The organism is Bhargavaea cecembensis, assembly GCF_001619585.1.
GTDB classification, from domain to species: Bacteria; Bacillota; Bacilli; order Bacillales_A; family Planococcaceae; genus Bhargavaea; species Bhargavaea cecembensis_A.
On the sequence record NZ_LQNT01000009.1, the window covers coordinates 518,642 to 574,988 of the forward strand.

Annotated in this window: 61 protein-coding genes, 1 pseudogene and 1 riboswitch (2 of these 63 cut by a window edge); of the genes and pseudogenes, 13 read left to right on the forward strand and 49 right to left on the reverse strand. The window is 55.7% G+C overall.

All coding sequences use genetic code 11. The features are described 5' to 3' along the window. The 6 genes from rho to AV656_RS06230 form a co-directional block, all read right to left on the reverse strand. A protein-coding gene (gene rho / locus AV656_RS06205; protein ID WP_063179934.1) for a transcription termination factor Rho crosses the window boundary here: on the reverse strand, positions 1 to 324 show its start. The gene continues 963 nt to the left of window position 1, outside the view; 324 of the gene's 1,287 nt are visible here — the first part of the coding sequence; its start codon is at positions 322 to 324; the stop codon falls past the left edge of the window. Positions 325 to 429: 105 nt separating this feature from the next. After that, the gene (glpX, locus tag AV656_RS06210; RefSeq protein ID WP_063179936.1) at positions 430 to 1,395 is read right to left on the reverse strand and encodes a class II fructose-bisphosphatase; all 966 of its coding nucleotides are present in this window, start codon (positions 1,393 to 1,395) and stop codon (positions 430 to 432) included. 107 nt (positions 1,396 to 1,502) lie between these two features. Then, entirely contained in the window at positions 1,503 to 2,798 is a 1,296-nt protein-coding gene (locus AV656_RS06215; protein ID WP_063181272.1) for a UDP-N-acetylglucosamine 1-carboxyvinyltransferase, read from the reverse strand. Between the two features lie 29 nt (positions 2,799 to 2,827). Beyond that, entirely contained in the window at positions 2,828 to 3,475 is a 648-nt protein-coding gene (gene fsa / locus AV656_RS06220) for a fructose-6-phosphate aldolase (protein ID WP_063181270.1), read from the reverse strand. A gap of 82 nt (positions 3,476 to 3,557) precedes the next feature. Further along, positions 3,558 to 4,415, reverse strand: a complete 858-nt coding sequence (locus tag AV656_RS06225) for a class II fructose-bisphosphate aldolase (protein WP_063179942.1) — start codon at positions 4,413 to 4,415, stop codon at positions 3,558 to 3,560. Between the two features lie 94 nt (positions 4,416 to 4,509). Further along, on the reverse strand, positions 4,510 to 4,866 hold the full coding sequence (locus AV656_RS06230; protein WP_063179944.1) for a response regulator: 357 nt from the start codon (positions 4,864 to 4,866) through the stop codon (positions 4,510 to 4,512). A gap of 173 nt (positions 4,867 to 5,039) precedes the next feature. Between AV656_RS06230 and AV656_RS06235 the strand changes: the two genes are divergently transcribed. Then, positions 5,040 to 5,558 (forward strand): DUF2529 family protein, encoded by a 519-nt coding sequence (locus AV656_RS06235; protein ID WP_063179946.1) that lies wholly within the window; start codon positions 5,040 to 5,042, stop codon positions 5,556 to 5,558. Between the two features lie 202 nt (positions 5,559 to 5,760). On the opposite strand, the gene AV656_RS06240 is transcribed toward AV656_RS06235, so the two are convergent. From AV656_RS06240 to AV656_RS06355, 26 genes are all read right to left on the reverse strand, one after another. After that, positions 5,761 to 7,359 carry a CTP synthase gene (locus tag AV656_RS06240; RefSeq protein WP_063181274.1) on the reverse strand — a complete coding sequence of 533 codons (1,599 nt, stop codon included), beginning with the start codon at positions 7,357 to 7,359 and terminating at the stop codon, positions 5,761 to 5,763. A 142-nt stretch (positions 7,360 to 7,501) separates the two neighbouring features. Beyond that, entirely contained in the window at positions 7,502 to 8,047 is a 546-nt protein-coding gene (gene rpoE, locus AV656_RS06245; protein ID WP_063179948.1) for a DNA-directed RNA polymerase subunit delta, read from the reverse strand. 74 nt (positions 8,048 to 8,121) lie between these two features. After that, the gene (locus tag AV656_RS16305) at positions 8,122 to 8,280 is read right to left on the reverse strand and encodes a hypothetical protein (RefSeq protein ID WP_156484803.1); all 159 of its coding nucleotides are present in this window, start codon (positions 8,278 to 8,280) and stop codon (positions 8,122 to 8,124) included. Positions 8,281 to 8,393: 113 nt separating this feature from the next. Continuing rightward, entirely contained in the window at positions 8,394 to 11,657 is a 3,264-nt protein-coding gene (icmF, locus tag AV656_RS06250) for a fused isobutyryl-CoA mutase/GTPase IcmF (protein ID WP_063179950.1), read from the reverse strand. Further along, complete coding sequence (locus AV656_RS06255) at positions 11,654 to 12,313, reverse strand: TetR/AcrR family transcriptional regulator (RefSeq protein WP_063179952.1); 660 nt, start codon at positions 12,311 to 12,313, stop codon at positions 11,654 to 11,656. The genes icmF and AV656_RS06255 overlap by 4 nt, the downstream gene beginning before the upstream one ends. Beyond that, positions 12,310 to 13,449: an acyl-CoA dehydrogenase gene (locus AV656_RS06260; RefSeq protein ID WP_063181276.1), complete on the reverse strand. Its 1,140-nt coding sequence runs from the start codon at positions 13,447 to 13,449 to the stop codon at positions 12,310 to 12,312. The genes AV656_RS06255 and AV656_RS06260 overlap by 4 nt, the downstream gene beginning before the upstream one ends. A gap of 84 nt (positions 13,450 to 13,533) precedes the next feature. Continuing rightward, positions 13,534 to 14,670 (reverse strand): acyl-CoA dehydrogenase, encoded by a 1,137-nt coding sequence (locus AV656_RS06265; RefSeq protein ID WP_063179954.1) that lies wholly within the window; start codon positions 14,668 to 14,670, stop codon positions 13,534 to 13,536. Positions 14,671 to 14,712: 42 nt separating this feature from the next. Then, positions 14,713 to 15,564 (reverse strand): 3-hydroxybutyryl-CoA dehydrogenase, encoded by an 852-nt coding sequence (locus tag AV656_RS06270; protein ID WP_063179956.1) that lies wholly within the window; start codon positions 15,562 to 15,564, stop codon positions 14,713 to 14,715. Positions 15,565 to 15,566: 2 nt separating this feature from the next. Then, the gene (locus AV656_RS06275; RefSeq protein WP_063179958.1) at positions 15,567 to 16,772 is read right to left on the reverse strand and encodes an acetyl-CoA C-acetyltransferase; all 1,206 of its coding nucleotides are present in this window, start codon (positions 16,770 to 16,772) and stop codon (positions 15,567 to 15,569) included. 183 nt (positions 16,773 to 16,955) lie between these two features. Beyond that, positions 16,956 to 19,118, reverse strand: coding sequence for a (Fe-S)-binding protein (locus AV656_RS06280; RefSeq protein ID WP_063181278.1), 2,163 nt, complete (start codon positions 19,116 to 19,118; stop codon positions 16,956 to 16,958). 282 nt (positions 19,119 to 19,400) lie between these two features. Beyond that, positions 19,401 to 19,529: a hypothetical protein gene (locus AV656_RS16670; RefSeq protein ID WP_269447380.1), complete on the reverse strand. Its 129-nt coding sequence runs from the start codon at positions 19,527 to 19,529 to the stop codon at positions 19,401 to 19,403. Beyond that, entirely contained in the window at positions 19,516 to 20,190 is a 675-nt protein-coding gene (locus AV656_RS06285) for a hypothetical protein (RefSeq protein WP_063179960.1), read from the reverse strand. The genes AV656_RS16670 and AV656_RS06285 overlap by 14 nt, the downstream gene beginning before the upstream one ends. Beyond that, on the reverse strand, positions 20,187 to 20,672 hold the full coding sequence (locus tag AV656_RS06290; RefSeq protein WP_156484804.1) for an ECF transporter S component: 486 nt from the start codon (positions 20,670 to 20,672) through the stop codon (positions 20,187 to 20,189). Before AV656_RS06290 ends, AV656_RS06285 begins: the two co-directional genes overlap by 4 nt. Beyond that, entirely contained in the window at positions 20,669 to 21,265 is a 597-nt protein-coding gene (locus AV656_RS06295; protein WP_063179962.1) for a cob(I)yrinic acid a,c-diamide adenosyltransferase, read from the reverse strand. The genes AV656_RS06290 and AV656_RS06295 overlap by 4 nt, the downstream gene beginning before the upstream one ends. 23 nt (positions 21,266 to 21,288) lie before the next feature. Next, positions 21,289 to 21,681: a bifunctional adenosylcobinamide kinase/adenosylcobinamide-phosphate guanylyltransferase gene (locus AV656_RS06300; protein ID WP_063179964.1), complete on the reverse strand. Its 393-nt coding sequence runs from the start codon at positions 21,679 to 21,681 to the stop codon at positions 21,289 to 21,291. Next, positions 21,633 to 22,229, reverse strand: a complete 597-nt coding sequence (locus AV656_RS16715; RefSeq protein ID WP_063179966.1) for a histidine phosphatase family protein — start codon at positions 22,227 to 22,229, stop codon at positions 21,633 to 21,635. Before AV656_RS16715 ends, AV656_RS06300 begins: the two co-directional genes overlap by 49 nt. Continuing rightward, positions 22,202 to 22,969 (reverse strand): adenosylcobinamide-GDP ribazoletransferase, encoded by a 768-nt coding sequence (locus AV656_RS06310; protein ID WP_063179968.1) that lies wholly within the window; start codon positions 22,967 to 22,969, stop codon positions 22,202 to 22,204. Before AV656_RS06310 ends, AV656_RS16715 begins: the two co-directional genes overlap by 28 nt. After that, on the reverse strand, positions 22,966 to 23,793 hold the full coding sequence (locus AV656_RS06315; RefSeq protein WP_063179970.1) for a cobyric acid synthase: 828 nt from the start codon (positions 23,791 to 23,793) through the stop codon (positions 22,966 to 22,968). Before AV656_RS06315 ends, AV656_RS06310 begins: the two co-directional genes overlap by 4 nt. Continuing rightward, complete coding sequence (locus AV656_RS06320) at positions 23,790 to 24,383, reverse strand: bifunctional adenosylcobinamide kinase/adenosylcobinamide-phosphate guanylyltransferase (RefSeq protein WP_063179972.1); 594 nt, start codon at positions 24,381 to 24,383, stop codon at positions 23,790 to 23,792. The genes AV656_RS06315 and AV656_RS06320 overlap by 4 nt, the downstream gene beginning before the upstream one ends. After that, positions 24,356 to 25,432 (reverse strand): threonine-phosphate decarboxylase CobD, encoded by a 1,077-nt coding sequence (gene cobD / locus AV656_RS06325; protein ID WP_063179974.1) that lies wholly within the window; start codon positions 25,430 to 25,432, stop codon positions 24,356 to 24,358. Before cobD ends, AV656_RS06320 begins: the two co-directional genes overlap by 28 nt. Then, a complete protein-coding gene (gene cbiB / locus AV656_RS06330) occupies positions 25,419 to 26,375 on the reverse strand; it encodes an adenosylcobinamide-phosphate synthase CbiB (protein WP_063181282.1) in 957 nt (318 codons plus the stop codon). Before cbiB ends, cobD begins: the two co-directional genes overlap by 14 nt. Then, positions 26,375 to 27,853, reverse strand: coding sequence for an adenosylcobinamide amidohydrolase (locus AV656_RS06335; RefSeq protein WP_063179976.1), 1,479 nt, complete (start codon positions 27,851 to 27,853; stop codon positions 26,375 to 26,377). Before AV656_RS06335 ends, cbiB begins: the two co-directional genes overlap by 1 nt. Beyond that, positions 27,846 to 28,865 (reverse strand): FecCD family ABC transporter permease, encoded by a 1,020-nt coding sequence (locus AV656_RS06340; protein WP_063179979.1) that lies wholly within the window; start codon positions 28,863 to 28,865, stop codon positions 27,846 to 27,848. Before AV656_RS06340 ends, AV656_RS06335 begins: the two co-directional genes overlap by 8 nt. Next, positions 28,843 to 29,850 (reverse strand): ABC transporter substrate-binding protein, encoded by a 1,008-nt coding sequence (locus AV656_RS06345; protein WP_231877243.1) that lies wholly within the window; start codon positions 29,848 to 29,850, stop codon positions 28,843 to 28,845. The genes AV656_RS06340 and AV656_RS06345 overlap by 23 nt, the downstream gene beginning before the upstream one ends. A gap of 151 nt (positions 29,851 to 30,001) precedes the next feature. Beyond that, positions 30,002 to 30,130, reverse strand: a riboswitch (cobalamin riboswitch). Positions 30,131 to 30,364: 234 nt separating this feature from the next. Further along, positions 30,365 to 32,035: an arginine--tRNA ligase gene (gene argS, locus AV656_RS06350; protein WP_063179981.1), complete on the reverse strand. Its 1,671-nt coding sequence runs from the start codon at positions 32,033 to 32,035 to the stop codon at positions 30,365 to 30,367. Continuing rightward, positions 32,032 to 32,466: a DUF1934 domain-containing protein gene (locus tag AV656_RS06355; protein WP_197462213.1), complete on the reverse strand. Its 435-nt coding sequence runs from the start codon at positions 32,464 to 32,466 to the stop codon at positions 32,032 to 32,034. The genes argS and AV656_RS06355 overlap by 4 nt, the downstream gene beginning before the upstream one ends. Before the next feature lie 158 nt (positions 32,467 to 32,624). On the opposite strand from AV656_RS06355, the gene AV656_RS06360 reads away from it, so the two are divergent. Then, positions 32,625 to 33,716: a diguanylate cyclase gene (locus AV656_RS06360; protein WP_063179985.1), complete on the forward strand. Its 1,092-nt coding sequence runs from the start codon at positions 32,625 to 32,627 to the stop codon at positions 33,714 to 33,716. A gap of 62 nt (positions 33,717 to 33,778) precedes the next feature. Here the strand turns inward: AV656_RS06360 and speB are convergent, their stop codons facing one another. Together speB and speE are read right to left on the reverse strand one after the other, a co-directional pair. Continuing rightward, entirely contained in the window at positions 33,779 to 34,651 is an 873-nt protein-coding gene (gene speB / locus AV656_RS06365) for an agmatinase (RefSeq protein ID WP_063179987.1), read from the reverse strand. Further along, complete coding sequence (gene speE / locus AV656_RS06370; protein ID WP_063179989.1) at positions 34,648 to 35,490, reverse strand: polyamine aminopropyltransferase; 843 nt, start codon at positions 35,488 to 35,490, stop codon at positions 34,648 to 34,650. The genes speB and speE overlap by 4 nt, the downstream gene beginning before the upstream one ends. A 236-nt stretch (positions 35,491 to 35,726) precedes the next feature. Between speE and AV656_RS06375 the strand changes: the two genes are divergently transcribed. Next, positions 35,727 to 37,790: a transglycosylase domain-containing protein gene (locus AV656_RS06375; protein WP_063179991.1), complete on the forward strand. Its 2,064-nt coding sequence runs from the start codon at positions 35,727 to 35,729 to the stop codon at positions 37,788 to 37,790. A gap of 226 nt (positions 37,791 to 38,016) precedes the next feature. Here AV656_RS06375 and AV656_RS06380 read toward each other — a convergent pair whose 3' ends face one another. From AV656_RS06380 to AV656_RS06390, 3 genes are read right to left on the reverse strand one after another with little or no spacing between them, the layout of a single operon-like run. Then, positions 38,017 to 38,535, reverse strand: coding sequence for a YwhD family protein (locus tag AV656_RS06380; RefSeq protein WP_063179993.1), 519 nt, complete (start codon positions 38,533 to 38,535; stop codon positions 38,017 to 38,019). A 60-nt stretch (positions 38,536 to 38,595) separates the two neighbouring features. Further along, the gene (locus tag AV656_RS06385; protein WP_063179995.1) at positions 38,596 to 39,102 is read right to left on the reverse strand and encodes a YwgA family protein; all 507 of its coding nucleotides are present in this window, start codon (positions 39,100 to 39,102) and stop codon (positions 38,596 to 38,598) included. A 19-nt stretch (positions 39,103 to 39,121) separates the two neighbouring features. After that, entirely contained in the window at positions 39,122 to 40,420 is a 1,299-nt protein-coding gene (locus AV656_RS06390) for an HD domain-containing protein (RefSeq protein WP_063181287.1), read from the reverse strand. A gap of 210 nt (positions 40,421 to 40,630) precedes the next feature. Between AV656_RS06390 and AV656_RS06395 the strand changes: the two genes are divergently transcribed. Beyond that, entirely contained in the window at positions 40,631 to 41,263 is a 633-nt protein-coding gene (locus tag AV656_RS06395) for an RsfA family transcriptional regulator (RefSeq protein ID WP_063179997.1), read from the forward strand. Positions 41,264 to 41,358: 95 nt separating this feature from the next. On the opposite strand, the gene AV656_RS06400 is transcribed toward AV656_RS06395, so the two are convergent. Next, a complete protein-coding gene (locus AV656_RS06400) occupies positions 41,359 to 42,204 on the reverse strand; it encodes a lipoate--protein ligase family protein (RefSeq protein ID WP_063179999.1) in 846 nt (281 codons plus the stop codon). 207 nt (positions 42,205 to 42,411) lie between these two features. Between AV656_RS06400 and hemQ the strand changes: the two genes are divergently transcribed. Beyond that, complete coding sequence (hemQ, locus tag AV656_RS06405; RefSeq protein ID WP_063180001.1) at positions 42,412 to 43,164, forward strand: hydrogen peroxide-dependent heme synthase; 753 nt, start codon at positions 42,412 to 42,414, stop codon at positions 43,162 to 43,164. Positions 43,165 to 43,259: 95 nt separating this feature from the next. Here the strand turns inward: hemQ and AV656_RS06410 are convergent, their stop codons facing one another. Then, positions 43,260 to 44,117: a hypothetical protein gene (locus AV656_RS06410; RefSeq protein ID WP_063180003.1), complete on the reverse strand. Its 858-nt coding sequence runs from the start codon at positions 44,115 to 44,117 to the stop codon at positions 43,260 to 43,262. 85 nt (positions 44,118 to 44,202) lie between these two features. Between AV656_RS06410 and AV656_RS06415 the strand changes: the two are divergent. Together AV656_RS06415 and gerQ are read left to right on the forward strand one after the other, a co-directional pair. After that, positions 44,203 to 44,619 (forward strand): annotated as a pseudogene (locus tag AV656_RS06415) (cell wall hydrolase). Positions 44,620 to 44,640: 21 nt separating this feature from the next. Beyond that, the gene (gerQ, locus tag AV656_RS06420; protein ID WP_197462214.1) at positions 44,641 to 45,009 is read left to right on the forward strand and encodes a spore coat protein GerQ; all 369 of its coding nucleotides are present in this window, start codon (positions 44,641 to 44,643) and stop codon (positions 45,007 to 45,009) included. A 161-nt stretch (positions 45,010 to 45,170) separates the two neighbouring features. On the opposite strand, the gene AV656_RS06425 is transcribed toward gerQ, so the two are convergent. The 4 genes from AV656_RS06425 to AV656_RS06440 form a co-directional block, all read right to left on the reverse strand. Beyond that, entirely contained in the window at positions 45,171 to 45,551 is a 381-nt protein-coding gene (locus AV656_RS06425; RefSeq protein WP_063180005.1) for a DUF423 domain-containing protein, read from the reverse strand. A 21-nt stretch (positions 45,552 to 45,572) separates the two neighbouring features. Continuing rightward, the gene (locus tag AV656_RS06430) at positions 45,573 to 45,836 is read right to left on the reverse strand and encodes a YwdI family protein (protein WP_063180007.1); all 264 of its coding nucleotides are present in this window, start codon (positions 45,834 to 45,836) and stop codon (positions 45,573 to 45,575) included. An 80-nt stretch (positions 45,837 to 45,916) separates the two neighbouring features. Next, positions 45,917 to 46,600: a uracil-DNA glycosylase gene (locus AV656_RS06435; RefSeq protein ID WP_063180009.1), complete on the reverse strand. Its 684-nt coding sequence runs from the start codon at positions 46,598 to 46,600 to the stop codon at positions 45,917 to 45,919. 5 nt (positions 46,601 to 46,605) lie between these two features. Further along, entirely contained in the window at positions 46,606 to 47,325 is a 720-nt protein-coding gene (locus AV656_RS06440) for a DUF4230 domain-containing protein (protein WP_063180011.1), read from the reverse strand. Positions 47,326 to 47,528: 203 nt separating this feature from the next. Here AV656_RS06440 and thiD point away from each other — a divergent pair, with 203 nt between their 5' ends. From thiD to AV656_RS06460, 4 genes are all read left to right on the forward strand, one after another. Next, a complete protein-coding gene (gene thiD / locus AV656_RS06445) occupies positions 47,529 to 48,362 on the forward strand; it encodes a bifunctional hydroxymethylpyrimidine kinase/phosphomethylpyrimidine kinase (protein ID WP_063180013.1) in 834 nt (277 codons plus the stop codon). A gap of 151 nt (positions 48,363 to 48,513) precedes the next feature. Then, positions 48,514 to 48,864 carry a YojF family protein gene (locus tag AV656_RS06450; protein ID WP_063180015.1) on the forward strand — a complete coding sequence of 117 codons (351 nt, stop codon included), beginning with the start codon at positions 48,514 to 48,516 and terminating at the stop codon, positions 48,862 to 48,864. Positions 48,865 to 48,877: 13 nt separating this feature from the next. Beyond that, the gene (gene bshB2, locus AV656_RS06455; protein WP_063180017.1) at positions 48,878 to 49,579 is read left to right on the forward strand and encodes a bacillithiol biosynthesis deacetylase BshB2; all 702 of its coding nucleotides are present in this window, start codon (positions 48,878 to 48,880) and stop codon (positions 49,577 to 49,579) included. A 164-nt stretch (positions 49,580 to 49,743) separates the two neighbouring features. Further along, positions 49,744 to 51,102 (forward strand): YjiH family protein, encoded by a 1,359-nt coding sequence (locus tag AV656_RS06460; RefSeq protein WP_063180019.1) that lies wholly within the window; start codon positions 49,744 to 49,746, stop codon positions 51,100 to 51,102. A 147-nt stretch (positions 51,103 to 51,249) separates the two neighbouring features. Here the strand turns inward: AV656_RS06460 and AV656_RS06465 are convergent, their stop codons facing one another. Further along, positions 51,250 to 52,128, reverse strand: coding sequence for a GNAT family N-acetyltransferase (locus AV656_RS06465; RefSeq protein WP_063180021.1), 879 nt, complete (start codon positions 52,126 to 52,128; stop codon positions 51,250 to 51,252). A gap of 93 nt (positions 52,129 to 52,221) precedes the next feature. Next, entirely contained in the window at positions 52,222 to 53,175 is a 954-nt protein-coding gene (locus AV656_RS06470; protein ID WP_063180023.1) for an L-threonine 3-dehydrogenase, read from the reverse strand. Between the two features lie 184 nt (positions 53,176 to 53,359). Here AV656_RS06470 and AV656_RS06475 point away from each other — a divergent pair, with 184 nt between their 5' ends. Beyond that, positions 53,360 to 54,007, forward strand: a complete 648-nt coding sequence (locus AV656_RS06475) for a hypothetical protein (protein ID WP_063180025.1) — start codon at positions 53,360 to 53,362, stop codon at positions 54,005 to 54,007. A gap of 23 nt (positions 54,008 to 54,030) precedes the next feature. Continuing rightward, positions 54,031 to 54,189: a hypothetical protein gene (locus tag AV656_RS16310; protein WP_156484805.1), complete on the forward strand. Its 159-nt coding sequence runs from the start codon at positions 54,031 to 54,033 to the stop codon at positions 54,187 to 54,189. A 55-nt stretch (positions 54,190 to 54,244) separates the two neighbouring features. On the opposite strand, the gene AV656_RS06480 is transcribed toward AV656_RS16310, so the two are convergent. The 4 genes in view from AV656_RS06480 to AV656_RS06495 are tightly spaced (at most 50 nt apart) and all read right to left on the reverse strand, a layout consistent with a single transcriptional unit that may run on beyond the window. Beyond that, entirely contained in the window at positions 54,245 to 54,532 is a 288-nt protein-coding gene (locus AV656_RS06480) for a DUF6958 family protein (protein ID WP_063180027.1), read from the reverse strand. A gap of 11 nt (positions 54,533 to 54,543) precedes the next feature. Next, positions 54,544 to 55,734: a glycine C-acetyltransferase gene (locus tag AV656_RS06485; RefSeq protein ID WP_063180029.1), complete on the reverse strand. Its 1,191-nt coding sequence runs from the start codon at positions 55,732 to 55,734 to the stop codon at positions 54,544 to 54,546. A 50-nt stretch (positions 55,735 to 55,784) separates the two neighbouring features. Continuing rightward, positions 55,785 to 56,099 (reverse strand): DMT family transporter, encoded by a 315-nt coding sequence (locus AV656_RS06490; protein WP_063180031.1) that lies wholly within the window; start codon positions 56,097 to 56,099, stop codon positions 55,785 to 55,787. Further along, positions 56,099 to 56,347, reverse strand: the 3' portion of a protein-coding gene (locus AV656_RS06495; RefSeq protein ID WP_063180033.1) for a DMT family transporter. It continues 93 nt past the right edge of the window; the window shows 249 of its 342 coding nt (coding positions 94-342); its start codon lies off the right edge, out of view; the stop codon is at positions 56,099 to 56,101. The genes AV656_RS06490 and AV656_RS06495 overlap by 1 nt, the downstream gene beginning before the upstream one ends.

Consider the following 56,347-nt stretch of genomic DNA (forward strand, 5'->3'; position numbering starts at 1 on the left):
CTTTGGCGGGCGTACCTTGCCGCTGACCCGGTCGCCGTTTCTCAGGTCAAACCGGCGGATCTGGGATGCCGAAATATAGATATCTTCCATGCTCGGTGAATAGTTGATCGGCCGGAGAAAGCCATAGCCCTCCGTAGGAATAATTTCGAGCACGCCTTCCATGAAGAAGTAGCCTTCCTGCTCGGCGCGGGACTTCAGGATTGCAAATATGAGTTCTTTTTTCGTCAGTTTGCTGTAGTAGGAGATGTTCAATTTACGGGCAAGCCCGTAAAGTTCCTTGAGGGTCTTTTCCTGCATGCCAGCCAGTGTGAGTTCTTCCGCCATCGGGCGGTCACCTCTTTTCGTTCAGTTGGGGGATGGCAGCCGCCCGGAGGCGTTGCGAAGTGATGAAGAAGGAGATGCCCGGCGATTTCGCCGGGCACAGACTGATCAGTATTCCATGACGTAGTGCGGCTTTTTCTGAAGGCTGTGACGCCCTTCAACAAAACGCACCGTGCCTGACTTGGCACGCATGACAAGGGAATGGGTCGAGCCGTAGGCACCTTTGAACTGGACGCCTTTCAGGAGCTCGCCGTCCGTCACGCCGGTTGCGGCAAAGATGGCATCGTCTCCTTTGACAAGGTCTTCCATCCGAAGTACTTTGTCAATTTCAAGGCCCATCTTATTGCAGCGCTCGATTTCCGCATCATTGGACGGGACGAGGCGGCCCTGAATCTCCCCGCCGAGGCATTTCAGGCCGACTGCGGAGATGACCCCTTCCGGCGCGCCGCCGGAACCGAACAGGATGTCCACCCCTGTGTCGTCAAACGCGGTGTTGATTGCACCTGCAACATCGCCGTCATTGATCAGCTTGATGCGGGCACCGGCATCCCGGATTTCCTGGATGATCCTGGCGTGGCGGTCACGGTGCAGAACCGTTGCGACGACGTCCTCGATGTCTTTGTTTTTCGCCTTGGCAACGGCACGCAAGTTGTCAATGATCGGTGCATCGATATCGACCTGACCGACGGCTTCAGGACCGACTGCGATTTTTTCCATGTACATGTCCGGCGCGTGGAGAAGGTTCCCGCGGTCTGCGACAGCAAGGACCGCTAGTGCATTCCAGCCGCCGGATGCAACGATGTTCGTTCCTTCAAGCGGATCGACCGCCACATCAACCGCAGGGCCGGTGCCGGTGCCGAGTTCTTCTCCTATGTAGAGCATTGGTGCTTCATCCATTTCGCCTTCGCCAATCACGACGACACCCTGCATCGGGATCGTGTCGAATACGGTGCGCATCGCACTGGTCGCTGCATCGTCCGCTTCGTTCTTGAGTCCCCGTCCCATCCAGCGCGCGGAATTGAGTGCCGCCGCCTCTGTGACACGGACGAGTTCCATCGATAAGCTGCGTTCCATCGTGCACTTCCTTTCTCCCCGTCTGGCGGGGAAAGCAAAATCAGTGTTACGGCCCGCCCTGCAGGAAAACCTGCCGCAGGCCGCTGTTTCTTCTCTTCAGGGTCAGGTCAGTAGTTGCCGCCATCCTTGCCGGATGCGGCACCTTCCGGCACGCTCACTTTCCGGATGTCCGCTCCCAGTCCGGCCAGTTTGGCGATCAAGTTGGAGTAACCTCGTTCAATATGGTGGATTGCATGCACTTCGGTTTCGCCTTCCGCGATCAGTCCGGCAAGCACGAGCGCGGCGCCAGCTCTCAGGTCAGTCGCCCTTACGGATGCACCCTGGAGCTGCAGTGGCCCCGTGATGATAGCCGAACTTCCCTCGACACGGGCATTTGCATTCATGCGGCGCAATTCGTCGATATGTTTGAAGCGGGCTGAGTAAATCGTATCGGTCACAACCGAAGTCCCCGTCGCCTGTGTAAGCAGGACCGTCATCGGCTGCTGGAGATCGGTCGCAAATCCCGGATATACCAGCGTCTTCACGTCAACCGCCTTGAGCGGACGTTCAGGCTTCGGTATGATGATCCGCTCTTCCTCTTCGATGACACCCACGCCCATTTCGCGGAGTTTCGCTGTCAGGGCCTCTACGTGAAACGGGATGACATTATCGACCGTGACTCCTGCACCAACCGCCGCTGCCATGATCATGAAAGTACCCGCCTCGATCCGGTCGGGAATGATTGTATGGGCAGTGCCGGACAGTGATTCAACGCCTTCGATCCGAATGATGTTCGTCCCGGCTCCTTTGATGTTGGCCCCCATATTCGACAGCAGGGTCGCGACATCAATAATTTCCGGCTCTTTTGCAGCATTTTCAATGGTCGTGCGGCCTTCTGCAAGAACGGCTGCAAGCATGATGTTGATGGTCGCGCCGACACTTGCCACGTCCAGATAAATCTTCGCACCCCGTAACTTTTCGGCACGGAGGTAGATCGACCCGTGTTCATTCGTCACTTTGGCGCCAAGGGCCTCGAACCCCTTGATGTGCTGGTCAATCGGGCGCGGGCCGAGATGGCAGCCGCCCGGCAGACCGATGACAGCCTTGCCGAAACGGCCGAGCATCGCTCCCATCAGGTAATAGGAGGCGCGCAGTTTCTTGACATGGCCATTCGGAAGCGGCATGGCGATCATTTCCGAGGGGTCGATCGTCATCGTCCCTTCCCTGAACGTGACCGCACCGCCGATTTCCTCAAGCAATGCCTTCAGCGTGAATACATCGGCAATTTCCGGCAGACCTTCGATTGATACTTCCGAGCCGGCCAGGATGGAGGCAGGGATGAGGGCGACCGCGCTGTTTTTGGCGCCGCTCACCTTGATGGTGCCTTTCAGATCCCGTCCGCCGTTGATTTTGTAAACGTCCATATCATTTCCCTCGTTCCGAAAGAGTTCCGTCACTCGGCAGTCCGCTTGTTCCAGTCCGCAAGGAACGCTTCAAGGCCCTTGTCTGTCAGCGGGTGGTTGAACATCTGCTTGAGCACCTTGAGCGGAGTCGTGGAGATATGCGCTCCGTTCAGCGCAGCATCCGTGATGTGCTGCGGGTGGCGGATTGAAGCCGCGATAATTTCCGTTTCGATGCCGTGCTGGATAAAGATTTCAGAGATCGTTGCGATCAGGTCCATCCCGTTGTGGCCGATATCATCCAGGCGGCCGAGGAACGGCGAGACATAAGTTGCACCCGCGCGAGCGGCAAGAAGCGCCTGGTTGGCGCTGAAGATAAGGGTGACGTTTGTCTTGATGCCCTCTTTGGCGAACGTGGAGCACGCCTTAAGTCCTTCCGGCGTCATCGGGAGCTTGACCGTGATGTTCGGGGCAATCGCCGCGAGTTCGCGTCCTTCCCGGATCATCTCTTCTGCTTCTGTGGCGATGACTTCTGCGCTGACCGATCCCGGAACAAGCTCCGCAATCTCTTTCAGGCGGTCATGGAATGGGACGTTTTCCTTGGCGACGAGCGATGGGTTCGTCGTCACGCCGGACAAAATGCCCCATGCGTGTGCTTCTTTAATCTCGTCAAAGTTGGCTGTATCGATGAAGAATTTCATTACTGGTTCCTCCCCGGAAGTTTCTCTGATGAATGGAAAGAAGGAGATGATGCCTTGCACCTCTCCCGCTTCTTCCCTGTTTTTAAGCTTTCCCGGAACTGCCGAATTCACGCATCTTGCCTTGTACTGTTTCTTTGATGGCATCGCGTGCAGGACCGAGGTACTTGCGAGGGTCATAGACCTCTTTGTCATTGTTCAGGATTTCACGGATCACGTTGGTCGACGCAATCTGGTTTTCGGTGTTCACGTTGATTTTCGCCGTGCCGAGAGAAATGGCGCGCTGGATGTCTTTTGTCGGAATACCCGTGCCGCCGTGCAGGACAAGCGGAAGGTCCGACTGCTTCGAAATCTCTTCCATCTCCTTGAAACCAAGGTTGGGTTCACCTTTGTACGGACCATGGACCGAACCGAGCGCAGGCGCGAGGCAGTCGATGTCCGTCTGCTTCACAAGCTCTTCACATTCTTTCGGATCTGCATAAATCACGCCTTCCGCGATGACATCGTCCTCCTGGCCGCCGACGACACCAAGCTCCGCTTCCACGGATGCACCATGTTTATGGGCATATTCAACGACTTCAGCCGTAATTTTAATATTTTCCTCAAGCGGTTTCGACGACGCATCGATCATCACTGATGTGAAGCCTGCGTCCACCGCTTCTTTGCATTTTTCAAAGGAAGAGCCATGATCCAGATGGATGGCTACCGGAACGGTTGTTCCATAAGATTCCATCAGGCCTTTCACCATCGGCACGACTGCCTTGAAGCCGCCCATGTACTTGCCTGCGCCTTCGGAAACTCCCAGGATTACCGGGGACTGCTCTTCTTCGGCCGCCTGCAGGATCGCCTGTGTGAATTCCAGGTTGTTGATATTGAACTGGCCGACCGCGTAGCCTTCTTTTCTTGCTTTATTCAGCATGTCCGTCATGGAGACAAGTGCCATACTCGATTCCTCCTTCGAAAATGGGAAGTCAACATTACATTTTTACACCCTTCCATCATAACAAAAACAGGCAGTGTCTGCCACTGCCCGCCAGTCATGCCAGGATTCCGCCGATCTCGCTTCGGAGCTCATGGATGTCAAATGGTTTTGTAAAATACTTCTCGGCCCCAAGAGCCTTTGCAGCGTCGATCTGCTCCTGCTCTCCGTATGCAGTCATCATGAATACCGGAATGTCAGGCCTTTGGGACTTGAACTCCCTCAGTACTTCAATGCCGTCCATTCCCGGCATTTTCATATCGAGCAGCACGCAGTCCGGCGGCGTGTCTTTGAACCGTTCAATCGCTTCGTATCCGTTTTTTGCGACGGCCGTTTCGAATCCGTCACGCTTGAACACTTCTTCCAGCAGAAGGCGGATGCCGTTCTGGTCGTCAACGATTAAAATCCGTTTCATAGGACAGTCCCACTTTCATAAGATTCTATATTTTCTTTTATTCTAGACAATTCTAACATTTCCTTTTTGTAACGGGAATACTTTTGCTCTGGCAAAAAAGTTCTCTTCGGACGTTCACCTTTTTGGACGCCGCAGAAGTCTCCTCTTATAATAAAGCCGGAGGGATTCTCAAAATGAAAATGTTGACTACACAAATGTCCGGGCTGCTCCAGCGCATCGCCGGCCGCGAAGAAGAAATGATCGGCATGACGGCCCGTCTTCTCGCCCAGGCGACCGCCGGAGAAGGCCGGGTGTTCATCGCGGCGTTTGGAGAGCTCGATGCCGTTAGCGCAAACGCCACCCTCGGTCAGGAGGCATTCAGGGGAGCCCGGCGTTATCGGGGAGAAGAAATCGACAGCACTGACCGGGTTTGGATTTTGACGCGCAGTGCTTCCGATGAGGAAGCACTGAAGCTTGCACGGGAACTGTCTGAGCAGTTCATTCCGTTTGCGGCGGTGGCGGACGAACCGGAGGACGCCGAGGACAATGAACTCGCCGACCTTGCAACGGCGTATGTATCACTCGGAGTGAAGCGGGGTCTGCTTCCGTCAGATGATGGCGGACGAACCGTCTTTCCCCATGCCCTTGCTGCGCTATTTGTCTACGAAGCCGTCCGGATGGACTATGAGGAATTGCTGGCCGAATACAGCTGAACCGCCCGCCCTGTAATTGTACACAGGGCGTTTTTTTATGTATAAGCTGTTATGTTACCTATCATAAAACAAAAGAGATATTATGAATACCTCTTTTGCCAACATTTGGTGATTCTGATAGAAGTCGGACATCGGAAGTCATTCCGGATATAAATTAAAAGCCAGGCGGCCGCGAATACGCGGAGCCTGGCTTGTCCTTTGTTCAGTTTTCTCCGATAGAGGCACGGACGAATTCGCGGAAGAGCGGCTGCGGGCGGTTCGGCCGGGATATGAATTCAGGGTGGAACTGGCATGCGACGAACCATTTGTGTTCCGGCAGCTCGACGATTTCGACCAGGCGGCCATCCGGGCTGAGGCCGGAGAAGACGAAGCCTGCTTTTTCGAAAGTCTCGCGGAATTCGTTGTTGAATTCAAAGCGGTGGCGGTGGCGCTCGTAGACAAGGTCTTCACCATATGCTTCGCGGGCCTTCGTGCCCGGCTTCAGCTTGCACGGATAAATGCCAAGGCGCAGCGTGCCGCCGAGGTCTTCGAGGTCCTTCTTGTCCGGCATAATATCGATGATCGGGAAGGCTGTCGACGGATCGAGTTCCGAAGAGTGCGCGCCTTCCATCTTCATGACATGCTGGGCGTATTCCACCGAAGCAAGCTGCATGCCAAGGCAGATACCGAAGAACGGGACGTTATTTTCACGTGCATACTCTACGGCCGCAATCTTGCCGTCAATGCCGCGGTCTCCGAAGCCGCCCGGCACTAGCACGCCGTCTACATCGGACAGAAGCTCCTCTGCGTTTTCACGGGAGATGTCCTCCGCATTGATCCACTTCACGTCGATGTCTGCATCGTAAGTAAATCCTGCATGCCGGAGGGCTTCGACGACCGAGATATAGGCATCCTGAAGCTCGACATATTTTCCGACAAGACCGATTTTAACGGTTTTCGATAGCGATTTGACTTGCTGGACAAGAGCTTTCCAATCTTCAAGTTCCGGCTTCTGTGCTTCCAGCCGGAGATGGTCAAGGACAAGGTCATCCATGCCTTGCGCATGAAGCCTGAGCGGGATTTCATAAAGCGTCTCGGCGTCGCGTGATTCAATGACTTCTTCCGGACGGATGTCGCAGAAGAGGGCAATCTTGTCCTTCATGTCCTGAGGAACCGGCTGCTCAGTACGGACGACGATGAGGTTCGGCTGAATGCCGAGGCCGCGCAGTTCCTTTACGCTGTGCTGGGTCGGCTTTGTCTTCATCTCACCTGCCGCGTGGATAAACGGAATGAGTGTGCAGTGGATATACATGACTTCATTGCGGCCGAGGTCGGAGCGCAACTGCCGGATTGCTTCCAGATATGGCAGGGACTCAATGTCACCCACTGTACCTCCGATTTCCGTGATGACGACATCTGCATTCGTTTCCTTGCCGGCGCGGAGTACGCGCTGCTTGATTTCGTTCGTAATGTGCGGAATGACCTGGACGGTTGCACCGTTGTAGTCGCCGCGGCGCTCTTTCTTCAGGACGGTGGAATAAACCTTCCCTGTTGTCACCGCAGAATATTTCGTCAGATTGATGTCGATGAATCTTTCGTAGTGGCCGAGGTCGAGGTCGGTTTCAGCGCCGTCTTCCGTAACGAACACTTCACCATGCTGGTACGGGCTCATCGTCCCCGGGTCCACGTTGATGTACGGATCGAACTTCTGGATGGTTACTTCAAGGCCGCGGTTCTTCAGAAGGCGGCCGAGGGACGCTGCGACAATCCCTTTTCCGAGTGAAGATACGACGCCGCCTGTTACAAAGATATACTTGGTCACTTCAAAATCTCCTCCTGTCATTCCAAAAAACAAAAAAGCCCCCCTGCAAACCGTTCTGCAGGGGAGCGCATACGCACATTTAATCTCCTCAGTCTGAGGAGCCCGAACTAAATCATAAACCGGTGAAGATGATTCGTCAAGGTTAAACTTCTTCTTCCTCTTCTTCATCCTCATCATCGACTTCGTCAGCCAGGTCGATCTCGCCGTCGAGGAGTTCGTCTTCCTCATCGTCTTCGAGTTCTTCGACGTCCTCTTCTTCCTCGTCATCGATTTCGAAGTCTTCATCATCGTCATCTGCGAATTCATCGAAGTCCTCATCAAAGTCGACATCCTCGTCGTCCTCGATGATCTCTTCATCCTCGTCCTCCACGGCTTTCGCCTTGGCCTTCCGTTTGCGCGGCTTGACCGACGGTGCGGTCTCTTCCTCGATTTTGTCTACCGGATACCACTCACGGAGCGCCCAGCGCCCGTCACCGAGCGCGAGGAACCGCCCGTCAATGTTCATATCTGTATAGAAGCGGACGAGGCGTTCCTTGGTCTCTTCCTCGGAAAGACCGATCATCCGCCCGAGTTCTGCCATGAGGGCCGGGAACTCCATCGGCTCCCTGCGCTCCTCCAATAAGGCAAAGGCGAGGTCGATCAGGGCTTCTTCTTTTAGCTGTTCCTGTGTTAGTTCTTGAAGGTTCATATCAGGAGCACGTCCTTTCTGCATGCGTTGGCATAATCACCATTATATACAATCCGGTTCTCGCTATGCCACCGTCAACTTTTGTTTTTAAGGGTCCTCCATCCGCTGAAGAACAGATAAAACAACTGTGCGGACAGAAGGATGAGCGGCACGGAGGCCAGACCACGGTTATACAGGGCGATGGACAGGACGATCAGAATCACCATTATGACTGCGTGATAGGACGTTTTCAACGGGAGGCCCTCCTCTGCACTTCTTCCTACATTATACAACAGAAGAAAAAATAGATGTCCCGCAGAGGCGGGACATCTAAAGTTTTTTTCTTAATCGGGGACGTATCTGCCGCTTACATGTTCCTGCGGTATTGTCCGCCGACTTCATAGAGGGCTGCCGTGATCTGGCCAAGGCTTGCGACCCTGACCGTGTCAATGAGGGCTTCGAAGATATTGCCTCCTGTGACGGCCGCTTTCTTCAGACGGTCCAGAGCTTCCTGCGAACGGTCGCCGTGCCGCTCCTGGAAAGTCTTCAGATTGCGGATCTGGGTCTCCTTTTCTTCCTTGGTGGCACGGGCAAGTTCCATGTTGTCGATGTCTTCCTCGGACGGCGGGTTCGGGTTCAGATAGGTATTGACCCCGACAATCGGCAGTTCACCCGAATGCTTGAGGTGTTCGTAGTACATCGACTCTTCCTGGATTTTCCCGCGCTGATACTGGGTCTCCATTGCCCCAAGTACGCCGCCCCGATCGTTCAGGCGGTCGAATTCGGCGAGAACGGCCTGTTCGACCAGGTCGGTAAGCTCCTCAATGATAAACGAACCCTGCAGCGGGTTTTCGTTTTTCGAGAGGCCGTGCTCTTTCGTGATGATCATCTGGATCGCCATCGCCCGGCGCACCGACTCCTCGGTGGGCGTCGTGATCGCCTCATCATAGGCGTTTGTATGGAGCGAGTTGCAGTTATCCTGCAGCGCCATCAGCGCCTGCAGCGTCGTCCGGATATCGTTGAAGTCGATTTCCTGCGCGTGAAGACTGCGGCCCGATGTCTGGACATGATACTTCAGCTTTTGGCTCCGCTCGTTTGCACCGTACTTCTCGCGCATCGCAATTGCCCAGATTCGGCGGGCGACGCGGCCGATGACCGTGTATTCCGGATCAAGACCGTTCGAGAAGAAGAATGACAGGTTCGGTGCAAAGTCGTCGATGTCCATGCCGCGGCTCAGGTAATACTCAACGTAGGTGAAGCCGTTCGCCAGCGTGAAGGCAAGCTGGGAAATCGGATTCGCCCCCGCCTCCGCAATGTGGTAGCCGGATATGGACACCGAGTAGTAGTTTCGGACATGATGGTCGATAAAGTATTGCTGGATATCTCCCATCATGCGGAGCGCGAACTCGGTTGAGAAGATGCACGTGTTCTGTCCCTGGTCTTCTTTGAGGATATCCGCCTGGACGGTGCCGCGGACGGTCTGGAGCGTCGTTTCGTGCACTTCCGTGAATTCCTCCACGTTCAGGGTGCGGCCCAGCTCCTCTTCCTTCTTTTTGACTTGCTGGTCAATCGCGGTGTTCATGAACATCGCAAGAATGATCGGCGCCGGTCCGTTGATCGTCATCGAGACCGAAGTTGACGGTGCGCACAGGTCAAATCCGTCATACAGCTTCTTCATGTCATCGAGCGTGCACACCGACACGCCAGACTCGCCGACCTTCCCGTAGATGTCCGGACGGTATGCCGGATCTTCGCCGTACAGCGTGACTGAGTCGAATGCCGTGGAGAGGCGCTTCGCATCGTCGTCCTTCGAGAGATAGTGGAACCGGCGATTGGTCCGCTCCGGCGTCCCTTCTCCCGCAAACTGGCGTTTCGGGTCCTCCCCCTGGCGTTTGAACGGGAACACGCCCGCCGTATAAGGGAAAGAGCCTGGCACGTTTTCCGCATACACCCAGCGGAGGATTTCCCCGTAGTCCTTGAACTTCGGAAGTGCGACCTTAGGAATCTTCAGTCCCGCCAGGCTTTCCGTACGAAGGATCGTACGGATCTCCTTGTCCCGGATCTTCGTAACGAACTCTTCGCCGGAGTAGGCTTCCTTCAGGCTTTCCCAATTCTCAAGAATGCGCTTTGACTCCGTTGAAAGCTCATTGTTCACCCCGTCGATCAGTGACCGGATGGATGCCTCAAGCGCCTCATCCTTGCCCTTTTCACGGATCATGGCGAGCGTGCCTTCCAACTGGAACAGCCGGCGGCCCAGCTCGGCCTGCTGCTCCGCGCGTTTGTGGTAGTCCCGGATCGTATCGGTGATTTCCCGCAGGTAATAACGGCGGTCATTCGGGATGATGACGTTCTGCTTCTGTGTCTTGACCGACTGCTTGTAGGATGTTTCCCAGCCGAGGCTGAATTTGTCGTTCAGAACATCAACGATCGCAGCGAACAGCGAGTTCGTTCCTTTGTCATTGAACTGACTCGCAATGGTACCGTAAACCGGCATGTCGTCAAGCTGGCGGTCCCACAGCTGGCGGCTCCGCTGGTACTGCTTCTGTACTTGGCGGAGGGCATCTTCGGACCCTTTGCGCTCGAACTTGTTGATCGCGATCAAGTCTGCAAAGTCGATCATGTCGATCTTCTCGAGCTGCGTCGGTGCGCCGAACTCGCTCGTCATGACATACATCGAGGCATCTGCGATCTCTGCAACCTCGGCGTCACCCTGTCCGATCCCGCTTGTCTCGACGATGATCAGGTCAAAGCCCGCTGCGCGGGCCACATCCAGCACATCCCGGATGGCACCGGACAATTCGGAACGGGAACCGCGAGTTGCGAGGCTGCGCATATAGACCCGGTCACTGAAGATCGCGTTCATGCGGATCCGGTCGCCGAGAAGCGCACCGCCCGTTTTCTGCTTGGTCGGATCAATTGACAGGATGGCGACCTTCCTCTCCGGCAGTTCGTGGAGGAAACGGCGGATCAGCTCGTCGGTGAGCGAGCTTTTCCCGGCGCCGCCCGTGCCCGTGATGCCGAAAACCGGTGTGTTTTTCGACTTCCGCCTGATGACTTCCAGCATCTTTTTCGCTTCTTCTGTCTGGTTCAGATGAGCATCTTCGGCAAGCGTGATCAGGCCGGACAGGAGCGGCACATTGTCCGTGGTCAGCTCTTCCGGATGGCCGAGATCTTTTTTCTCGGACGTCTTGAAATCGCACTGCTTCAACATTTCGTTGATCATGCCCTGAAGGCCGAGCCGGCGCCCGTCTTCCGGCGAGAAGATGCCCGAGATGCCGTAATCATGAAGCTCCTTGATCTCTCTCGGGATGATGACGCCTCCCCCGCCGCCATAAACCCGGATATGCGGCGCGCCCTTTTCCTTCAGCAGATCATGCATGTACTTGAAATATTCCACATGGCCGCCCTGATAGGAAGAAATCGCAATCCCCTGAACGTCTTCCTGGATGGCCGCATTGACGACTTCCTCGACCGAACGGTTATGTCCGAGATGGATCACTTCCGCCCCGCTCGACTGCAGGATGCGGCGCATAATGTTGATCGAGGCATCGTGTCCGTCAAACAGGCTGGATGCCGTCACGAACCGGACATGGTTGACCGGCTTGTATATTTCGACTGGTGCCGTTGTCATTTTGCTTCCCCCTTCCGCTGACGGCCGGCCACTCCATAAAGAAGCTGGTCCGTCTGCATATCGATGAATTCCCCTAATGTGAACTGCTTTCGGAGCGTCCAGCGGCGAAATGCCCACATCTGGCCCTGAACGATGATATGATGCGCGCCGAGCCGTGCTTCCTTGTCGGACAGTGTGATCTCCCCCGAGTCCGAGCATCCGGCGAGCATCCGTTCGAACAGACCCACCATTTCAAGCTCCTTTTCCAGAACATAACTGAGCGCCGTCTTTGGCAGGGATTTCGTCTCCTGGTACATGACCGTGAATTCGTCATCCATCTCATCGATCGTTTCGATATAGAGCCGGAAAGCGTCCTTCAGTCCGGAGACCGTGCCCTGCTTTTCGGCAAGCGCAGACAGGCGGTGATTGACTTCCTCATAGATTCGGTCGCACACCAGATACAGAACGTCTTCCTTAGTCCGAATATATTCATAGAGCGTGCCGATGCTGAAGCCCGCTTCCTTTGCGATTTCCCGCGTGGTCGTGCGGTGGAACCCTTTCTCCCTGAACAGCTTCACCGCTCCGCGGATCATCTGGTCGCGGCGCTTCTCGATCAGTGACTCGTCCTTGACCGACGACTTCACCTCGTGGCGCACCGACGTCTTTTTTTCGGTCATTTCGTCAGCATGCGGGAGATGACGAGGCGCTGGATCTCCTGCGTGCCCTCGTAGATCTGCGTGATTTTCGCGTCACGCATGAAGCGTTCGACCGGATAATCCTTCGTGTAGCCATATCCGCCATACACCTGGACCGCCTCTGTCGTCACCTTCATCGCAGTGTCGCCCGCCATGAGCTTCGCCATGGCGGATTCCTTCCCGTACGGGTGTCCGTTTGATTCGAGCCAGGCTGCCTGGTAAGTGAGCAGACGGGATGCCTCAATCGATGTCGCCATGTCGGCGAGTTTGAAGCCGATTCCCTGGTTCGCCGCGATCGGCTTTCCGAACTGCTCCCGTTCCTTCGCGTAGGAAACCGAGTGGTCAAGTGCGCCCTGTGCGATGCCGACAGCCTGCGCGGCGATCCCGTTGCGGCCGCCGTCCAGCGTCTTCATCGCGATGATGAAGCCCTGGCCTTCTTCACCGAGAAGGTTTTCCGCAGGGACCCTGCAGTTGTCGAAGATGACTTCCGTCGTCGGGGATGATCGGATGCCGAGCTTTTTCTCTTTTTTCCCGACCGAGAAGCCTTCGAAATCCTTCTCGACGATGAATGCGCTCGTGCCCTTGTGCTTCGAAGAAGGGTCGGTGACCGCAAACACGATGTACGTATCGGCGATGCCGCCGTTCGTGATGAACATCTTCGAACCGTTCAGGATGTAATGGTCGCCGTCCTTCTTCGCAGTCGTCTTCATGCCGCCCGCGTCAGATCCGGACCCCGCTTCCGTCAGGCAGTAAGCACCGATTTTCGATCCTTCCGCCATCGGACGGAGATACTTCTGCTTCTGCTCTTCCGTGCCGTATTTGTAGACCGGCCAGCCGGCAAGCGATGTGTGCGCGGAAAGGACGACGCCGGCAGATGCATCCACACGGGACAGCTCCTCGACCGCAATGACGTAAGCGAGGAAGTCGGAGCCGATGCCGCCGTACTCTTCCGGCCACGGAATGCCCGTCAGGCCGAGTTCGGCCATCTTGTGGAAAAGCTCCACGTCGAAGCGCTCTTCCTCATCGCGCTCGGCTGCAGTCGGTGCAACCTCCTTCTCTGCAAAGTCGCGCACCATTTTCCGGATCATTTCATGTTCTTCAGAAAGTTTAAAGTTCATTATGTCTTCCACCTTTCGGTCAATCGGCCGGGCCGTCATTTTGGAGTCCTTTACTTTCAACGCTTCGCTTTTGCGCAGAACACCTCACTTCGTGAGGTGTTTGCTTATGACTATCCTCTGGATTTCGCTTGTGCCCTCGTAGATCTGTGTCACTTTTGCATCACGGAAGTAGCGCTCCACAGGGTAGTCTTCGGTGTAGCCGTAGCCGCCGAACACCTGCACGCCCTCAATTGCGCAGTCCATGGCCGCCTGGGAGGCAAACAGCTTCGCCATTGAAGCTTCTTTGCCCGCAGGCAGGCCGCGGCCGTAAAGGTCGGCTGCCTGGTAGACGAGGAGACGTGCCGCTTCCACGGCTGTCGCCATGTCGGCGAGTTTGAAGCCGATTCCCTGATTCGCCGCAATCGGCTTGCCGAACTGCACCCGTTCCTTTGCATAGCCGACAGCCGCTTCGGTCGCGGCTTCCGCGATGCCGAGTGACTGTGCGGCAATGCCGATCCGGCCGGCATCGAGGTTGGCCAGAGCGATCTTGAACCCTTCTCCATCCTGGCCGAGCACATTCTCCTCCGGCACATTCATGTCCTCGAACGTCAGCTGGACGGTGCGGGAGCCGTGGAGTCCCATCTTCTCCTCATCCTTGCCGATGACGAGGCCAGGGGTGCCCTTCTCGACGATAAACGCCGTGACGCCGCGGCTTCCTGCTCCCGGATTCGAGTTGGCGAAGACGATGTAGACATCCGCCTCTCCGCCGTTCGTGATAAACACTTTTGAGCCGTTCAGGACGTAGTGGCCGTCTTTTTTGGCAGCTCTCGTCTTCATCGCTCCGGCATCGGATCCGGAGGAAGGTTCGGTGAGACAGAATGCGCCGAGATACTCGCCCGAAGCCATTTTCGGGATATACTTCTTTTTCTGCTCTTCCGTACCGAACTTCAGGATCGGGTTGATGCCGACCGATGTGTGGACGCTCAGAATCACGCCCATGACCGCGCTCACTTTCGACAGCTCATGGATGGCAATGATGTAGCTTGTGTAGTCCATTCCGGAGCCGCCGTACTCCTCGGGCACTGTGATACCCATAAGACCGAGCTCACCCATCTTTTCAAGGAGCGGACGCGGAAACTCTCCCGCCTCCATCCTCGGAATAAAGGGCTCCACTTCATTTCTCGCAAAGTCGCGCACCATCCGGCGCATCATTTTTTGTTCTTCGGTGAATGTGAAATCCATGGTGTGCACCTCTTTTAATAAAAGCCGTACGGACGGACCGGCTTATTCATAGACATAGAATCCGCGGCCGGACTTTTTGCCGAGCCAGCCCGCGTTGACATATTTTCGGAGAAGCGGGCACGGACGGTATTTCGGATCGCCGAAACCTTCATGCAGCACTTCCATGATGTACAGACAGGTGTCCAGACCGATAAAGTCCGCGAGCTGGAGTGGTCCCATCGGATGGTTCATGCCGAGTTTCATCACTTCGTCAATTGCTTCCTTTGTTGCGACGCCCTCGTAAAGCGTGAAAATTGCTTCGTTGATCATCGGCATGAGCACCCGGTTCGAGACGAAACCGGGGTAGTCATTGACCTCAACCGGCGTCTTGGACAGCTTTCTGGTCATGTCCTCGACCGCCTGATACGTTTCGTCGGACGTGGCGAGGCCACGGATGATTTCGACGAGTTTCATGACCGGTACCGGGTTCATAAAGTGCATCCCGATCACCTGGCCCGGCCGCTTCGTTACAGCGGCGATTTCCGTGATGGGCAGTGCAGAGGTGTTCGTCGACAAAATCGCATGCTCGTGCGCATGATCATCCAGCTGTCTGAAGATCGACTGCTTGATCTCCATCTTCTCTACCGCTGCCTCGATGATCAGATCGGCATCCTTGGCATCGGACAGATCCGTCGACTTCCGGATGCGGCCGAGCGCTGCGTTTTTTTCTTCTTCAGTCATCCGGCCCTTATCCACTCCGCGGGAAAGGTTTTTCGTGATGACTCCAAGCCCCTTTTCGTATGCTTCTTCGCTGATATCGTTCAGGGTCACGTCGAATCCGGCCTGGGCGCATACCTGTGCGATGCCTCCGCCCATCTGTCCGGCTCCAATGACCATTACGTGTTTGATGTCCATGTTTACTCCCCCTGTCCCTGCTTCGGTACTTCAATCATGACGGCATCCCCCTGGCCGCCGCCCGAACAGATCGCCGCAATGCCGATGCCGCCGCCACGACGTTTGAGTTCATGAGCGAGTGTGAGAATGATCCGTGCACCGCTTGCGCCGATCGGGTGGCCGAGTGCGACCGCACCGCCGTTGACGTTGACTTTCTCCGGATCGAGCCCGGCAATTTTCGCGCTGGCAAGCGAGACGGCGGCGAATGCTTCGTTGATTTCGAACAGGTCAATCTCTTCAAGCGACTTGCCGGTCTTTTCAAGAATTTCGTTAATGACAAGTCCCGGTGTCTGAGGGAAATTCTCCGGTTCGACGGCGACTTCTGCGTGTGCGATGATCTCCGCCAGGACGTCTTTTCCTTCCTGCTTTGCACGGTCCGCTTGCATGAGGACAAGCGCGCAGGCTCCGTCGTTGACACCCGGTGCGTTTCCGGCCGTAATGGTGCCTTCCTTGCCAAATGCCGGCTTCAGCTTCGCCAGCGACTCGGAAGATGTATCGCGGCGCGGCGCCTCGTCTTCCCCGACGGTGATCGTCTTCCCTTTCCGTGCCGGCACCTCGACCGGTACGATTTCTTCGACAAACAGAGCTTTGTCGATTGCCTTCAAGGCACGTTCATGGCTCCGGAGTGCCCATTCGTCCTGGGCTTCTCGCGTGAGTTCCATCTTGTCAGCGGTGCTGTTCCCATATGTGCCCATGTGAACCCGGTCAGGGTGGAACGAACAGGACAGCCCGTCATGGATCATGCCGTCGATCAGCGGTGCGTCCCCCATCTTCAGGCCGAAGCGTCCCTTCGGCATGTAATACGGTGCATTTGACATCGATTCCATGCCGCCTGCCACGATCACCTGCTCCTCACCAAGACGGATCAATTGGTCGCCGAGCGTCACCGCGCGCATTCCGGATGCGCATACTTTATTGATCGTCTCGGTCTTCACCTTCCATGGGATCTCTGCCTTGTTAGCAGCCTGCCGGGACGGGATTTGCCCCTGGCCGCCCTGCAGGACGGTTCCCATGATGACTTCGTCCACGTCCTCAGGTGATGTTCCGGTCCGCTCAAGTGCCGCACGGATTGCCGCCCCTCCGAGATCACTTGCCGTCTGAGACGCGAGCAGTCCGCCAAATTTGCCGAATGGTGTGCGTGCCCCGCCAAGAATCGCCGTTCTTGCCATGATCGATTTCCCCCTTTTGATTGTGAGAGCGTTTTCATATAAGTTTCATTAAATGCCGGGCGGCATCGGTCCACATAAGTGACTGAACGCTCGCTCGGCAAAAGTCCCGAGAAAAAGGGAGTGACCGGCACTCCCTCTTCCATTTGTTTCATTGTATCGAATTTTCAAAGAATCTGCAACGGCTTACTGGAGAATCGGTTCTTCCTCTTCCTCGACAGTCGGCTCCAGGTTGTCCCCGAAGATGGAGCGCTCGAGCAGCTCCGCAACGTCGTACGTGCCGACCTTATCCTCCACTTCGACCGCTTTCGTACCGTCCGAGATCATCGTCAGGCAGAACGGGCAGGCGGATGAAATCACGGAAGGATTGACTTCCAGCGCCTGTTCGGTCCGTGCGACGTTGACCCGATGGCCCTTGTCTTCCTCCATCCACATAAGGCCTCCGCCGGCGCCGCAGCACATGGCATCCTGGCGGTTCCGGACCATTTCCACAAGTTCGACGCCCGGGATGGACTTCAGGATTTCACGCGGTGCGTCGTACACATCGTTGTAACGTCCGAGGTAGCACGAGTCGTGGAAAGTGATTTTCTCATTGACTGCGTATTTCGGCTTCAGCCTGCCTTCCATCAGAAGCTTATAAAGGAACTCGGTATGGTGATATACGATGGCCTGATAACCGAAGTCCGGATACTCGTTTTTGAAAATGTTGTAGGCGTGCGGGTCGATCGTGATGATCTTCTTCACACCGTTTTTCTCAAACTCCTTGATATTCGCTTCGGCCAGCTCCTGGAACAGGAATTCGTTCCCGAGACGGCGGGGCGTGTCACCGGAGTTTTTCTCTTTGTTCCCGAGGATGGCGAATTTGACGCCTGCTTCGTTCAAAAGATGCGCAAACGACAGCGAGATCTTCTGGGAACGGTTGTCGAACGCACCCATCGAGCCAACCCAGAGCAGGTACTCGAAGTCTTCGCCCGATTTCTTGGCTTCCTTGACAGTCGGGATATGGAGGTCCGGACGAGCGTCGCGCCAGTTCTCCTTTTCCTTGCGGTTGAGGCCCCAAGGGTTGCCCTGGCGTTCGATGTTCGTCATTGCCCGCTGGGCGTCCGCGTCCATGCGGCCTTCTGTCATCACGAGGTAGCGGCGGAGGTCAATAATCTTGTCGACGTGTTCGTTCATGACCGGACACTGGTCTTCGCAGTTCCGGCATGTCGTGCACGCCCAGATTTCTTCTTCCGTGATGACATCCCCGATCAGGGACGGGCTGTAGATATCACCGATTACCGCGCCCTCGGCCCCTGCTGCCATCGCGAGCTGGTTGCCGCGCGTATCATTGAACATAAATTGCGGCACCCATGGTTTCTGCTTCGTCGTGACCGCTCCCGTATTGGTCAGGTGGTCGCGCAGTTTTGTGATCAGGTCCATCGGCGACAGCATCTTGCCCGTGCCGGTTGCCGGGCACATATTCGTGCATCGGCCGCACTCCACGCATGCATAGAAGTCAAGCATCTGGAGTTGCGTGAAATCCTGGATCTTCCCGACACCGATCGACGGCATCTCCTCTTCGTCGCTTTCCTCCGAATCGTCTTCCTCAAGTGCGGTGAAATCGATCGGCGCCAGTTTGCCGCGGCGGTCGAAGCGCATCAGGTACGTGTTTGCCGGGCCCGCAATCAGGTGGGCGTGCTTCGACTGAGGCACATACACGAGGAACGCGAGAAGCGTCAGCAGATGGACCCACCATGCGACAAAGAACACTGCGGCAGCGGCAGTCGGAGACATCCAGCTGAATGCTGAAGCGATCGCCGAGGCCATCGGCTCCGTCCAGGTCGTCTGATGGCCTTGCCAGATCATGTTCATACCGTTTGCGACGAGTGTCGAAAGCATGAGTGTTCCGATAAAGATCAGGACGAGGCCGGCTTTCCAGCCGCGGCGCAACCGTACGAGCTTCTCGACATAGCGGCGGTAGAACGCCCAGATGACCGCAACCAGGATCATGAACACGACGATTTCCTGGAAGAACGTGAAGAACGGGTACACCGGCCCAAACGGCAGGTGGGAACCAGGCTTCAGCCCTTTCCAGATCAGGTCGATCGCACCAAATTGGACGAGCAGGAATCCGTAGAAGAACATGACGTGGATGGCCCCGCTCTTCTTGTCCTTCAGTAGTTTTTTCTGTCCGAAGACGTTTGTCCACACGGCACGCAGCCGCTCATCAATCTTTGCATCAAACTCCTCTTTCTTTCCGAGTCTGATGAAGTCAATGCGTGTTTTGACCACGTATGTGAACAACCCGAGCGCGTATGCTGTGACGGCCAGGAACAGAATCCAGTTGGCGATAAGCAATGGGTTCACATTGGTCCCTCCCTTTCCGGTACCGGCCGCCATTGAATCCGCTTTCACTGAACGTGATTACAGGTCGGCTCCGGCATCTCTTATTGACTCCAGTGTAATAATGAATGAGCATTCAGTCAACAATATTTTTGAATTTTGTCCCGAGTGACAAAAGTGAGGCATCCGTGTTCCCGATTGTACGGGAAAGCGGATGCCTCTGCAATGTCATTTTTTATTGGTATTCCGATGGTTTTATGTAATTTTCCCCGGTGTGGGCATGTTCCTGAAGCTTCATCCGCACATTCACCGCGTGCCTGTCCGATCGGGGACCCTGGCTCCGAGGGCAGACATGCGTACCGGCTCCGGACCGGACTGGGCCACTGCGATGAGCAGACTGCCGGTTGTCTTCCGGCTTGTTTCAGCCCATTTCATGGAAGAATTCACCGAAATGTGCCCGGGCATCGGGTTCCTTTCCCGGTACAGTGCGGACGAAAACAGCAGTGGCCGGGCCGGCGGAAGCTACGGGATCCACTTCGGACGGCAGCCGTGCAGGGACCTGTCCGGTAAGCCGCTCCCATTCCGCTCCGATTCCCCCTGACCCCGCCGGCCAGACGGAGTTGATGATTCCCTCATTAAGTGCGGCCTTCACCTTTCCGAGTTCCGCACACTTTTCCGTCTCCCGGATGACGGCTTCACCGACAAGAGGACGGCCATAAAGGAACCATTTTCCATCTGACTCCCCAATATTCCGAGACTTTCTCCCGATCATCGTCACACTCATCGCGGATTGCAGCATGTCCATGTTCGTCTCTGTGCTTCCTGATATCGGCGGAGGCGTCAGTGAACTTTCCGTGAACGCCCGACGGATTCCGGAAGAGTACTTATCCCAACTCGTATTCCCGCTGAAGTTGTGAAGGATGACGGCGGTCGGCTCTGCTCCTGCCGCCCACTGCTCAAGAAGAGTGACCCGTGCAGAAAAGTAGCCTACCAGTTCATCCGGCGCATGAACGGCATCTGCCGCCTTCTTGCCGATGCCGCCCGAGTTATCAGTTGTGACGACCCATCCTCCGCCCAGCTCCAGAGCATTTCTCACCGGGCCACCTCTTTCCGGACCGCAGCTTTTCGCACAATGGGCAGGGTCGCCCCAGCTACAACAGCATTAACAAGAGTCGCTGCCGGAATCGCGATGATCGCCGTCCAAAAGAATGCAGGTGAAATGAGCCAGTAAAAAGGCAGAACGGCAACCACACCGTTACCGACCAGGAAGACCCCCCATTTGAGGAGGTTCCGTCCCTGACGGTGCAGCAAGGCAAAACCGCCGATCACAAAAAACATTTCAACAGCAATCAGCAGATGAAGCGGTCCGAGCGGTGTTCCTCCAGTTATGGCGGAAATCAGATGTCCGATCATCGCTGCCGCTCCGGCTGCTGCAGGCGGAAGGACAGCCGCGGCCAACAGTGCCGGAGCGGAATCCAGCGCCGCAGAACCGATGCCCATCGGAATCTTCACAAGTGCTCCGATCGCGCACATGGCCGATACCATCGCCGTCAGCACAATCAGACGCGTGCTGTTCAATCGGTCTCACCCTTCTTTTCTTTTCTCTTCGTATTCCGGAACACCTTGGCGCTCCTTGCATATTCGACATCCGTCCGTCCCAGCCGGAAATTGGCGATCCGTGCAGCTGCAAACAGATAATCAGAAAGCCGATTAATATACTGCAGCGAAGTCTCCGGAACCGGTTCTTCGTCATTCATCAGCCGGACCACCTGACGCTCTGCCCTTCTCGCCACCGTTCTGGCAATGTGAAGCGTCGCAGCAGGATCCGTTCCGCCCGGAAGGATGAACCGCTCAAGTTCAGGCGCTTCCTCAGTAAGTTCATCAATCCTCTTCTCGAGCCGTTCAATCGAAATCGGGCTGAGCTTGTTTTCCCGTTTTTCGGTGACATTTGCCAGATCGCCCCCGCAGTCAAACAACTCATGCTGGATCTCCTCGAGATCTTCAAGCAAGTCACCGAATAATTGTTCCGGGAGTTCAGACATCGCCTTGCCGATAAATGAATTGAGTTCATCCGTCGTGCCGTAAGCTTCAACACGGAGGTGGTCCTTGGATACTCTCGCACCGATGAGCCCTGTCATCCCTTTGTCTCCCGTTCGTGTGTAAATCCCCATCCTTCTTCCTCCTATCTGCAGATTCACTTCAGTTCTTTCGCAAGTCCGTACCAGATCCGTGTGACTCGGCCGGCTTCCCTGAACAGCCGCTGATTCAGACGGCCGCATACGTCGCGGAGCCAGCGGCTATGGGGATCGGAGGGAACGATTCCCCTGCCGATATCCGTCAAGATGATGACCAGCCGGTCGGGGTCCGCAGCTTCAATAAAGCGGAACACGTCTTTCATGGCGGACTCCTCGTCTTCATGGTTGGATGATATGTAGGTTTCCAGTCCGGCAAGAACCACCCGGCCGGACTCAGGTTCCGGCAGCCGGGAAAGATCTCCCGCCTCGATCCATTGCAATGTTTCACCGGAAAGCGCCGTTCTTACGTACTCGCGCTTCCCGTTATGGGCTCCTCCGATATAAATGTGCATCGCTTTCCCTCCTCCCATGACCTGCGGCTGGACCATTCCAACCTGTACAAACCTCCTGCCGGCATGGTCCATCCGAAAAAAGGCCGGCGCTCCGGAGCAAGATGATTCAGCAGGATCCTTGCCGGGCCTCCATGCGTGACAATGGCCGCCGACCGGAACCTCCGTTTCCTGAGTTGCTCAAGCCCCCGCAGCACACGGTCTTCCAGGCGGTCAAACCGCTCACCGCCGGGCGGATGCTCAGTTGCCGGGTCGTCAATCCAACGGCGATAGCGAACGTCTTCTTTCAGGTCGTCATACGTTTTCATTTCCCAGGCGCCAAAATCAACCTCCCTGAATTCAGGGAGGGGTTCGTACGGCAGCCCGGGAAATAAAAAACCGGCAGTCTGTCTGCACCGAAGGAGATCGCTCCCCGTCAGGCAATCCGGAAAGAATCCGGCCGGACCGGCATCTGTGCATACAGGGACATCGCTCCACCCGACATACCGGCGTTCCCGATTCGCAGCTGTTTCAAGATGCCTGATCACATACAGAACAAAAGAATCGTCCATAAAAGCAGCTCACATCCTTCGACAAATGCACCGGCCAGATCACCGGTGGCACCCCCGAAATTCCGGACCGTCCAGTTTCTGAAGATCAGAACCGCCACGAAAACCGCCGCAACCCCGACCGCCGGAAATAGCAGGCTCTCCGACCAGGCTGCCGCAGCAGCCCCGCCCAGAGCGAGCATGGCCGCGGCAGGAATGCCAATGCGGAACCCTTCCAGTTTCCCGATGAAAAACACAAGCACACCCGAACGTTTCGCCTGTGCAGTAATCGACAGATAAATGGAAAGCCCTGCCCGTGCAGCAAACGGCACGAATACCGCAAATGCGGGTACCAGTCCTTCCCTGCCAATCAATTCTGACAGGACCGCGAGCTTTCCGAGAAGCAGAAACAACAGTGCCATCGTGCCGAATGCCCCAATCCGCGGATCTCCCAGAATCTCCAGACGCTTGTTTTTCTCGCGGTAGGAAAAGTACGCATCCCCCATATCCGCCCAGCCGTCCAGATGGAGCCCGCCTGATAAGACTGCAAGCATCAGTACCAAAACAAAGGCCGTAAGGAACGGTTCCGTTCCTCCGGGCCCGGCAGCCAATGCAGCTGCTGACCATGATACGGCGCCGATCAGTGCGCCGACCACCGGATTGAGTGTGAACATCCAGATTGCCTCTTTCCTGCCGATTGGCAGGTTTTTGCGCACAGGCACCGCCGTGAAAAACTGAATGGCGAGAAGTAAGCCGCGGATCATCGGCCTTCTTCTCCGAAAATCAGACCCCGGATGCGCGGCCAGTCCGCATAGTTGCGGAAATGGGCTGCCCACTCATCATACAGGGGCCGATAGGGTTCCCCTTCCTTGCCCAGTGAATCTTCTTCCTGAATCCCGTGGCCATCCATATAGGGCAACACGCCCAGGACCGGAAGCCCGGTATGATTCTCCAAAAAATCGATGCCGCTTTGGAATAGCCTGATATCGCCCCGGAACTTGTTGATGAGAATGCCCTTGACCCGATTTCTGTCCTGCATATCCAGCAGTGCAAGCGTGCCGATGACCGATGCGAACACCCCGCCCCGCTCAATGTCTGCAACGAGCAAAACCGGAACATCTGCCTCCCTGGCGACCCGCATGTTCACCATTTCCCGGTCGTTCAGGTTGACTTCTGCCGGACTCCCCGCACCTTCAATGACTACGGCATCATAACGGTCACCAAGAACCCTCAGCGACTTCCGGATCGCTTCCATGCCAATCCGAAAAAAGCGTTCCCTGTATTCCATTCCGTCCATCTCGCCGAACGGCCTGCCCAGAAGGAGGATATCCGCAGTCCTGTCATCTGCAGGTTTCAGCACAATCGGGTTCATCTCGGGCACCGGCGGGATTTTCGCCGCTTCCGCCTGCACACTCTGTGCCCGGCTGATATGGAGACCGTCACCAATATCAGTCGTGAAGGCCGACATATTCTGTGATTTGAAAGGCGCCGTCCGAATCCCCTCATCAGCGAGCAACCGGCAGATTGCCGTGCATATCATGCTTTTTCCGACATGCGACGCGGTTCCCTGGATCATGATCCCGTTCATACAATCCCTCGTTTCCCGTTTTCCGGTTTCCACCGGAGCGGTATGCCCGCATCCATTTCAAATGCGACGTCCGCCATTGAAACGAGCTGTTGGTGGATGCGCCCTAGCATTTCCGAATAAGCCCGGATATCCGCTGTGGCCGGATACGGCTCGTCCAGCACTTCATTGGACACCACCACGACAGCAGATGCCTTTTCTGTCATTTCAGATAGCGCACCGAGCATAGCATCTATTTTTTTCTCGAGGCATCCTTGCCGGCGGTGGCAAGGCAAGCCGCTTTCAAAGCCTTCATACATTTCATTGGCCAGCCATGTGGTGATGCAGTCGATCAGAAGCCCATCCCCTTCACGGATCATCGGCAGGACGCCCGGAAGATCTGCGGGACGCTCGATCGTCTCCCATGACTCCTGCCTGTCGGCACGGTCCTGCCGGTGATGCCGGATCCGGTCGTTCATTTCTTCATCGACCGGACGTCCCGTTGCGACATAAACGAGACGGCCTGCTGTATGGGTACCGAGCCAGTTTTCTGCGAATGCGGTCTTTCCGCTTCTGACGCCTCCACTTATGAAATCGAGTCTTCCCCGAACCATCCGGCAAGCGCCTCCTTCAGAACCTTCATCTTTTCCCGTTCCTTGATGCCCACCCGGAACCACGCCCCGTCCATGCCCAGAAAATTTTCCGAATGGCGGAGGACGATGCCCTGCCCGAGAAGCCCTCTGTAAAGCCCGGGGGATCCATTGGGGCGAAAGCTGATGTAGTTCGTTTCGCTATCGGTCACGGTGCATCCTGCCGCCTCCAGAAAGCCGGCAAGTTGCTGTCGTTCTTCCCTGCAGTACCGGACTGCCCGCTGACGGAATTCTTCCTCGCCAAAGCAGAGACTCCCGATCCTGGCGGCGATCCCGTTGACATTCCAGTGCGGAACAGCATTTCGGTGGCCGGCGATCCGATTTGGTGAACCGATCATATATCCGAGCCGGATGCCGGGAATGCCGTACATTTTCGTCATCGAACGGATGACGACGGTATTGGGAAATTCCTCAAGACGGGGGATAAACGAGTATTCCTCACCAGCGAAATCCATGAACGCTTCATCAATCACCAGCTCGCAGCCGGTCCGGAGCCCATGTTCTGCCAGCCGACGGATGGTCTCTTCAGGGATCCGCACACCGGTCGGATTGTTCGGATTGCATACATACAGCACATCCGCATCCTTCATTCTCTCCAGAACCCGGTCCTCAGGAAATTTCGGGTCGGCCGGGTCCGTAACAAGATCGGTACACTTGGCACCTTTTGAGAGCAGTGTGGCCCTGTATTCGGAAAACGTCGGATGGATGAGGAGAGCCGACCGGCCGCGGTACCTGTCCGCAATGACCGAGAACAGTTCCGCAGCGCCGTTTCCCGCCAGCACCCGTTTTCGGGGCACACCATGATAGGAAGCGGCTGCCGAGAGGAACGGTTCACCTTCCGGATCCGGATAATGCGGCAGCGCCTCCAGCAAAGATGGCCAACTTTTCCGGATCTCCTCCGGAATTCCGAGCGGATTGACATTTTCACTAAAGTCGAGCACCTGTTCCGGCACTTCCATGCCGAGCCGGTCATACAGGCGCAGGGGATTCGCCCCGTGTTCAGGCAACTGCAACAGCAATTCCTCCGATCAATAACCATAGTATGACAAACGCCCACGATGCAGCGTGCATCGCGTGCACCGATTCCGGAATATCCGCGGCCTCAAGAGGACGGTCCGGATGCCCCATCCTCGCCCGGTCGGACGGCACCCCCTGATAAGTGTTCAACCCGCCGAGTTCTGCGCCAAGCTGCCAGGCGGTAGCCGCCTCAAGCCAGCCGCTGTTCGGACTCGGATGCTTACCGGCATCACGCCGCCATCCGGCCAGCCGTTCCCGTAGCGGCAGCCCGCTCCGGTTCGGGGCGACTAGCAAGATGAGCAGCCCCGTCAGACGGGAGGGGATCAGGTTCAGCACATCGTCGGCCTTGGCCGAGAAATAACCGAACGATTCGTATCGTTCATTCCGGTAACCCACCATCGAGTCAAGCGTATTGACCGCCTTGTAGATCCAGATGCCTGGCGCCCCGAGCAGAATGGCCCAGAAAAGTGGCGCTGTCACGCCATCAGATGTGTTTTCCGATACGGTCTCCACAACCCCGCGCACAATCTCTGATTCGGGCAGCGACTCCGTATCCCGCCCGACAATCCAGCCGAGCTTTTCCCGTGCTTCCGGCAGATTTCCTGCCGCGAGTGGCCTGTACACCTCCACTGCTGCGTCCGCCAGGCTTTTCCGGGCAAGGCCTGCTGCAATCAGCAGGGACTCCGCTGCAACGCCCGCCGCCCGGTGGATACCGTAGAAAATACAGACGACTGCAGCAGCCAAGAGGCCGGAAGTCCCCGCGGTAATTATAAGCAACAGGAGCCCTTTTTTCCGGCGGTTCTGACCTTTATTCAGCCGGGTGTCCATAAAGGTGATCAGACGGCCGATCCAGCGGACGGGATGGGGCCATCCGGGCGGATCCCCAATCAACCTGTCAATCAGGAACCCGACCATACAGGCGATCAGATGATTCAGGATCATCGGCTTCCCCTTTCCAGGTCCGCCTTCCGCTTCCGGTACCGGCGGATGGCTTCGGCAGTGCACTCAAATACGCCCCGCCCTATTGCCTTCCCAAGTTCGGTGACGGTCCCGGCATACGGATAGCGGACCCCCCTCTGGGTGGCCGCGATCAGCAGGCTATCGGTCGAAGTGCCGGTCGCAACTGTACCGGTGAGCGGGTCAAGTACGTGCTCAGTCTGCATCGCTTTTGCCTTTGCTTCCGTTGCAGTGATCATTCCCTGTATAAGGGCTTCTTCCGAAAGATGCCCGTTCACGATGACCCAAGTATTGATGGTCCCTGCATATACATCACGATCAGTTCCGAGTGAGGCATCCACCGCATTGCCGACCCCTGCCGTGACACAAACGACAATGGGAGCATCCGGTGGCCCGTATTCGCCGATGACGGCATCTTCAGTCATCGCCGCTGTCATCATCGCCACCGTCTGGGTGAGCGGAAACCCGGTTTCATCCAGCCAGTTCCTCATCTCCGCTCCGGCGTCATCCGTGAAATAGTCGGCATCGACTTTACGGTTGACGAAGTGGCGGTACCAGCCGGCGCCGGCCCCGAACACTGCAGAAGATACCGTCATCAGAGGGATCCGGCTGGTGAGGTGGACATGTTCCCGGGACACCGAAAAATAGGCTTTCCGGATGATTTCCCGCCTGTCTTCCGGTTCCTTGGCGGGAAGAAGTGTGATTTGCGGCTTGGGGACTTCCGGGTGCATCCCTGCCCTGATCCGCGCCGAATAAACCCTCTCCATCTTCCGTTCGTCGACCACTTCGTCCGGTGTTCCGATCGCAGCCACTTCTCCACGGTCCATGAGAAGCAGCCGGTCGCAGTAAAGCGAGGCCAGGTTGATGTCGTGGAACACCGAGACGACGGTCAGACCGCTTTCCGTCGCCTGGCGCCGAACTGTATCCAACAGCTGCTGCTGATGCGCGATATCCAGATGATTGGTCGGCTCATCCAGGAGCAGCACAGGTGCTTCCTGGGCAAGCGCCTGGGCAACGAACACCCGCTGGCGCTCACCGCCGGACATGAATTCAATCTCAGTATCGTGATAATCCATGACCCCCATCTTATTCATCGCGCTCCGGACCGCACGCTCGTCCTTCTCGGACCATCCGGCAAACAGACCGGTCTGGTGAGGGTAACGGCCGAGTGCAACAGTCTGATACACAGTGTGGGAAAAGGTATCCGCCTGAAGCTGCGGAAGTACGGCAACCTGCCGGGCAAATGCCTTCCGAGAGTACTCGGATATCGGCTGCCCACCAATCTCTACAGTCCCGGAGTCAGCCGGAAGAAGCCCGCTCAGCATTTTCAGAAGGGTCGACTTCCCGCTCCCGTTCGGGCCGAGAATCCCGAGCATGGTACCGGTATCCACCTCAAACGAAACGGATCGGACCACCGGCGTTCCGCCATATCCGCCTGTTAATTCCTTTACACTAAGCATGACGGACCTTCCCCTTTCTCCTCTGCCGATAGAAAATAAATGCAAACACCGGCGCCCCGATAAATGATGTGATGACTCCGACAGGCAGCTCTGTGGGCGAAATGATGGTCCGGGCCACAAGGTCGCACAGAACGAGCAGCGTAGCCCCGTTCATAAAGGAAAGCGGAAGCAGGTGCCGGTGGTCGCTGCCCCACAATATCCGGGTCATATGGGGAACGACAAGCCCGACAAATCCGATTGTCCCCGATACGGCAACCGCTGAGCCTGTCAGGATCGAGCCTCCGCCGAGTATCATCCATTTGCGTTTCCGTACGTCCACACCGAGATGGTGGGCCCGTTCCTCACCGAACAGCATGGCATTCAGCTCTCGCCGGCAAAGCCAGAGCAGCAGGCCGCCGATCAGGAGGAACGGAAGGATCATCCAAACGTACTTCCAACCTCTCATCGATACGCTGCCGAGGAGCCAGCTGATAATCTGCCTAAGCTCTTCTCCTGTAAGTGCTATCATGAGCGATAGTACAGACCCGAGAAACGATCCGAAAATAACTCCCGTGAGGATGATGGTTTCCATTTTCAGTGACCGGTCGACCGCCCTCGCAAATCCGATCACCAATAGGAGCACCGCCATTGCGCCCGCCATGCTGAACAGCGGAAGGGTGTAGGTGCCGAACAGTCCGATGCCGAAAAAGAGTGTCGCCACGGCGCCGACTGAGGCACCGGACGACACTCCGAGGGTGTACGGATCGGCAAGCGGGTTTTTCAGGAGACCCTGAAAGGCTGCACCCGCCAAGGCCAGCGCTCCCCCGACAAGGCCTGCCAGCACAACCCTTGGCATCCGGATCTTCCAGAGGATGTTGGCGGCGATCTCATCCGCTTCCGGATTCCAGAGAACCCGGAAAGGAATGTTCACCGATCCGACGGAAACACCGAGCCAGAGTGCCAGCAGGAGCATGGCTGCCGATACCATGTATGCGGCGGCCGGACTCTTCTTATGCCGCCTGATCTTCTTCATCCTGTTCTGCTTCCCCGAAGATTTCCGGATAAACAGCCTTTGCCACTGCCTCCAGGCCGTCTGCGAGACGCGGACCGGTACGGCTTGTCATGCTTTCATCCAGCTGGATAACGGCCTCTTCCTTTATGGCGGTTACACCTTCAAAGGCCTCACGGGCGTAAACATCTTCTACTGCGGTATCGATATAATCATACATGACCAGGAGCACATCGGGATTTCGGCTGACAATTTCCTCCGGATCCATCATGACCCAGCCTTCCTGATCACCCGCAATATTTTCCGCATTGATGATGTCGAGGAACTGCTGCATGAATGTGCCGGATCCCGGCGTGTAGATTTCAGGTGCCGGGGAAGTTTCGACAAACACTTTCTTCTTGTCGGTAACTTCAGTCGCTTTTTCCTTGATCTCTTCCACTTTGGACTGCATTCCGCTGACGATTTCTTCAGCTTCGGCGGAATGGCCGGTCAGCTGGCCGATCTGTTCGATTGTTGCATAGGTTTCATCAAAATCCATAGCGTTCTTTACGACAAATACGGTGAGGCCTGCATCACGCAATTGCTGAAGTCCCTCTTCCCCGACGCCGAGTGCAGACTCGTGTGCGAACACGACGTCCGGCTGCATGCCGATGATTTTTTCGACGTTGAATTCCTGGCCGCCGATCTTTTCGACTTCCTGGGCTTCTTTCGGATAGTCGTCAAAGTCACTGACCCCGACTACTGCTTCTCCTGCGCCAACCGCAAAAAGGATCTCCGTGTTGCTCGGGATCATCGAGACGATCGCATCCGGTTCTTCCTCAATTGTAATTTCATTGCCGGCCGCATCGGTCATCGTGACCGGGAATTCCGCCTGTCCGGCTGATTCCTGAGCCGGTGCTTCTTCCTGTTCCTCCGCGGGCTTGTCTGCCGCTTCCTCTCCGTTGCCGCACGCGGCAAGCATCAGGGCAGCTGCGGGTACCGCAAGCCATCTAAGCCATTTCTTGTCCAAATCTGATTCCCCCTAATCTTTATGTATGGAACAGAAAAACCCCCCCGCGCGATGCGGGGGGCAGAAAACCGGCAGGACGGACACGCGGAAAAACGACCGCTGCCTGCACATGCAGGCGCCGTTCCACACCGGCCTGTCCTCGCAGGCGCATTCGGGTGTTATCCGCTGAGGCAGGTTTCCTGACTTGCGGCTATGAAGCCGCTCACAGTGGCGGGACCGTACCGGATTCTCACCGGATTCCCTTTTACCCCCGAAGGGCACCTCAGCGTCATCCGGCACATATTCATACCGGATATTCAATTCCTATTCAATTTAATCAGATGGCGCGAGATTTGTCGAGGGCCTCAAGGAAAAGCCGGAACTGCCGGATGTGTAAATGTATCAGCTGTATATAGCAACGTCTGAATGTATAGATCAACATCTCGCCCGAATATAGCAACGTCTCATGAACATTGGCCACAACCTGAAAACCGGCCCCTTCAGCCGAAGCTGAAAGAGGCCGGTCAAGATGATCTTACATCCGCTCCGGAGCGGCGACGCCGATCAGGCGGAGTGCGTTTGCAACAGTCGTGCGTGTTGCAGTAACGAGCGCGAGACGCGCTTCCGACAGTTCTTTGTTGTCCGGGTCGACGACTTTATCGGTCGAGTAGAATGTGTGGAACGCCGATGCCAGCTCCTGGATATAGGTTGCAATCCGGTGAGGCGCGCGGAGCTTCGCCGCGTCAGCGACAACCTGAGGGAAGTCCCCGATCTTCTTCATGAGATCGATCGCCTTCTCGCTTTCCTGGAGCAGCCCGACATGCTCATCCGAGCGGAACAGGCCGGCATCATCAGCCTGTCGCAGAATCGAACAGATACGTGCGTGGGCGTACTGTGCGTAGTAAACCGGGTTCTCATTGGACTGGGACACCGCGAGGTCAAGATCGAAGTCCATCTGCGAATCGCCGGAGCGCATAATGAAGAAGTACCGGACCGCATCAAGGCCGACCATATCGACAAGCTCGCGCAGCGTGACCGCCTTGCCGGTCCGTTTGCTCATCTTGAACTTCTCGCCGTCTTTATACAGCTGGACCATCTGCGACACGATCACTTCGAGCGTGTCTTTGTCGTAGCCGAGCGCCTCGATTGCCGCCTTCATGCGCGGAATGTAGCCGTGGTGATCGGCCCCCCAGATGTTGATCAGCTTGTCAAAGCCCCGCTGAAGCTTGTCCTCGTGATAGGCGATGTCCGGCGTAAGATACGTATAGGAACCATCCTGCTTGATGAGGACGCGGTCCTTGTCGTCACCGAATGTCGTTGAGCGGAACCAGGTGGCGCCGTCTTCCTCGTAGACATGGCCATTCTGTTTCAATTTGTCTAGGGCCGTGTCGATCTTGCCGGACCCGTAGAGCGACGATTCAGAGAACCAGTTGTCAAACGACACACGGAAGTCGGCCAAGTCCTGCTTGATCTTATCCAGTTCGATGCCGAGCCCATGTTTCCGGAACCACTGGAAGCGCTCCTCTTCTGGCATCTTGGCGAACTTGTCGCCGTGCTCCTGCGCTAGCGCATTGGCGATCTCGATGACATCCTTGCCGTGGTAGCCGTCCTCCGGCATTTCGCGCTCCTCGCCGAGTGCCTGGAAATAACGGGCCTCGATTGAATAGGCCAGGTTGTTGATCTGGTTGCCGGCATCGTTGATGTAGTATTCACGGGAAACGTCATAGCCTGCAAAATCGAGCACATTGCTGAGTGCGTCACCGATCGATGCGCCTCGGCCGTGGCCCAGGTGCAGGTCGCCTGTCGGGTTTGCGGAAACGAACTCGACCTGGATCTTCTCACCGCCGCCCGAATCGCTTCGGCCGAAGCCCTCTCCCTTCTCGAGAACGTCTTTCACAACGTCGCCGAGGTAGTCGGTCTTAATGGTGATGTTGATGAAGCCGGGGCCCGCGATGTCGACTGATTTGATCGGAGTGCCGTCGGTATCCAGGTTGCCGACGATCGCTTCCGCGATGGCCCGCGGCGGCTTTTTCGCGATTTTCGTCAGCTGCATCGCAATATTGGTCGCGTAATCGCCGTTATCCTTATTTTTAGGTGTCTCGAGCATCACGTCCGGCATATCTGCGCTTTCCGCGAGACCTGCCTTGTCCACTGCGCTGCCGAGCGCGTCCTTTAGCTGCTGTTTAATCTGTTCCACTGTGCTCATGCTTTTCCCTCCGAATAAGTAAATTCCACATCATAGGTGCCGACAGTCTCGCTGCCCGACAGCAAATCATATGCCGCTGAAAACCGTCCTGCGGATCCCGGTTCGTAGCGGACCGAATCGGTTTTCACCGTGAGCGGAAGGTCCACGCCTCCGTTGCCGTAGCGGCCTTCCCGCTGCTCGCCCGGGACGAGAGGAAGCCGCATCGAAACGGTTCCGTTTCTCATGATGAGCCCCTCTTCATGCCCCATGCGGACCATTGTGCGGATTTCCTGTCCGTCTCCGTTTTCCTCGAAGCTCAGATAGGTTCTGCCCGCTTTCTCGATCAGAAGGCCCTCCGCCCGGATGAAGTTCCGGAACGGCTTCTCGCCCGGCTGGCGGACCGTCGTGACGAGGCGGATGCTGACCGCCCTTCCTTCCTCGGGTATATTCATCTGGATGCCCCCGTTCATAGTCATTTCCCTATTATATCCCGCCCGCTATGCGGATTTCAATGAATGCCGGCTCCTCGTCCGACTGAGGTTAAGTTTTTCCGGTCGTCAGCCACGGATATCTGCCAAATTGGTATAATCGTTCCCATGGAGGGATGTCCATGTTCTACCAGCTCGCAATCAACTTCTGTATTCTGTTCACCTTTTCGGTGCTCAGCTATTGGCCGTTCCAGGACAGGGACCGCTTCCGGATTCCCCGGCAAAAATTTCATCCCTATCTGATCGGCACAATGGCCGGTATTACCGGACTGTTCCTCCTCCGTGCAGCCGTGCCTGTTGCTGAAGGGGTGATCGTCGATGCCCGTCTGCCCGTCATCATCCTCTCGGGTGTTTTCGGGGGACCCATTGCACCGATGGTATCGTCCGTTATTATCGGTCTCGCCAGAATCTGGACCGGTAATTTTGCGGAAGGCGCAATGACCGCCGGAATCAATACCATGGTAATCGGGCTGATCGCCGCCACCGTATTCTTCAGGTGGTCTCCGACATTCAGGAGTGCGAGATTCGTCTTTCATTTTACTGTCTTCCAGACCGCTGCCGTAATTGTATATATACAGCCGCCCGGAACCGGTGCCTGGCTGAACATTGTCCTATTTCTTTGTTATTCATATTTGTCTTTCTTCACGGTCGCTTTCATCCTTCGGGAGTTAAATACTCATTTCCGCAAGCTGGAGGGAGTCGAACAGCTTTCCAAAACCGACTACCTGACCGGTCTAAGCAACAACAGGACCTTCGGCGAGCAGGTGCAGACCTTTACGGACCGTCAGGAGGAACCGGTCTCCCTAATCCTGCTCGATATTGACCGGTTCAAAGCCGTCAATGACACGTATGGCCATCCGGCGGGCGATGAAGTTCTTCGTGAACTGGCAAAACGCATGAAACGGATCTCCCTCCCGGATAGAGCGGTCCTTTCCAGAAACGGCGGCGAAGAATTCTCCATCCTGCTTCCTGGCGTGGCAAAGGAAAAAGGAACTGCCATTGCCGAACAGGTCAGGTGCACCATCGCCGACAATCCGTTTATCGTGGACGGCGGGTTGTCCCTTCCAATCACGATTTCTCTTGGCGTCTGCACCTTCCCGGACGATGCTTCAGATGCAAAAGAGCTTTATGAACGGGCGGATCAGGCACTCTACCGAGCAAAGGAATCAGGACGGAACCTTGTTGTTGGCTACGGCCCGCAGCCAGTGCCATGAAAAATGACAGGCTATACACAAAAAGCGATGGACGGCTGCTACCTGGCCGATCCATCGCCTTTTTATTTAACAAATCCGAGCAGCATCTCCCGGAACAGCTTGCTTGCCGTATTGACCGTCTGTTCGGACGGATCGTAGACAGGCGCGACTTCGACAAGGTCAAAGCCGGCGACCCGGACATCTGAGCGTGCAATTTGATGGATCGACGCGAGCAGTTCGCGGGACGTGATGCCGCCGCAGTCAACCGTGCCCGTGCCCGGCGCGTGCGCGGGATCCAGGACGTCGATGTCAATTGTTACATAGACGGGGCGTCCGGCGAGCGCGGGAAGCACTTCTTTGAGTGGCTCGAGCACATCGAACTTTGAGATGTGCATGCTGTTTTCACGCGCCCACTCAAATTCCTCCTTCATTCCGGAACGGATTCCGAAAGAATAAACATTGCGGGGGCCGATGATATCAGCAATCTTGCGGATCGGCGTCGAGTGGGAATGTTCTTCCCCCTCATACTCGGTCCGGAGATCGGTATGCGCGTCGATGTGGATGATGGCAAGATCCTGATACTTTGCCGCCATTTCCTTCATAACCGGGAGCGAGACGAGGTGCTCGCCGCCCATCCCCGCCGGAACCTTGCCGTCTGCCAGAAGCTGTCGGATGAAACCGGCAATCAGATCAAGGGATTTTCCGGCGTTGCCGAACGGAAGCGGGATATCCCCTGCATCATAGTAGCGGATGTCGTCCAGTTCCCGGTCCAGATACGGGCTGTACTCCTCGAGACCTACCGATGCTTCCCGGATGCGCGCGGGGCCGAACCGGGAGCCCGGACGCCAGCTGACCGTCCAGTCCATCGGCATACCGTAGATGACTGTATCCGCCTCATCGTAGCTGCCGCCGCTTTTGATGAACACATTTCCGGAGTAGGCTTCGTCGAACTTCATTCGCCTTCTCCCTCCGCCAGGTCACGGACGAACTTCGGCAGCACGAAAGCCGCTCTATGCAGCTCTTCCGTGTAATACTTCGTGTCGATGTCATGGAACCGCTCTTCCTTCACTTCGAGGGGGTCGTGTTTTTTGGAGCCGAGTGTGAAGCACCAGAGCCCGCTCGGATAGGTCGGGATATTGGCGGTGTACATGCGGGTGACTGGGAAAATTTCCCGGACATCTTTCTGGACCTGGCGAATGAGGTCCGCCTTGAACCACGGGTTGTCGCTTTGTGCAACAAACAGCCCGTCCTCTTTCAGCGCCTTCGAGATGCCTGCGTAGAAGCCTTTTGTAAAGAGGTTGACCGCTGGGCCGACAGGCTCCGTCGAATCGACCATGATGACATCATATTCGTTTTCAGACTCTGCGATATGCATGAAGCCGTCGCCGACACGGACATCCACCCGCGGGTCTCCGAGCTTGTCCGCGATCGACGGCAGGTACTTTTTCGAGTACTCGATGACCTTGCCGTCAATATCGACAAGGACAGCCTGTTCGACCTGCGGATGCTTCAGTACTTCACGGATCACGCCGCCATCACCCCCGCCTACGACCAACACTTTTTTCGGGTCAGGGTGGGTAAAGAGCGGCACATGGGCAACCATTTCGTGATATACAAATTCGTCACGTTCAGAGGTCATCACCATTCCGTCGAGGAACAGCATGTTCCCCCACTCTTCCGTCTCTGCCATCTCCAGCAGCTGGAAATCTGTTTGTTCAACGTGCAGTGTCTGTTTGATCTTCATTGTGATTCCAAAGTTGTCCGTCTGTTTTTCTGTATACCATAACCCTGCCATGGGCTGCATTCCTCCTTTTATTAAAGGGAACCGTCCCGTACTGCCTGTATTCCCGGCCTCCACGAAACTAAGCTTCATTATACGGCCACAGGTCTTCGGTGCAACTGTTTTTTTAATAGATAGGACTTCTCGGAATCCACCGTCAGACGTGAACCGGAACTCGTATAAAATCCGCCGGATGAAACGCCGCCTGTCTGCACATACTTGCGGAAAAGCGCACGAAAGGCGGGAATGCGGTGAAACGGGCACATCTCAAACGGCAGCGAAAACGGCGGACGCTCGTGAAGCGGCTGCTGCTCCTTTCCCTGAGCCTCGGCGTGGCAGGGCTGGTCATGTACGGGGCGTTCCTTATCTATATTCATTCGGCCGGGCCCCCTTCCCTGAAGGTGCCGAACGCGACCGTCTTCCTCGACCGCAATGGCGACCCGATCGGCGACAGGCATTCAGGTGAGCGCCGCTATTGGGCTTCCCTTGATGATATGTCCCCGTTTCTGGCCGATGCGTTTGTGGCCGTCGAGGACAAGGACTTCTATGAACATAAGGGTTTCGACTATTCCCGTATCGCCTCCGCCGTGCTGAAGGATGTCAAATCGTTCCGCAAAGCGGAAGGCGCAAGTACCATTACCCAGCAGTATGCCCGCAATCTGTTCCTCACCCACCAGAAAACATGGACGCGGAAAATCAATGAAGCCGTCTACGCCAGAAGGATCGAAACGTTTTACGACAAGGACACGATTCTTGAAGGCTACCTGAATACCGTCTATTTTGGACATGGCATGTACGGTGCCGAGGCCGCAAGCAAGTTTTTCTTCGGCAAGGAAGCGAAGGATCTGACGCTGGCGGAAGCGACACTCATGGCGGCCGTGCCGAAGGGGCCGTCCGTCTATTCTCCGGTCGACCATCCTGAGGCAGCGTCGGACCGCCAGAAAATCATCCTCAATGCCATGATTCGGGAGGGGTATGTGACGCGCGAACAGGCTGATCATGCCCTTAATCAGCAGATTGCGCTGAAGCATGACCAGTGGGACGCTGGTGAAAAGGTGGCCCCGTACTTCCTGGATGAGGTGTGGCGCGAGGCCGAGAAACGTCTGGATGAAGCCGGACGCGACATCGCGGAAGGCGGCTGGACGATACGGACGACTCTCGACCCGTTCCACCAGAAGTCGGCTGAAGCCGCAGCGGATAAATGGATGCCCGACAACGGACTCCAGTTCGGCTTTATCACAATGAAGCCGGATAGCGGGCAGATCACTTCTCTGATCGGCGGCCGGGATTATGCCGCAAGCCCCTTTAACCGGGTCACCCAGGCGGAGCGGCAGTCCGGCTCTGCGATGAAGCCGGTTCTGTATGCAGCAGCGCTCGAGCAGGGATTCACGCCGCTCACGTTCCTGAAAAGCGAGCCGACCGTCTTCACCTTCGACGATGGACGCCAGGAGTACGAACCCAAGAACGTCAACGGCAAGTTTGCCGAGCGGCCGATTTCTCTCGCCCAGGCGCTTGCCATCTCGGACAATATCTATGCCGTCAAGACACTCGAGGAAATCGGTTACAAACCATTTAAAGACATGGCGGCACGCCTCGGCATCACCGGGAACTTTGTTGATGCGCCGGCGACCGCCCTCGGTACGACCGAGGTCACCCTCTATGAAATGACAGGTGCCTACAACCGCATCGCGTCAGGCGGAATGAGGGTCGTCCCGACGACGATTCAGTCAATCACGGATGCATCCGGCGAAACCGTCTACCGGAGCGGAGATGAGGACAAGGAGCAGCGGGAAGTGCTTGACCCGGCGGATGCCTTTGTCCTGACGCAGATGATGACCGGCATGTTTGACCCGGTCTTCAGCGACTACACCCCATCGACCGGCCTGTCGATGCGCCCGAGCCAGACACGTCCGTATGCGGCGAAGTCCGGCACAACGCTGTCCGACCAATATCTGATCGGTTTCTCCACTTCTCTGACAGCCGGTATCTGGGCAGGCTTCGACGAAGGACGCCGGCTCACCGAGAACAGCGACAAAATGGCAGCGAAGAAGATGTGGATTGAATTTATGGAAGATGCACATGCAGGCCTGCCTCCCGAGCCGTTCGCCCAGCCCGAGGGCGTCACAGGGGTCATCGTCGACGTTGATACCGGCGGGCTCGCCGTCGAAGGATGCGGCAAGCAGCGCCTCGTCTACGTCAAGGAGCGGAATGTGCCGCGGAAGCTCTGTACGGATCCCGCCCTCCGGCAAGAACGCTCCAAAGACACAAAAGACGGCGGGCCGATCCGGCTGTTCCCATTCTCATTTTTTGACTGAAGATGCGGGATGCATCCGTAAATCATCCCGAATCACGCAACCAAAAAACCCGCCCCGCCTCCAAATTTCGGAGGCGGGGCGGGTTATGTGCGGCGTTAGCTAGACGGCGCACTGTCCTAGCTTGTATTCAGCAAGCGTTAATCCAAGTTTACTCCCTTTTCGGGAGCGGTTCAACCGGCTGCAACCCTGCCGGTGAAACTGTCAAAGATCGTTCATAATTGCGTGATCATCCGGTGACGCCAAGCGCCTCCTGAAGTTCAGGGCTCCGTTCCCACAATTCCGGGTTCTGTTCCTCCAGGAATTCCGCAAGCACCTTTTTCGAGCGGTCATCCATTTTTTCGACGATAACATGGCGCTTCAGTGCTTTGTCCAGCAGGTTCACATGCTCCGGCAGGTTCTTATAGCCGCGCCGCTTTTCGCGGTTGACTACCATCTCCGCTGCCGTAACGCCGGCAAAGTAAGGACCGTCCTCTTTATAGTCGATCGCGACCCATACCAGCCAGTATGGCTTGCCGCCAGCAGAATCCTCGCGGTTCGGGGTGAACTTGACCCCCCGCTCCGTTTTGCTGCGGGCATGCAGCGCGCCGATCTCCACCTGCGCAAGTTCCTCTTCCACGTCGATGATGACCGGCGATACGTTTTCCAGCGAAATTGAACCGATGCCGTAGCCCTTATGCCCGGCGGTCGGATTGTCTCGGATGATCGTGAATTCCATTTTCGGTTTCGGTTTTTCTCCATTGGCCATGATCATACCCCCTTCCCTGCATTATAGCCAATCAGCCTCCAGCGTTAAAAGGACGGCGGCTCACTGGCGGATACAGGAGGAGAGTTCGCCAATGAAAGCAAAGGCCTCATCCATCTCCGCATCCGTATAGTTCAGCTTGTTTTTGACGATATGTACTTTTGCGATCTGTTCATCCCTCGGCAGATAGTCAAAATACAGCAGTGTGGAGACCAGTTCCAGGAAGCGGGAACTTTTCTCCTTCATCCGCCCGATGCACACGCCGAGTGTGTCCGGAACATCGCCCGCATCGCCGATAAAGTCCCGACCTTCTCCGGTCACCCGGTAGCTGTATTGCACATAAGATCCCTTGTCTTCGCAATTTTCCGCTAGGAAGCCCATTTCGCAAAGCTCCTCGATGCGGAGAGTCAGTTCCTCCGAGTAGGGGCCGTAAATGTGAAGCTCATATTTTTCCTGGAACGGGAAGTCCATCTTCTTGGCGATGTAGATCATCTTCTGCAGCTTCTTCCGCCCGGTCACCCCATCAGCCAGTGAAATGAACTGCACGACTTTTGCATGTTCCTGAAGCATCAAAAATGCCCTCCCTATTCTATGTGTTCAAGATGCTTAGGATTTGTTGCCTGAGCACTTTTTTCTTTTTGCCTTCCCTGAGCATGTCCTCAGGGAAATAGAGTTTGTGGTCCGTTCGCCTCTTGCCGGAAATGGCATCGACGATGTCGGACTCTCGGGACAGTTCCCGCAGTTCGCCGTCCCTCATCAGCAAGTGGATCGGCAGCCGCTCCTCTTCCTCGCCCGGACGGTAGAAGTCGTACGGCAGGTCCGATGAGGAGTCGACGACAAGATAATATTCCGGGTCGATCCCGGCTTTCCGGAACAATGTATCCAGTTCGCCGAGCTTCCGGTATTCCTTTGCCGGATTGAAATCAATGTACTGGAACAGCCGGCGGTTCACGAACCGGTCGCACAGGTCGGACAGGATTTCATCGTCCTCACGGATCCAGGTTTCAAAATAAGTCATCAGGATGTATTCATCCAGCGCGATATAATCAGTGAGATCGTACGTCTTGTCGAAGAACGACTTAAAATGGACGGGCTCCTGCTTGAACGTATACCCTTCTTCGCTCAAAACTTTCGCCCTCTGCAAGATTTTTACGAGGATCACTTCTGCAGAGCGTGACACCGGATGGAAGTATACCTGCCAGTACATCTGGTACCGGCTCATGATATAGTCTTCCACCGCATGCATGCCGCTCTGCTTGATGACAGCCTGTTCCTCGGATGGGCGCATGACCCGAAGGATCCTTTCCATATCGAAATGGCCGTAGCTGACCCCCGTGAAATAAGCGTCCCGCTGAAGATAATCCATCCGGTCGGCGTCAATCTGGCTTGAAATCAGGCTCACGACGAGCTTGTCCGGATAGGTCTTCCCGATGACGTCTGCCACTTTCTGAGGAAACTCTTCACTGACACGCCGGAGAACTGCATTCACCTCAGTATCCCCGAGCAGGATTTTCTGGGTGAACAGTTCATGGTCCAGATCGAATACCTTCTCGAAGGCATGGGAAAACGGCCCATGGCCGAGGTCATGGAGCAGCGCCGCGCACAGCGTCACGAGCCTCTCCGAATCATTCCACTGCGACCGTCCGCTGAAACTGTCGTCGATGATGCGGCGTACAATCTCATAGACGCCGAGCGAATGATTAAAGCGGCTGTGCTCCGCACCGTGGAACACGAGGTAGGTCGTGCCGAGCTGATGGATGCGGCGAAGCCGCTGAAATTCTCTGGTTGCAATCAGATCCCAGATCACCTGGTCTTTCACATGGATGTACCGGTGAACCGGGTCTTTGAACACTTTTTCTTCACTCAGTTTTTGTGTGGCATAGTCCATCATCTGGCACCTCCCGGAAACAGTGGGTCCTTCCAGTATACCTTGTCCGGCCCTTGTTTGGAACGGTCGGCGGCCACCTTCCCCTCCTAAAATCAAATCCGAAAAGATGCGCATTCTCCGACATTTCCAAATGGAACGGTATAAAACGCGGAACGGCTGTGCAAACTGACACCAGGCAAACATTCTATGAAGATGGCAGGAGGTACACAAATGGTGAAAGTCAGACAGGATGCCTGGGTAGAAGAAAACGACCGGCTGCTCGCGGATACGGTGCTGCGCCATGTACGTGAAGGAAGCACACAGCTTAACGCGTTTGAGGAAGCCGGTGACGCGATGAACAGGACGGCTGCGGCATGCGGGTTCAGATGGAACGCGGTCGTCAGGAAAGAATACGAAAAAGAGCTGGCCGAAGCGAAAAAAGAACGCAAAGCGAACCTCAAGGCGATGGGCAAAGATTTCCGCCGCAAAAACTCGGGACTCTATGTGGTTCCGGACGGAGCGGAGGGCGAAGGCAGGGCGGCGATCCGGCTGTCAAACCTCTCGCTTGATGTGGTGATCGCCTATCTGATGCGTCTTCAGCATACGAATCTCGCGGATCAGGAAACGATGAAGTGGAAGCATACTGCCGAAGCGGCGGAACGCCGGGTCGGAGAGCTTGAGTCGGAAGTCGCACGCCTCGCCAGGGAAAATGATGAAATCCGGGATGATTATGAGCAGTTCGTCCAGATTATGAACCGCGCGCGCAAATTGGTCGCCTTCGAAGAGGACGAGAACTCATCGGCCGTCTTCCGGATGGAGCAGAACGGAAACCTGGTAAACAATGATGAGCAGCAGGCACACTGATGCCGCGGCTCGTGCATAAACAAACGGCAAGGATACCATCGCCTGCGGAATCAGGCGGCGGAGTCCTTGCCGTTTGTTCGGTTGATGGAACTGGCTCAAATACCTTCGAGCAGCTTGGCGTTCCGTTCGACGACACGCTTCAGGTAGGTCGTGTACAGGTCTATTTCATCCCCTCCGATAAAGCTGTCACGGACATTACCCGACGACAGTACGTGCAGCAAGCGGCGGACCCGGCTGTTCAGGTCTGTGACGGTTACCTCCGCGCCAAGCAGTTCGGATAGCGAGGCCATCACTCCAGGCCGGATTGACGGATATTCAAACTTCGTCTCCTCTCCTTTCAGCCCTGCCGCGTACATATCGCCGATGAGCCGCGCACGCTCAGAACCGCTTCCTTCAACACACAGGTAGATCTGGACGGCGATTCCGCCGCGGAGCCTGCGCTGTGATATGCCGGCGAATTTCCTGCCGCCGATGCTCAGGTCGTACGAACCCGGGCAGTATGAGCCGACAATCTCATAGGCTTCGATCCGGCCGGCTGCTTCAGGCAAAAGCATGCGGACAAATTCGAGCATGACTTCATAACCCGCCGGGATGTCGATTGCCCTGCCTTTCTCGGACAGTGCGATCGTGATATTCAGAATGCCTTCATCGAGGACGACGGCGAGCCCGCCGGAATTCCGGACGATCGGCCGCCATCCGTTCAGCCGGAGCAGCTCTGTCGCGTCTTCTATATACGGCAGCCGGTGGTCCTGGATGCCGAGGACGATGGTACGGTCATGCACCCATGTGCGCACGGACGGCATACTTTTCCGCTGGCCGACGACATGGCAGAGCGTATCGTCCATGGCGAACGATTCCAGGGCGGACCGGCCGAGCCCGCTCACCGACTGGTCGATAAATCGCCAGGCCGGCTGCCGGAGAAGATTAAGCGTTTGTTCCATAGTTTTGTCTCCCATATATCTGATCCGCCCGCCCGGCGAGTGCCGGACGCGGTACGTTTTTTCATTCCAGAGTCAAGCATACACAAAAACCGACAAAACGGAAAACCGGGACTTTTTCACAAAACGGTGACACTGGGGCTTGCGCGCGGACCGTGCCTGCCTTCTGTGATAGACTGAAGCCATATGATCCCAAAGGAGTGTATCCACATGAACGAAGCTGCAATCACACTGGACGGCTGGTATGTCCTCCATGACTTCCGCACGATGGACTGGGCATCGTGGAAAGCTGTTCCTGAAGAAGAACGGAAAGCGGCAACCGATGAATTCATCGCTTACCTCGATAAGCTCCAGAAAGCCGACGACGAAAAGACAGGCAGCCATGCATTTTATACAGTGGTCGGCCAGAAGGCGGACTTCATGCTCATGACTCTGCGTCCGACTATGGACGAGCTCCAGCAGCTGGAGGCCGAGTTCAACAAACTCGCCATTGCGGACTACACGACTCCGACATATTCCTATGTTTCTGTTGTCGAGCTGTCCAACTACCTGGCGAAGGAGTCCGACGAAGACCCTTACCAGAATCCTTACGTCCGCGGGCGGCTATATCCGGAACTTCCTCGTTCGCAATATGTCTGCTTCTATCCGATGGACAAGAAGCGCGAAGGCGAAGACAACTGGTACATGCTCGATATGGACCGCCGTCGCGAACTGATGAGGAGCCATGGGCTGATCGGCCGCAGCTACGCGGGCAAGGTCAAGCAGATTATTTCCGGTTCCGTCGGCTTTGACGACTACGAATGGGGCGTGACACTCTTCTCCGACGACGTGCTCCAGTTCAAGAAACTCGTCTATGAAATGCGCTTTGACGAAGTAAGTGCGCGCTACGGTGTCTTCGGCTCATTCTTCGTCGGCACGATCCTCCAGGGAGATGACCGTACCTCCTTCTTTAATGTCCAGTAAATGAAATAATGCCCGGCGGCCTCTTTGGCTGCGGGGCATTTTTTGCTGCTATATACAGGCGGGGAAAACAGCCACCTTCTCCTATTTGTACAGTTTCAGCCTCTCAGATAATCCATGAATTCCTCTTCCAGCGTCATCGGATCCCAGTCAGTGAGAGCGGCGTCCATTCCGCGGAGTTCCGCGCGGTGCTCGATAAAACCATCTGCGATGTAATAGCCGAGGCGAGAGAAACTGTGCCGGGTTCCGCCGGACAGGCGGAACCATTCCTTATCCTTTTCGTTATTCCACCCGGTCTTCATATCGTCCAGGAACGATTCATGGAGCTTTTTCCTGTTTGCCATGTAGAACCCGTACCCTTCCTCGCCAAGCGCACCGAATGAGATATAGTCCGGCCGGCCTCTGGCCGGTACGGCCAGCTTGGACAGATAGATTGCACCGCCTTCAGACAAGAGGGTGACGAGCGGATGACTCCAGTCGACCTTCCGCCACCAATTTTGTCCCGATGCTTCTGCACACATTCGGTGATGGACGACATGACCCGTCTCGTGAGCCGCGACAAGGCGCAAGTTGTCGGTGTCCGGAGTCAGCATTTCAAGCGCATAGAACACTTCATCCTTTTTGGGGCCCGCGACAAATGCGTTCGAGCCGAAAGCACCGACAAACAGATGCTGATCATTGTCTGCGTCGATTCCGGTCGTTCCTCGGTATAGGTCGCGCACATTTTCGATTTCCTCGGGGAGCAGCTGGCCGGCACGCGAGATGTCATCCGCCTTTGCCGGATACTGCTCGATCGCACGGATGAGACGCTCGTCCGTCTGCGGGCAGTAATCCGGGAAGTAAACCCCGAAAATTTCAGGGTACCGGGCAAAATAATCCAGTAGTCCGTTCTTTGTCTTCAGTTCCCCGCTGTCCAGTCTCTCCATGAACTCATAGACCGTATTGTTGATCGCCAAATCAAATTCTCCTCCCGTCCAAATCCGGATATATGGAATGTACCCCCCTCCCTCCTCATATAGTCATTAGCGAGGGGGTCACACGATGGCGGTTGTACGAGCAAATGAAAAAGAAGTGCAACTGCTGGCGCGCTGATGCGCGCCGAAGCAGAAGGAGAAGGCGAACTCGGGATGCTCATGGTCGGCAACGTCGACGTCAACCGGGTCCGCGGCGACTGTTTGGATTTCGGGGACATCCGGACCATACAGCAGATGGTCTTCCAGAGTCCCGGCGGTTTCGAGGCGACAACGAAAGGCTACTTCTATCAGTGCCCGCGCACAGGACATCCGCCTGGCCCGCCGGGTCATCAACGGGGAGCGGTTCCACCCGGCAACCCGATCGCTCTGGTTTTTCATGCCGGAGGGTGAATGCCCGGCACAGTGGTATAACCAGTGGAATACTGGCCGCTTCAAGTCGCACTGCTTCTATTCGCCGTCCGAAAGTGATTGCCCGTCAGTATAAGTGAGAGAAAGGTGGAACAACATGGTCCAATACTATTGGAATCCGAACATGCGGCCGATGCCGATGCAGCCGATGCAGCAGCCACAGCAACAAATGGTCCCTCCGCAGGTGACACTGCCGACAGCTCCCCCGCGTCGAAATGAAGAATCCTACATTGAGAACATCCTTCGGCTGAACCGCGGACAGCCCGGCACGTTCCATTTCTCGTTCGAGCACGGGGAGCGACAAACGACAACGAAGACGGTACGCGGAGTGGTCGAACAGGCCGGACGAGATCATGTCATTTTGAGGGAAGCACGCACCGATCACCGCTTCCTGTTCCCGATGATCTACTTTGACTATGCGGAGTTCGACGAAGAGATCAACTATTTCGACTCGGCACCACGATAACAGGAAAGAGCCATCCGCCCCGGATGGCTCTTTTTCGTGTACGGGCTGAAGAAAATAAAATATGGGAGTCAATTTGGAATAATAGCTCCCGAATTGGAGCCCTGTTCACCGGACAATATCAAAACCGGCCGCCAGATGAAACGGCGGCCGGCTTCTGCGGCTTATCCGACATGCTTGACTGCTGCGATGATCACCATGATCCAGCCGGCGATAAAGGCAACGCCGCCGATCGGGGTGATTGCGCCGAGAATGCCGATCTGTGTCAGGGCGAGTACATAAAGGCTTCCGGAGAAAATAATGATTCCAGCCAGCATCAGCCAGCCCGCCCAGTTCAGCTGGGAAGCCGCACCGAGCAGTGCCTGGCTTTGCAGGATGCCGATCAGGATCAGGCCGAGCGCATGGTACATCTGGTATTTGGCCGCCGTCTCCCAGATGGCGATATAATGGTCCGATACCTTGCCCTCGAGACCGTGTGCGCCAAATGCGCCCATTCCAACCGAAATCATTGCATTCACCGCACCTGCTATCAAAAAGATTTTCACTTTATTCCCCTTCTTTCCGGCTTAAAAGTCGAAGATGGAATCACCGTTGGCCCCGTCCTCTTCGCGCCTCGGCGCGGCGGGACGAATGCCCTGCGGATCTGCCGGTGCGGCAAGAGGCACAGGCTTCACTTCCGGCATCCGGTTCTGCGGACTGCTGCCGAGCGCCGCTTCCGACAACGCACGAATGGCGGCGAGGGACTCCCGCTGTGAGGCCGGGTCGCCCGCGATTCTGGCCGCACGAAGATGGCGTTCCATTTCTTCGAGGATCCGTTCAATCGGAATCATCCGATCCCCTCCATTCCGTTAAGAGTGTATCATATCAAATTCCGCGTACTATCTGCGGTTCCGCACAATCCCGTGACAATTCACCGGGCATCCGTCCGGCACCAATCGATCTCGTTTTCGCCCCACTCCTTCAGGAAAGCGTTCGTACGGCTGAATGGCCTGCTGCCGAAAAATCCGCGGTTTGCGCTGAGGGGGCTTGGATGCGGTGACTCAATGACCGCATGACGCGCCGTGTCGATCAGCTTTTTCTTTTCCTGTGCGGGGCGGCCCCAGAGGATGAACACAAGCGGCGCCTCCCTCGCAGATAGTTTCCGGATCACTTCATCAGTGAGTGTTTCCCACCCTTTTCCGCGGTGGGAATGTGCCTCTCCGGAGCGGACCGTGAGCACGGTGTTCAGCATCATGACACCCTGTTCCGCCCATCCGGTGAGCGTCCCGTCATCGGGAACATCGCAGCCGATGTCCTTCTGCAATTCCTTGAACACATTTCGAAGGCTTGGCGGTTTCCGGATGCCCTTTTTCACGGAAAAACTCAGCCCGTGCGCCTGGCCGGGCCCGTGGTACGGGTCCTGGCCGAGGATGACTACCCTGACCGATTCGTACGGCGTCAGCTCAAACGCTGTCCAGATATCGTTCATCGGGGGATAGATTTCCCTCCCTGCATATTCCTCTTTCAGAAATTCACGCAGCTCCAGATAGTAGGGCTTGGAAAACTCTTCCCCGATCACGTCCTGCCAGCTATTGTCCAAAATCTCCTTTGCCATATTGGTCACTCCTTGAACTCGACTTGTACGTCATAGCCCGATAATGAGTACATTTGCTGCAGAGTCTTTTCCGCATTCTCTCTTGCCTGGATGAGGACCCCTTGCTCAGTCGCCTCCTCAATGATCATCTTCTGTGCATCTTCGGCAAGCTCATAGCCTTCTTGGATGTCCGGCCGCTCGCGGAAGAGGCCTTCCTGGGAATACACTTCCGCTTCATCAAAGCGGATCACCGGCTCACCAAGGAACGTTGGTTCCGGTACGGTGAGCGTGACCGTCTTGGCATTCTCATCAATTGTAATATCCTCCTCCCTCACATTGCCAAAGTCGATGCCCGCCTTGATGGAACCCGGTATGATCACGAGGAGGTTGCGCTTCGTCCCCGGAATATCAATTCCGATACTCTTGCCAAATAGTTCATTATCCGTACGTTCGACGATGACTTTTGTAAAGGCCTCCGCTGTCGCAAGTTCGCTCAGCTCCTGCACGCTTTGGACGACTGCCCCCTTCTGTTCGGTGAATGTGCTGCCGCCCGTCAGCATACGCAGCGCAACCACCGGGAGGATGACCGCAAGCAGGAGAAGCGGAATTGCAATCCACAAAAATCCCTTTAACGCCCGGCCACGGCGTTTTCCGCCGCTTCTCCCCCCCGACGTGTCCCATACTTCCTCGACCGTGACCGCACTTTCTTCTTCGGCCCGGCCCTTTTTCCCATTTCGTCCAGCCATGTACTCTCTCCCTCCTCCCGCCAATCGGGTGAATCTCTCATTCTTCTACAATACCCGATGTCACCCGGTTCACGCACGCACCGCGCGGCGAAAAGCTTTATAACTGCACCCCCTTAAGGCGAAATTAATTTTTCGTAAGATGTGCTATTTATTTGTTACAATAAGAACATTCAAATTAACCAACCAAAAAGGAGTCCTCGGATATGACACTGAAAAAGACACTTACAATTGCAGGATCCGATACATCGGGCGGCGCAGGAATCCAGGCTGACCTGAAAACTTTCCAGGAGCACGGCACATACGGCATGACTGCGCTCACTGTCGTTGCGACAATGGACCCGGACAATAACTGGAGCCACGGCGTATATACGCTTCCCAACGACGTTCTGAAAGCCCAGCTGAAGACGGCTCTTTCCGTAGGCATCGATGCGGTGAAGACCGGCATGCTAAGCACCGAAGACGTCATCCGAACAGCAGGCGAAGGGATCCGCGGAACCGGTACCGACCATGTTGTCATCGACCCGGTCATGGTGTGCAAGGGCGAAGACGAAGTGCTGAACCCGGGCACCGTTGACGCAATGATCGAATTCCTTCTTCCGCTTGCGGAAGTCGTCACGCCGAACCTGTTCGAAGCCGGCCAGCTTTCCGGCCTCGGCAAGCTGACCACCATTGAGGACATGAAAAAAGCCGCGGAGAAAATCCACGACCTCGGATCGAAACATGTCGTCATCAAAGGCGGCAAGCAGCTTCAGCACGACAAGGCTGCTGACCTTTACTATGATGGCTCCAGATTCCTCCTTCTTGAATCCGAAAAGCAGGACACCATCTACACACACGGCGCCGGCTGCACATTCGCGGCTGCCATCACTGCAAACCTTGCGAACGGCCTCGGCGTGGAAGAAGCCGTCGTCGAAGCGAAAAAGTTCGTCGCTGCTGCGATCGCCCACGGCTGGAAGCTGAACCAGTACGTCGGTCCGGTCCTCCACGGCGCAAAAAACCAGCACGGTCCGGCTGAGGTCACCGTGACAGAAATCTGATTTTAGCCGATCGGCCGGGAATCCCCGGCCGTTTTTTAGTGGGTTAAGCAGGGAAAGCACAACCCTGCTTCCCAGCGGAGCACCCCTTTCGCATTCCCGGCTGATGTTCTTTATACTGAATACGATATAGGTACTGGAGGAGGCCTGAAATATGGAAAAAGTAAACCGCGAAGAACTTCAGCGCCTCATCGATTCGTTCGCCGGCAAAGAGCTCTACATCCATCTGGAAACGACGAACGGGTCGTATGCGGCCCATTTCAACGAAGGATTTTTCAACGCCGGCGCCTTCATCAGAAATGCCCAGATCCGTTTTGAGCTGGGAAAGGTCGCCGGCGAATCCCCGCACCGCGTCGGGCTGAAATTGCCCTACGGCTGGGTGTATGCACAGGGCATCACCCACTATGAACTTGATGAACACGGACGGCTTCTCATGGCCGGTCTCGACGGCAGCGGAAAACTCGCCGTTGCTCTTGAACTGAGCGAGACGCCGTTCGCATACTAAGGAGGGAAACGATATGGCTGTTACGATCGAAAAAGAACGCAGTGTCCTCGTCGTCTTCCCTCACCCGGACGACGAGGCGTTCGGCACATCCGGGACGCTCTCCAAATATGTGGACATGGGTGTGCCGGTCACATACGCTTGCCTGACACTCGGCGAGATGGGCCGCAATCTCGGCATTCCACCATTTGCCACCAGAGAGACGCTTCCGGAAGTCCGCAAAAAGGAGCTCCAGGCTGCTGCGGACGCCATCGGAATCAAGGATCTGCGCATGATGGGTTTCCGGGACAAGACGGTCGAATTCGAGGACGATGAAAAAATGGTGCAGCTGATCAGCGGCTTCATCGACGAACTGGACCCCTCGCTCATCATTTCTTTTTATCCGGGATACTCGGTTCACCCTGACCATGAAGCAACCGCACGCGCAGTTGTCCGGGCGGTGCGCAGGCTGCCTGATGAAAAGCGGCCGAAGCTCTACCTCGTCGCGTTCGCGAACGATACGGAAGAAGGCCTGGGGCAGCATGACGTCGAACACGAAGTGGCAGATATGCTCGACAGAAAGATCAAGACACTGAAAGCCCATTCTTCACAGACAGGCTACATGATGAAAGACCTCGAGGCGGCGCTAGCCGCCGGAGAAGCCGAAGCAATTGAACGTTTCTCCAAGGAACGCTTCTATTACTATCGCTGGCATGAAGATTTTGAAGATTCCTTTTGACGGTATACCCCCTCCCTGCTATTGTTGGGAGGGGGATTTTTTGTGCCGGAATTGGCTGAATTCACTTTCATTCGCAAGGGGATTTACTTATTCAACACAGTGAATTATTATGTAAAAAAGTGAATGTCAAAACCGGTAAATTTAATATTGGGGGATAATAAAAAATGCAGAAAACTAGCGCATCGACCTGGGCATGGTTCCTGATTCCGTCGATCATCGGGGTCATGCTGTTCATGGTTCCAGTCAAATATAACGGTGACTGGATCATTCCGATTGCCATACTTGCCAATTGGCTTGCAGGTATCGTCACTCCAGTTATCCTATGGGTTGCCGTCGCGGTTCTTGTCACCGCTGCACTCGGCTCTCTCATCATGCTGTTTACACCCAAAAAAGACGCGTCCGAACGCGGATTCTGGCATAATCTGTTCGGTGTCTCGCTCTTCTGGACAATCACCCGCATCGTCGGAGCCGTATTCGCGGTCATGACCGCATTCAAGCTGGGGCCGGAGGCGATCTGGAGCGATGGCACAGGCGGCCTCCTTCTGGATCCTGCCGAAGGGCTTGTCACGTTCCTTTTCACAATCTTCATTTTTGCAGGACTGCTGCTCCCGCTTCTCATGAACTTTGGACTTCTCGAGTTTTTCGGCACCATGATGGTGAAAATCATGCGCCCGCTTTTCAAGCTGCCGGGCCGTTCATCGATTGACGCGCTGGCTTCCTGGGTCGGAGACGGTACAATCGGTGTTCTTCTCACTGACAAACAGTACCAGGAGGGGCACTATACGAAAAGAGAGTCCGCAATCATCGCCACGACGTTCTCCGTCGTATCGATCACCTTCTCTATTGTCATCATCGGTACAGTCGGCCTGTCCGAATACTTCCTTCCGTTTTACGGCACAGTCATCCTGACCGGACTCATCCTCGCATTCATCATGCCTCGCATTTATCCGCTTTCCCGCAAAAAGCAGGAATATGCTGATGGGCGGCCGTTCACGGGCGAAGAGGAGAAAGTGCCGCCAGGTTATAACTCCTTCACCCATGGCATCGAACACGCCCTGGCAAAGGCGCATGCCAACCGGGATATCGGCAAGTCGGTCAAGGATGGCCTGAAAAACGTAATTGATATGTGGATTGGCGTCATCCCTGTCGTCATGGCATTCGGGACGCTGGCATTGATCATAGCCGAATACACCAGCTTCTTCCAGGTTGTCGGAAAACCGTTCGAGCCTTACCTGGCACTTCTGCAGATTCCGGAAGCGGCAAAGGCCGCTCCGCTCATGATCGTCGGGTTTGCGGACATGTTCCTGCCATCAATCCTGGCCGCCGGTACAGTGACTTCCGAAGTGACCCTTTTCACTGTGGCCGTCATCTCCGTCGTCCAGCTGATCTATATGTCCGAAGTCGGGGGTCTGATCCTCGGCTCCAAGATTCCGGTCAACTTCTTCGAATTGCTTGTCATTTTCCTGCTTCGGACGGTGATCGCCCTGCCGATGGTGGCACTGATCGCGCATATGCTTTTTTGAATGAGAATATGAAACCGCCCTTCCTAAGGAAGCGGCGGTTTTTTGATACTGTGATTCAGCTGTCGTGATGTTTTAACTGCAGTGCAAATGCCAGGTAACGAAATGATATGCAAAAGTACGATGCCGTCCGAAAATCCCAATAGCCGGTCAGTCCCGTTCCAGCCGGTAAGCATTCATTCGGTGAAGCTGCTCAAATCCTGCTGCTTTATAAAGGCCGATAGCCGTCAAGTTCTCCGCTCCCACAGTGAGACGCACTTCTTTGATCTCCTCATGGCGGAACAGTTCGCCCAGCCCCGCCCGAAGAAGTTTCGTGGCAAGTCCCTGCCGTCTGTGATTTTCTCCGACTGCGAGAAACTCGATGCTCCCCTCTCCGTGGAGCGTGTCGGCCTCAGTGTAAACATATCCCTTCACACCTGTTTCCCCTTCCGGAATGACCAGGAGCCGGTGGTGATCATCCATCAGGTCGTGAATCTCCTCTGCAGACAGATAGGTTTCCGGGAATGCCCGGTCATGGAGGACACTGAATGCCTCCAAATGCCGGTCCTCAGCAGGGATTGCCGGTTGGTTACCGCCGGGCACTGCTCCTGTCTGTGCCCTAAGGATCAGATGCTGCCCGGAATGCACCCCGCCAAGCCGTTCGGCCATTGCTGAGGCATCAGTATTATCCTCATTCACGAAGAACAGGAATGTCCTGACGCTATCCAAGCCTTGTACTGCACCACTCCATAGCGGCATCGCCACTTCTTTGTAAGGCAGATGATCACTGACAAACGGTCCCCATACTTCCGCGATTCCATCATCACTGTCAATGTCAAATCCGATTGCCCCTACGATGCTTCCCTCATTTTCAGCCATAAAAAACGACTGTCCGAATCCCGAATCGGAAAAATCATTTTCCAGCGTATGACGGATTTCCTTTTCCTCTTCTCCACAGAAACCGATATGGTTCGTACGGTGGCTGTTCAGTGCCGCGATGAACTTTGCCGCCTCCCCGGCATCCCGTGCCGGCCTTACCCGAATGTCCATGATTTACGCCCCCTTTTCCCCTACTCTACACATTGTGGGCAAGGCATTCATCCCCCAATCACAGAAAAGCCGCCGGATACCCGGCGGCTCATTTCACTTGGACTTTATTTTATCGTTCAGCTTCTCAATCATGTCGGCAGTCATCGATTCGAGGTCATACTTGGCTTCGAATCCCCATTCCGCGACTGCAGCGGACGGGTCAATCGCGTCCGGCCAGCTCTCGGCGATTGCCTGGCGGACCGGGTCAACATTGTAGGTTAGATGGAAATCAGGTATGTGCTTTTGGATCGCCTTCTCGAAATCTGCCGGCTCGACGCTCATCGCTGTCACGTTGAACGCGTTGCGGTGGATCAGTTTCGAAGGATCCGCCTCCATCAGGTCGATGATGGACTGCAGGGCGTCCGGCATGTACATCATATCCATATAAGTTCCTTCAGCGATGAACGAGGCATACTTGCCCTGTTCGATCGCCTTATAGTAGATGTCGACGGCATAATCGGTTGTTCCTCCACCGGGAGGAGTTACATACGAAATGAGCCCCGGGAACCGGACGCCGCGGGTGTCGACGCCAAATTTCTCAAAATAGTAGTCGCAGAGCAATTCTCCGGATACTTTGTTGACGCCATACATCGTCGTCGGGCGCTGGATCGTATCCTGCGGCGTGTTGTTTTTCGGTGTGCTCGGGCCGAATGCACCGATCGAGCTTGGTGTGAAGAACTGAAGGTCCAGTTCACGCGCGGTCTCAAGGGCGTTGACGAGTCCGCCCATATTCAAGTTCCAGGCGAACAGCGGATTTTTTTCGGCTGTTGCAGACAGGAGAGCGGCCATATGGATGATCGTATCGGCGCCGAACGATTGGGCAAGCTCATGCATGCGGCTGCCATCCGTTACGTCCAGTTGCTCGAACGGCCCGTCAAGTGCAGGACCGGACTCCGGCATCCGGATATCCGTAGCGAGAACCTGATCCGTCCCGTACAGACTCCTCAGTCTTTCCGTCAGTTCGGAGCCGATCTGCCCCAGCGCCCCGGTCACGATGATCTTCTTCATTTCCGTCACTCCCATTCATCCATTTGTATTTACAGTGTGGACATTCTATTAATATAAAACATTGATTTCACTGCAATTCGATGTTCACTATTATAATTTGTATTCACTGTAAGTACAACCACGGATTACTTTCCCTGAAAGCTCCGTATTGATATAATAGTCAAAAAATAGAGGAAGTGCGTTTTTGATTGCTGTCGTCCAATTTCTGATGCTGCTGGCCATCCTGGTGCTGGCTGCACTGCTGCTGATCTGGCTCGGTGCACCGTTCTGGCTGACGGTGCTCGTACTCGCCGCCCTGTACATGACACTGACCACCGTACCGACGCTGATGCTATCGTACAAATCAAAGAACCTGCGGGCGATCGACCGGTTTCTGCTTCGGAATTCCCGCAAGCCGATCTACAAATACGCCTATTCTGTGGCCCACGGGACTGATGAGGAAATCCGGGCAGCTCTCAGGGAGATCATGGATCGGTACAAGCAGCCGGACATCCATCACGTGTACGGCGCTTTGTACGCCGTGACGGAAAAGGATGGTGATGGTGTCCTGTCCCATGCGAAGAAGATCGGCAGCGAGCCGATGCAGTCGTATTATGACGCGTACGGCCATGCTCTTAACGGGAAATATGAGTTGGCTGAAGAAGCCCTTTCGCGCATCCCGGAAGGCCATACATGGATGAAGCACGCCATACGGGCGGTCATGGCGAACCGCAAAGGCGACCGTGATGCGTTCCGCAAAGAAGTTGACGCCGCGAAGGCAGACGCCGGGGGCATCCAGTATTACCTACTGCACCACAATTTCAGGAAGATGGAGGAACCGGCTGCTCATTAAAAAACATACAGGAGGAGATTGCCATGCTGCTTGTCGAGAACACAGCCGTTGAACTGAAGGACGGTCGCCGCGGGCTGATTGTGGACGTTCGGGACAATGGGGAATCCATCCAGTATGACGTTGAGATGGGAGACGGGGAGATTGTCACTGTCTTTGCCGAAGAAGTAAACCGTCCGGTCTGATCCGGATACGGAAAAACCGCCAGGACACCGGGTGATGCCGGTATCCTGGCGGTTTTCATATTCGTCTGATATGCTGCCTGCCGCTCCGCTCAAAACTCTCCAGTTCACCCCTCGCCTCCAAGTCAAGCTTGACGGCGGTGATATACCATGTTGTTTTGCCGTCAAAATGAGAGAGTCGCTTCGGAGCGCGTTCGGTGAGATCCATGAATGTGATTTCTCCGGAAGCTTCCACCTCATCCAGGATGACTTTGCGGATGGCATCGTAACGGCGCTTCAGGATTTTCGCGCCCTGCTTTCCTTCAGGATGAAGCAGCTGAATCTGTTCTTCGTCCCGCTTGTTCAAGGAATCCCTCCTCAGCTGATGACGCCCAGTTCCTTGCCGACTTTCTCATAGACGGCGAGTGCTTCGTCAAGCATCTCTTTGGTATGGGCAGCCGTCGGCATGTTACGGACACGGCCGGTTCCTTTCGGGACAGTCGGGAAGACGATTGACTTCGCATAGACGCCCTCTTCCATCAGACGCTTGGAGAACTGCTGGGTCAGCTTTTCTTCGCCGATGATGCACGGCGTGATCGGCGTATCGGAGTGGCCGATGTCAAAGCCAAGCTTCTTCAGGCCGGCTTTCAGGTAGTCGCCGTTCTCCCACAGCTTGTCCACGAGCTCGTCGGACGCAAGCAGTTTGTCAACCGCGCCGATAACTGCCGCGACGTCTCCCGGTGTCATTGCAGTCGAGAACAGGAACGGGCGGGAGCGGACTTTCAGCCAGTCGATCAGCTGCTGCTTTCCGGCCACATATCCGCCGACGACACCGATTGCCTTGGAGAGTGTGCCGATCTGGAAGTCGATTTCCTTTTCCAGTCCGAAGTGCTTGACGGTGCCCTTGCCGCCGCCCATGACGCCGGATCCGTGCGCGTCATCCACATAAGTGATGAGGTCGAATTCCTTTGCAATCTGGACAGCATCCGGCAGATTGGCGACATCGCCGTCCATCGAGAACACGCCGTCCGTGATATACATGACTTTGTTGTATTGGCCGGACTCTGTCGCTTCCTTGGCCTTTTTGCGGAGATCGTCCATGTCCTGGTGGTTGACGCGGATGATTTTCGCCCGGGACAGTCGGCACCCGTCGATGATGGAGGCATGGTTCAGCTCATCGGAGAGGATGGCATCGTTTTTGTCCATCACCGCAGAGATGGCCGCCATATTGCAGTTAAAACCGGACTGATAGGCAATGGCCGCTTCGGTCCCCTTGAACTCGGCAAGCTTTTCCTCCAGTCTTACATGGATATCGAGCGTACCATTGATGGTCCGGACGGCGCCGGCGCCGACGCCGTATTTGTCGATGGCGTCCTTTGCCAGCTTTTTCAGGCCATCGTCTGTTGCCAGTCCAAGGTAGTTGTTTGAGCTCAGGTTGACAAGGTCCTGTCCGCCAACCTTGATCCTCGGCCCGTTCGGTCCTTCAACCGGGTCGATTTCATTATAGAGCCCTGCACCTCGCAGCTCATGCAGGTTTTCTTCGAGAAATTGGTCCAAAATTTTCGCCAAAGGAATCTTCCTTTCCGACACGTGATTGACTTCATTTTAACACAGCAGCCTCAGCTGAACAGCTTCAGGCCGGCCGCTCCCGTAATGATGAACGAGATGAACAGGAGCCGCTGCCATCCGGCCGGCTCCCTGAAAAACAGGATGCCCATCAGCACGGCCCCCGCAGCTCCCAAGCCTGTCCAGATGGCATAGGCTGTTCCCATCGGAATCTCCTGCATGGCGAGAGACAGAAGGACGAATCCGAGACCGAAAGACAGGACGAGCGGGATGAGCCGCCACCATTTCTTGTCGTTCAGATAGAGATTGATAAATATGACACCGAAAATCTCCCCGAAGCTGGCGAGTGCAAGGAATACCCAAGCCATCACGGCTCACTCCTTTCCGGTTCCTTCTTGCCTTCACCGTCTGTCAGCTTGATGCCGACCACGCCGGCAAGGATCAGGGCGATGAAAAACAGCTTGACGATTGAAAATGGCTCGCCGAAAACGATCATATCCACAAGGACAATCGCAGCTGCCCCTGAACCGGTGAATACTGCATATACCGTACCGGAAGGAAGCTTCTCACATGCCTTGATGATGAAATAAAAGCTGAAGATGATGGCAATTGCCGT

Coding starts and splice junctions, on each gene's coding strand:
- AV656_RS06275 (WP_063179958.1), bottom strand. CDS start 16,772: ATGGCAAGAACGGCGATTCTTGGCGGGGCACGCACACCATTCGGCAAA.
- AV656_RS06270 (WP_063179956.1), bottom strand. CDS start 15,564: ATGGACATCAAACACGTAATGGTCATTGGAGCCGGACAGATGGGCGGA.
- AV656_RS06310 (WP_063179968.1), bottom strand. CDS start 22,969: ATGATCCGCGGCTTACTTCTCGCCATTCAGTTTTTCACGGCGGTGCCT.
- AV656_RS16715 (WP_063179966.1), bottom strand. CDS start 22,229: ATGGACGATTCTTTTGTTCTGTATGTGATCAGGCATCTTGAAACAGCT.
- AV656_RS06380 (WP_063179993.1), bottom strand. CDS start 38,535: ATGGCCAATGGAGAAAAACCGAAACCGAAAATGGAATTCACGATCATC.
- AV656_RS06335 (WP_063179976.1), bottom strand. CDS start 27,853: ATGCTTAGTGTAAAGGAATTAACAGGCGGATATGGCGGAACGCCGGTG.
- glpX (WP_063179936.1), bottom strand. CDS start 1,395: ATGGAACGCAGCTTATCGATGGAACTCGTCCGTGTCACAGAGGCGGCG.
- AV656_RS06235 (WP_063179946.1), top strand. CDS start 5,040: ATGAAAATGTTGACTACACAAATGTCCGGGCTGCTCCAGCGCATCGCC.
- AV656_RS06355 (WP_197462213.1), bottom strand. CDS start 32,466: ATGAATATACCCGAGGAAGGAAGGGCGGTCAGCATCCGCCTCGTCACG.
- AV656_RS06360 (WP_063179985.1), top strand. CDS start 32,625: ATGTTCTACCAGCTCGCAATCAACTTCTGTATTCTGTTCACCTTTTCG.
- AV656_RS06450 (WP_063180015.1), top strand. CDS start 48,514: ATGGAAAAAGTAAACCGCGAAGAACTTCAGCGCCTCATCGATTCGTTC.
- AV656_RS06215 (WP_063181272.1), bottom strand. CDS start 2,798: ATGGACGTTTACAAAATCAACGGCGGACGGGATCTGAAAGGCACCATC.
- AV656_RS06340 (WP_063179979.1), bottom strand. CDS start 28,865: ATGAAGAAGATCAGGCGGCATAAGAAGAGTCCGGCCGCCGCATACATG.
- AV656_RS06435 (WP_063180009.1), bottom strand. CDS start 46,600: ATGGCAAAGGAGATTTTGGACAATAGCTGGCAGGACGTGATCGGGGAA.
- AV656_RS16670 (WP_269447380.1), bottom strand. CDS start 19,529: ATGAAATGGGCTGAAACAAGCCGGAAGACAACCGGCAGTCTGCTCATC.
- AV656_RS06385 (WP_063179995.1), bottom strand. CDS start 39,102: ATGCTTCAGGAACATGCAAAAGTCGTGCAGTTCATTTCACTGGCTGAT.
- AV656_RS06460 (WP_063180019.1), top strand. CDS start 49,744: ATGCAGAAAACTAGCGCATCGACCTGGGCATGGTTCCTGATTCCGTCG.
- AV656_RS06400 (WP_063179999.1), bottom strand. CDS start 42,204: ATGGAACAAACGCTTAATCTTCTCCGGCAGCCGGCCTGGCGATTTATC.
- AV656_RS06265 (WP_063179954.1), bottom strand. CDS start 14,670: ATGGATTTCACATTCACCGAAGAACAAAAAATGATGCGCCGGATGGTG.
- bshB2 (WP_063180017.1), top strand. CDS start 48,878: ATGGCTGTTACGATCGAAAAAGAACGCAGTGTCCTCGTCGTCTTCCCT.
- AV656_RS06255 (WP_063179952.1), bottom strand. CDS start 12,313: ATGACCGAAAAAAAGACGTCGGTGCGCCACGAGGTGAAGTCGTCGGTC.
- AV656_RS06295 (WP_063179962.1), bottom strand. CDS start 21,265: ATGGGGATTTACACACGAACGGGAGACAAAGGGATGACAGGGCTCATC.
- AV656_RS06300 (WP_063179964.1), bottom strand. CDS start 21,681: ATGCACATTTATATCGGAGGAGCCCATAACGGGAAGCGCGAGTACGTA.
- speB (WP_063179987.1), bottom strand. CDS start 34,651: ATGAAGTTCGACGAAGCCTACTCCGGAAATGTGTTCATCAAAAGCGGC.
- AV656_RS06465 (WP_063180021.1), bottom strand. CDS start 52,128: ATGGACATTCGGGTAAGGCCGGCACGGGATGCCGGGGAGGCGGCAAAG.
- AV656_RS06490 (WP_063180031.1), bottom strand. CDS start 56,099: ATGGCTTGGGTATTCCTTGCACTCGCCAGCTTCGGGGAGATTTTCGGT.
- AV656_RS06320 (WP_063179972.1), bottom strand. CDS start 24,383: ATGGTTCGGGGAAGACTCGATTTCATAAGTGGAGGCGTCAGAAGCGGA.
- icmF (WP_063179950.1), bottom strand. CDS start 11,657: ATGACAACGGCACCAGTCGAAATATACAAGCCGGTCAACCATGTCCGG.
- AV656_RS06390 (WP_063181287.1), bottom strand. CDS start 40,420: ATGGACTATGCCACACAAAAACTGAGTGAAGAAAAAGTGTTCAAAGAC.
- AV656_RS06225 (WP_063179942.1), bottom strand. CDS start 4,415: ATGGCACTTGTCTCCATGACGGACATGCTGAATAAAGCAAGAAAAGAA.
- rpoE (WP_063179948.1), bottom strand. CDS start 8,047: ATGAACCTTCAAGAACTAACACAGGAACAGCTAAAAGAAGAAGCCCTG.
- gerQ (WP_197462214.1), top strand. CDS start 44,641: ATGGTCCAATACTATTGGAATCCGAACATGCGGCCGATGCCGATGCAG.
- thiD (WP_063180013.1), top strand. CDS start 47,529: ATGACACTGAAAAAGACACTTACAATTGCAGGATCCGATACATCGGGC.
- speE (WP_063179989.1), bottom strand. CDS start 35,490: ATGGCAGGGTTATGGTATACAGAAAAACAGACGGACAACTTTGGAATC.
- fsa (WP_063181270.1), bottom strand. CDS start 3,475: ATGAAATTCTTCATCGATACAGCCAACTTTGACGAGATTAAAGAAGCA.
- AV656_RS06230 (WP_063179944.1), bottom strand. CDS start 4,866: ATGAAACGGATTTTAATCGTTGACGACCAGAACGGCATCCGCCTTCTG.
- hemQ (WP_063180001.1), top strand. CDS start 42,412: ATGAACGAAGCTGCAATCACACTGGACGGCTGGTATGTCCTCCATGAC.
- AV656_RS06440 (WP_063180011.1), bottom strand. CDS start 47,325: ATGGCTGGACGAAATGGGAAAAAGGGCCGGGCCGAAGAAGAAAGTGCG.
- AV656_RS06395 (WP_063179997.1), top strand. CDS start 40,631: ATGGTGAAAGTCAGACAGGATGCCTGGGTAGAAGAAAACGACCGGCTG.
- AV656_RS06315 (WP_063179970.1), bottom strand. CDS start 23,793: ATGAACGGGATCATGATCCAGGGAACCGCGTCGCATGTCGGAAAAAGC.
- AV656_RS06430 (WP_063180007.1), bottom strand. CDS start 45,836: ATGATTCCGATTGAACGGATCCTCGAAGAAATGGAACGCCATCTTCGT.
- AV656_RS06470 (WP_063180023.1), bottom strand. CDS start 53,175: ATGAAGAAGATCATCGTGACCGGGGCGCTGGGGCAGATCGGCTCCGAA.
- argS (WP_063179981.1), bottom strand. CDS start 32,035: ATGAGCACAGTGGAACAGATTAAACAGCAGCTAAAGGACGCGCTCGGC.
- AV656_RS16310 (WP_156484805.1), top strand. CDS start 54,031: ATGCTGCTTGTCGAGAACACAGCCGTTGAACTGAAGGACGGTCGCCGC.
- AV656_RS06260 (WP_063181276.1), bottom strand. CDS start 13,449: ATGAACTTTAAACTTTCTGAAGAACATGAAATGATCCGGAAAATGGTG.